This window comes from Streptomyces sp. NPDC050439, assembly GCF_040655335.1.
Lineage (GTDB): Bacteria > Actinomycetota > Actinomycetes > Streptomycetales > Streptomycetaceae > Streptomyces.
On sequence record NZ_JBFAJT010000007.1, the window covers coordinates 395,013 to 451,966 of the forward strand.

The following is a 56,954-nucleotide window of genomic DNA, read 5'->3' on the forward strand; positions in this document are numbered from 1 at the left end:
TGAACTCGCTCGGCGACAAGGAGTGCCGCCCCGTCTACCGCGCCGCGCTGCAGGACTTCCTGCGCGAGCTCGACCTGGACGAGGAGACACGTCGACGTATCGACATCAACCCGCTGCGGGTCCTCGACGACAAGCGTGCCGACGTCCAGAAGCAGCTGGTCGGCGCCCCGATGCTGCGCGACTACCTGTGCGACGCCTGCCAGGCGTACCACAAGGAGGTCCGCGAGCTGATCACGGCGGCGGGCGTGGCCTTCGAGGACGACGAGAAGCTGGTCCGCGGCCTGGACTACTACACCCGCACGACCTTCGAGTTCGTCCACGACGGCCTCGGCTCGCAGTCCGCGGTCGGCGGCGGCGGTCGCTACGACGGCCTGTCCGAGATGATCGGCGGCCCCTCGCTGCCGTCGGTCGGCTGGGCGCTCGGCGTGGACCGCACGGTCCTGGCCCTGGAGGCGGAGGGCGTGGAGCTCGAACTGCCCTCGGCGACCAGTGTGTTCGCGGTGCCGCTGGGCGACGAGGCGCGCCGGGTGCTGTTCTCCAAGGTGACGGAGCTGCGCAAGGCGGGCGTCGCGGCGGACTTCTCGTACGGCGGCAAGGGGCTCAAGGGAGCCATGAAGAACGCGAACCGTTCGGGCGCCCGGTACACCGTCGTCGCCGGTGAGCGGGATCTCGCCGAGGGCGTCGTGCAGCTGAAGGACATGGAGTCCGGGGAGCAGGCCGCGGTCGCGGTGGACGAGATCGTGGCGGTCCTGAAGGGCAAGCTGGCCTGAGTGCCTCAGGGGCGCGGGGAACCGCGCGACCAGCCACGACGCGGCCGCAGCTGAGAACGGTCGATGGGCTCCGGGTGCGAAACCGCACCCGGGGCCCATCACTGTTCCAGCAGGCCGAAGCGCATGGCGCTGGTGACCGCCGCGGTCCGGTCGTCGACCCCCAGCTTCCCGAAAACCCGCAGCAGATGCGTCTTCACCGTCGACTCGGCGACATGCAGCCGCCGCCCGATCTCCGCGTTCGTGCACCCGTCGGCGACCAGCCGCAGCACCGCGGTCTCCCGCTCGGAGAGCCGGGGCCGCTCCGGACGTATCCGCAGCTGGTCCACCAGGCGCGCCGCCACCGAGGGCGCGAGCACCGTCTCCCCGCGAGCGGCGGCCCGCACCGCTTCGGCCAGTTCACCCCGCGCCAGGTCCTTGAGCAGATAACCCGCCGCGCCCGCTTCCACGGCCCGCAGGATGTCGCGGTCCGTCTCGTACGTGGTGAGCACGATGACCCGGCAGGAGAGCCCGGCCGCAGCCATCCGCTCGATCGAGTCGGCTCCGCCGCCGCCCGGCATCCGCAGGTCCATCAGGACGATGTCCGGCCGCAGTTCGGCGGCGAGCGCCTCAGCCCGTGGCCCGCTGGACGCCTCCCCGACGACCTCCAGGTCCGGCTCGGCGTTCAGCATGGCGCGCAGCCCTTCGCGTACGACGGGATGGTCGTCCGCCAGCACGATGCGGATCACGGGGCGTTCCTCTCGGGGGACGGAAGCTCGGGGATCGGAAGCAGGACGGTGACGGTCGTGCCGTCGCCGGTGCCGCTCGCCACCTCGGCGGTGCCGCTGACCTCGGCGGCCCGCGCGCGCAGCCCTCGCAGGCCGTATCCGGGGTGTGGCAGTCCGGGGTCGAAGCCGCAGCCCGTGTCCCGTACCGCCAGGGCGAGCGAGCCCCGGGTGTAGTCCAGGGCGACACTCGCCGAGGCGTCCGGCCCCGCGTGCCTGCGGACGTTGGTGAGAGCTTCCTGGCAGGCGCGCAGGGCCACCACCTCGATGCCGGCCGGCAGCGGGCGCACGTCACCCCGCACCCGGACCTCGGCCTCGTGCCGGGCCGCCAGGCGCCGCAGGGCGTCAGGGAGCGAACCGCCGTTCAGGTCGGCGGGCGCGCCGCCCGCGACCAGGGCCCGCGCCTCCGCGAGGTTCTGCCGGGCCGTGGACTCCATCAGCGCCAGGTGGCGGCGGGCGGCGGACACGTCATCACGCCCCAGCTCCGCGTCGACGGCCTGGATCAGCATGAGGACGCTGGTGAAGCCCTGCGCCAGGGTGTCGTGGATCTCGCGCGACATGCGCTCGCGCTCGGTGAGGGCGCCGCGCTCGGCGGAGAGGCGGGCCACTTCCTCGCGGCTCGCCTCCAACTCGGCGATGAGATCGGCTCGTTCGACGCTCTGCTCGATGATGCGGACGGTCCAGCTGCCCATCGCCACCGAGAAGACCAGCGTCACCACGGCGAAGACCGAGTTGTAGAAGACGTCCTGGGAAGAGGGCCGCCAGAGCACGGCCCAGCCCGCCACGGGCGCGATGTTGATGACCGTGACCGCCACGAGCGCCCGACGCATCCGCAGGCAGATGAAGCACATCGGGATGATCGCGAAGGACATCAGCCGGGTCTGGCCGACCAGCACCCCCGGCGCCAGGAACAGCACGATCGTGCCCGTCACGAAGAGGAGCGCCCGCCGTTCGTCGGTGCCCTCCTCGACCAGGACGCAGCGGCCGAACCACACGTACCAAGGGACGAGGAGCAGCAGCAGCCCCGCCGTGGTGAGCCGCACGGGCCACCCCGGCTCCGCCGTGCCGAGCACGAAGACCAGGGTGGCCAGCCACACCACCGCGAAGTACGTGTCCCAGATACGGAAGGTGCGCTGCCAGATGTTCGAGTCATGCGGCCCGGCGGGCTCGCTCATCCGTCGCGCCGGTTCTTCCAGCGGAAGGTCAGCAGACACAGCACCAATCCTCCGACGCACCAGGCGCCGAGCACCAGAGCGATGCGGCCGTACTCCCAACTGCCCGCCTGTTCGAGGACGCTCGCGGATTCGGGCAGGAACACCCCGCGGAAGCCCTGGCACATCCACTTCAGCGGGAAGAGCGCGCTGATGTTCAGCATCCAGTCGGGGAGCGTGTCGATGGCGATGTAGACGCCCGAGATGAACTGCAGCACCAGGAAGGGGAGTACGACCACGGACGGCGCGCTGCGCCCGGACTTCGGGACGCTGCTGATCGCGATGCCGAGGAGCGCGCAGCCGGTGAGGCCGAGCACGAAGATCCAGCCGAAGGTAAGCCACTTGTCCGCGGTCGTCGGCAGCTCGACGTCGAAGAGCGTCACGCCGACGACCAGTAGGGCCACGGTCTCCAGGAGACCGGTGACCAGGACGAGCCAGATCTTGCCGAGGAAGTACGCGGCCGGCGGCATCGGGGTCCCGCGCAGGCGCCGCAGGATCTTCTCGTCGCGCTCGATCGCGATGGAGATGCCGAGCGACTGGAAGCTGGTGGACATGATGCCCGCGGCGATCATCGCGGCCACGTAGAGCTGCGACGCCGTGATGCCCGCGCCCTCCACGTCGTCGCTGAAGATCGACGCGAAGAGGAAGAGGAAGACGACGGGGAAGGCGAAGGTGAAGATCACCTGCTCGCGCAGCCGGAAGAACTGCCGCAGCTCCATCGCGCCGTGGGCGAGCCCGAGCCCCCAGGCGGAGGGCAGGCGCGGCCGGGCCTGCTCGGAGCGGCGTACGTCGGTGGCGGGCGCGGTCGATGTCATCGCGTGGCCTCCTGGCCGGTGAGTCGCAGGTAGACGTCCTCCAGGGAGGGGCGGCCGATGCGCAGCCCCGGGATCTCTCCGTCGAAGCGGTCCATCAGCTGGGCGACGGTCCGCGTCGGGGTCCGGGTGCGCTCCATGCGCGGGGTCCCGTCCGGGTCGGCCCACTCGACGACGGCCTCGGTGCCGTGCTGCCCGCGCAGGGCCGTGGGCTCGCCCTCGGCCACCACCCGGCCGCCGGCGATCACCGCGAGCCGGTGCGCGAGCGCCTCCGCCTCTTCCAGGTAGTGCGTGGTGAGCAGGATCGTCGTGCCCTCGTCGGCGAGGCCGCGGATCAGGCTCCAGAACTGCCGCCGCGCGGCCGGGTCGAAGCCCGTCGTCGGCTCGTCGAGGAGCAGGAGCGCGGGGTCGCCGATGACGCCGAGCGCCACGTCCAGGCGGCGGCGCTGGCCTCCGGAGAGGCTCTTGATGCGGCTCGCGGCCTTCTCCTCCAGGCCGACGAGCGCGATGACGTCCTCGGGGTCACGCGGCTTCGGGTAGTAGCGGGCGAACTGACGTACTGTCTCGCGCACCGTCAGCTCGACGGGCGCCGACTCGTCCTGCCAGACCACACCGACGCGTGAGCGCCAGGTGCGTCCGGCGGACGCGGGGTCGACGCCGAGCACGGCGACATCGCCGCCGTCCCGCGCGCGATGGCCCTGCAGGATCTCCACCGTGGTGCTCTTGCCCGCGCCGTTGGGGCCGAGGATGCCGAAGACCTCCCCGTGCCGGACGGCCAGGTCGATGCCGTCCACGGCGGCCACCTCGCCGTAGCGCTTGCGCAGTCCCCGCACGTCCACCGCGAGTTCGCCCGTGGCCGCGGTCGTGCCGTCGTATGTCGTCATGCCGTCGAGCGTCGTGGCGAACCGAACGCTCCGGGACCTCCGTGCGTACCTCCTTATGTCCATCGAACGGTGGACACCCGCGCGCGTGCGGCACAATGTCCCTGCCCCCAGGCCCCCCAAGCGACGGAACGGCGTGATGAGCAAGACGACCCCGGCAAGCGGAAGCCGCCCCTCCCAGCAGGATCACGACCACGGGGGAAGGGACGCGGACGCGCCACGCAGTGTCGGCGGGAGCCGTGCGTTCGCGCTGCTCCTGGTGATCACGGGCGCCGCCGGGCTGCTCGCGGCCTGGGTCATCACGCTGGACAAGTTCAAGCTGCTCGAGGACCCGGACTTCACGCCCGGCTGCAGCCTCAATCCGGTGGTCTCCTGCGGCAACATCATGAAGAGCGAGCAGGCCTCGGTCTTCGGGTTCCCGAACCCGATGCTGGGCATCGCCGCCTACGCGGTCGTGATCTGTGTCGGCATGAGCCTTCTCGGCCGTGCGCGCTTCCCCCGCTGGTACTACCTGACGCTGAACGCGGGCACGCTGTTCGGGGTGGGTTTCTGCACCTGGCTGCAGTACCAGTCCCTCTACGAGATCAACTCGCTGTGCCTGTGGTGCTGCCTGGCCTGGGTCGCCACGATCGTCATGTTCTGGTACGTGACGTCGTTCAACGTCCGCAACGGCTTCCTGCCCGCGCCCTCCTGGCTGCGCACGTTCTTCGGCGAGTTCACCTGGGTGCTCCCGGTGCTGCACGTCGGCATCATCGGCATGCTGATCCTCACGCGCTGGTGGGAGTTCTGGACCAGCTGACGGAAAGCGCCGGCCGGACAGCGCCGACGGCGTTGTCAGTGGGCTGACGTAGGGTTCGATCCGTGGAGCCCGACCTGTTCACCGCAGCCGCCGAGGACCGCCAGGAGAAGGACCCTTCGACAAGTCCCCTGGCCGTCCGGATGCGCCCGCGCACCCTGGAAGAAGTCGTCGGTCAGCAGCATCTGCTGAAGCAGGGCTCACCCCTGCGCAGGCTGGTCGGCGAGGGCGGGGGAGGACCGGCGGGGCCGTCGTCGGTGTTCCTGTGGGGTCCGCCCGGCATCGGCAAGACGACCCTTGCGTACGTGGTCTCCAAGGCCACCAACAAGCGCTTCGTGGAGCTCTCCGCGATCACCGCGGGCGTGAAGGAAGTCCGCGCGGTGATCGAGGGCGCCCGCAGGGCCATGGGCGGCCACGGCAAGGAGACCGTCCTCTTCCTGGACGAGATCCACCGCTTCAGCAAGGCGCAGCAGGACTCCCTGCTGCCGGCCGTCGAGAACCGCTGGGTGACGCTGATCGCGGCGACGACGGAGAACCCGTACTTCTCGATCATCTCCCCGCTCCTGTCCCGCTCCCTGCTCCTCACGCTCGAACCCCTCACGGACGACGACCTGCGCGGTCTGCTGCGCCGGGCGCTCACCGAGGAGCGGGGCCTGGGCGGTGCGGTCGAGCTGCCCGAGGACACCGAGGAGCACCTGCTGCGGATCTCCGGCGGCGACGCCCGGCGCGCGCTCACCGCCCTGGAGGCGGGCGCCGGCTCGGCCCTCGCCAAGGGGGAGAAGGAGATCACCCTCCAGACCCTGGAGGAGTCCGTCGACCGGGCGGCCGTGAAGTACGACCGTGACGGCGACCAGCACTACGACGTCGCGAGCGCCCTGATCAAGTCCATCCGCGGCTCGGACGTGGACGCGGCCCTGCACTACCTGGCCCGGATGATCGAGGCGGGCGAGGACCCCCGCTTCATCGCCCGGCGCCTGATGATCTCCGCGAGCGAGGACATCGGCCTCGCCGACCCCACGGCGCTGCCCACGGCGGTCGCCGCCGCCCAGGCCGTCGCCATGATCGGCTTCCCGGAGGCCGCGCTCACCCTCAGCCACGCGACGATCGCCCTCGCCCTGGCCCCGAAGTCGAACGCCGCCACGATCGCCATCCAGTCCGCCCAGGCAGACGTCCGCGCGGGCCTCGCCGGCCCCGTCCCGCCCCACCTGCGCGACGGGCACTACAAGGGAGCGGCCAAGCTCGGCCACGCCCAGGGCTACGTCTATCCGCACGACGTGCCGGGCGCGATCGCCGCCCAGCAGTACGCACCGGACACCGTCGCCGCCAAGCGTTACTACCAACCCACGCGCTATGGAGCCGAGGCTCGGTACGCGGACGTGGTCGAGCGGGTGCGCGAGCGGCTCAAGGGCGAGTAGCCCCGGGCAGCCGCTGCCCGCGGCTGAGGCACCCCCCGTCACCCGGTACACTTGCCCGAAGTGCTGCGTCCCGTGTCCGGTCTCGTACCGGCACCACCAGAACGGGACATCCAGCCGGAGCCCCGGACCTCACCGTCCAGGGATCTCCAGGAGCGTCGCGCACCGTCGAAGGTGTCGCGGGCAGCCCACCACCATCTCGTACTCCGGGAAGCGGTCGGTGGGCCACTCGCGTGCTGCACATAGTGCCCAGACCAGGGAGCGGCTGCCCGCCGGATCCAGAACCACCGGATCCGATGGGTTTCCCAGGCTGCGGATGCGACCTCCCCTAACCCTGGTGAAGCCGATTTCACAATGAACAGAGAGGTTGGTTCATGCCGAACCAGTCCCGCCCCAAGGTCAAGAAGTCGCGTGCCCTCGGCATCGCGCTGACCCCGAAGGCCGTCAAGTACTTCGAGGCCCGCCCCTACCCGCCGGGCGAGCACGGCCGTGGGCGCAAGCAGAACTCGGACTACAAGGTCCGTCTGCTCGAGAAGCAGCGTCTGCGCGCGCAGTACGACATCAGCGAGAAGCAGATGGCCCGTGCCTACGACCGCGCCAAGAAGGCCGAAGGCAAGACCGGCGAGGCCCTGGTCATCGAGCTCGAGCGCCGTCTCGACGCCCTGATCCTGCGTTCGGGCATCGCCCGCACGATCTACCAGGCCCGTCAGATGGTCAGCCACGGCCACATCGAGGTCAACGGCGGCAAGGTCGACAAGCCGTCGTTCCGCGTCCGTCCCGACGACGTCGTGATGGTCCGCGAGCGCAGCCGCGAGAAGCCGCTGTTCCAGGTCTCCCGTGAGGGCGGCTTCGCCCCCGACGGCGAGATCCCGCGTTACCTCCAGGTCAACCTGAAGGCCCTGGCCTTCCGTCTGGACCGTGACCCGAACCGCAAGGAGATCCCCGTGATCTGCGACGAGCAGCTCGTCGTCGAGTACTACGCCCGCTGACCCGGACGTAGCTCTCCCTGCTTCAGCCCGTCGCCCGCCCTCCCTTCGTGGTGGGGCAGGCGGCGGGTTCTTGCGTGGTCCGTGGGGCCGGTGCCCAGGGCCCGTGACACCGCCGCGTCCGGGGCGAGCCGGGTCCCGACGGCCACGCACTCCTCGTACCGCGCGTCGCCCAGCTGCTCGCGGGCCTGCGACTCGCACAGCGCGTGCGGCCCGCCGAAGTTCCCGGAGCCGAACAGCGGGAGACCCACCGAGGACCAGATGCGGGACGCGGCGCCCTGCAACACCGCGGCCTCGGCCGGATCGCCGTCCGCCACGGTGAACAGCGCGAGCAGCTCGATCGCGAGGACCGTGCCGAGCAGATCGTGGAAGGCGTGGTCCAGGGCCAGGCACCGCATCACCAGGTCACGGGCCGTCGCCGCCTCACCGCGTGTCCACGCCGCGAAACCGAGGACATAGAGGGCGTACGCGAGAGTCCACCGCTCGCCGTGGTCCTCGCAGACCTGGCGCACGTCCTCGCAGAGCTCCACCGCGTCGGCCAGCTCCCCGCGGAAGGCGAGGGCCATCGCCAGCTCGACCTGGCCCATCAGGACGTTGCTGTTGAGCTCGCCGATCTCGCGGTACTGCTCAAGGGCCGAGCGCAGCAGGGTCTCGGCGCGCGGCATGTCGTCGTTGAGGAGCGCCAGGCAGCCGATGCGGTGCACCGCGTACGCCGCCGCGATGGCGCTGCCGGTACGTTCCGCCTCGTCCTTGCACTCCTGGAGCGCCGCGAGCGCCGCGACCGTGTCGCCCTGCAGCACCGCGACGTAACCGAGCACCCACAGCGCCTTGAGACGGGAGTCGTCGTGGCCGCCGTCCAGCTCGAGTGCGCGGTCGAGCCAGTGCCGCCCCTCCGCGAGCCGCCCGCAGCCCACCCAGTAGAACCACAGGCTGCCCGCCAGATACTGGCCCAGATGCGTCTCGTCCGGCTCGGTCAGGCAGTACTCCAGGGCGCCCCGCAGATTGGGCAGTTCGCAGTCGACGAGCTCGGCGACCCGCGCCTGACGGGGTGAGAACCAGTCCAGCTCGCACCAGGTGGCAAGGCCCATGTACCAGTCGCGGTGCCGGCGCCGCATGCGCGCGGCGTCGCCGGTCGCCTCCAACCAGCCGGCGCCGTACGCCCGGACCGTGTCGAGCATGCGGTAGCGGACACCCGTCGGGCCTTCCTCGCGGGTCACGACGGACTGCGCGAGCAGCTCGCCGAGCACGTCGAGGACGTCGTCCGCGTGCAGGCCGTCACCGCTGCAGATGTACTCGGCCGCCTCCAGGTCGAAGGGACCGCAGAACACCGAGAGGCGTGCCCACAGCAGACGCTCGCCCGCCGTGCACAGCTCATGACTCCAGCCGATGGCCGTGCGCAGGGTCTGGTGCCGTGGCGGCACGTCGCGCCGCGTGCCGGTCAGCAGCGCGAAGCGGTCGTCGAGCCGGGCGAGCAGCTGCGCGGGCGAGAGCGCCCGCAGCCGCCCCGCCGCCAGCTCCACCGCCAGCGGAATCCCGTCGAGGCGTCGGCAGAGCTCCGCCACGTCGGCTTCGTTCCCCTCGTCCAGGGTGAAGCCGGGGAGCCCCGACGCCGCCCGGTCGGCGAACAGCGCGGCGGCGTCCTGGGTGGCCAGCGGCGCGAGGGGGAAGATCCGCTCGCCCCCGGTGTCCAGCGGCCTGCGCCCCACCGCGAGGACCCGGAGCCCGGGGGAGTGGTGCAGCAGGTCCCCGACCAGCGACGCGCACGCCTCCACCAGGTGCTCGAACCCGTCGACGACGAGGAGGACTTCCCGCTCCGCGAGGTGGTCGAGCAGTGACTTGCGCGGCGTGCGGCGGCTGTGATCGGTCAGGCTCAGCGCGTCGGCGACCGCGTGTTCGACCAGATCCGGGTCCCGGACCCCGGCGAGCTCCACCAGCCAGGCGCCGTCCCGCGGATCGGCGCCGGAGGCGGCCCGGACGGCCAGGCGGGACTTGCCGACGCCGCCGACACCGGTCACCGTGACCAGCCGCGCCGACTCCAACGCGGCGGCGAGCGCGGTGAGTTCGGCGGTGCGTCCGACGAAGGCGTTGAGCTCCAGGGGGAGGTTCCCCGGTCTCGGGGGCTGTGTGGGGGAGCTGCGCCGGTGGTCGCCCGTGCGCTGATCGCGTCGCATGAGATACGGAGCGTACCGATGCGTAAGCAGTCCGTACAATCACTTCAGGTAACTCCCTTGCCCTTGCACGGTAATGCGGTGCGGAGCCTCGGCATCGGCGCGATAGGGTCGGGGGACGACTTTTCGATGTTCAGGGCCGATGATCAGGGAGCGGTGCACAGTGTCCGGTGGAGAGGTGGCCGGGATCCTGGTGGCCGTCTTCTGGGCGATCCTGGTCTCCTTCCTGGCCGTGGCGCTGGTGAGGCTGGCGCAGACGCTCAGGGCGACCACCAAGCTCGTCGCGGAAGTGACCGAGCAGGCCGTCCCGCTCCTCGCGGACGCCTCCGAGGCGGTGCGCTCCGCGCAGACGCAGATCGACCGGGTCGACGCCATCGCGTCGGACGTCCAGGAAGTCACGTCGAACGCGTCGGCGCTCTCCACGACGGTGGCCTCCACCTTCGGCGGGCCCCTCGTCAAGGTCGCGGCCTTCGGTTACGGGGTGCGCAGGGCCCTGGGCCGCAAGGCAGGACCCGAATCCAACAATGTGCCCCCGGCGCCCGCCCGACGTACCGTGATCGTGGGGCGCACGGTGCCCTCCGCGCGGCGGCGGGGCAAGCGGAAGAAGGACTGACGCAGCGATGTTCCGCCGTACGTTCTGGTTCACCGCGGGCGCCGCTGCCGGTGTGTGGGCCACCACCAAGGTCAACCGCAAGATCAAGCAACTGACCCCCGAGAGCCTCGCGGCCCAAGCCGCGAACAAGGCGGTCGAGGCAGGTCACAAGCTCAAGGACTTCGCTCTCGACGTCCGCGACGGCATGGCCCAGCGCGAGGCCGAACTGGGCGAGGCCCTGGGCCTCGAGGCCCCGGTCGACCCCGAACTGCCGGGGCAGCGCCGGGTGGTCGTGGCCGTCGAGAACGGCAAGACCAGCAAGACCGACAAGAACACGCAGGGCAAGTACCTCTCGAAGTCGAAGTACTCGTACAACCGGAATGAGGACCACTGATGGAGTCGGCCGAGATTCGCCGCCGCTGGCTGAGCTTCTTCGAGGAGCGCGGGCACACCGTCGTCCCTTCGGCGTCGCTCATCGCGGACGACCCGACTCTGCTCCTCGTCCCCGCGGGCATGGTGCCCTTCAAGCCCTACTTCCTGGGTGAGGTCAAGCCGCAGTTCTCGCGCGCCACGAGCGTGCAGAAGTGCGTGCGCACGCCCGACATCGAAGAGGTCGGCAAGACCACGCGGCACGGCACGTTCTTCCAGATGTGCGGCAACTTCTCCTTCGGCGACTACTTCAAGGAAGGCGCCATCACGTACGCCTGGGAGCTGCTCACCAGCTCCGTGGCGGACGGTGGCTTCGGCCTCGACCCCGAGCGCCTGTGGGTGACGGTCTACCTCGACGACGACGAGGCCGAGACCATCTGGCGCGAGAAGGTGGGCGTCCCCGCCGAGCGCATCCAGCGCCTGGGCAAGAAGGACAACTACTGGTCCATGGGCGTCCCCGGACCCTGTGGCCCCTGCTCCGAGATCAACTACGACCGCGGCCCCGAGTTCGGCGTCGAGGGCGGCCCGGCCGTCAACGACGAGCGGTACGTGGAGATCTGGAACCTGGTCTTCATGCAGTACGAGCGCGGCGAGGGCACCTCGAAGGAGGACTTCGAGATCCTCGGCGACCTGCCCAGCCAGAACATCGACACCGGCCTCGGTCTCGAACGCCTCGCGATGATCCTGCAGGGCGTGCAGAACATGTACGAGACCGACACCCTGCGCGTCGTCATGGACAAGGCCACCGAGCTGACCGGCGTGCGGTACGGCGCCGAGCAGGGCTCGGACGTCTCCCTGCGCGTGGTCGCCGACCACATGCGTACGTCCGTGATGCTCATCGGCGACGGCGTCACGCCGGGCAACGAAGGCCGCGGCTATGTGCTTCGCCGCATCATGCGCCGCGCCATCCGCAACATGCGTCTGATGGGCGCCACCGGCCCGGTCGTGAATGAGCTCGTCGACACGGTCATCAAGTCGATGGGCGAGCAGTACCCCGAGCTGCAGACCGACCGCAAGCGCATCGAGACCGTCGCCCTCGCCGAAGAGGCCGCCTTCCTCAAGGCCCTCAAGGGCGGCACGAACATCCTCGACACCGCCGTCACCGAGACCAAGGCCGCCGGCGGCAAGGTCCTCTCCGGCGACAAGGCGTTCCTGCTGCACGACACGTGGGGCTTCCCGATCGACCTCACCCTGGAGATGGCCGCCGAACAGGGCCTCGCCGTGGACGAGGACGGCTTCCGGCGTCTGATGAAGGAGCAGCGGGAGCGCGCCAAGGCCGACGCCCAGGCCAAGAAGACCGGCCACGCCGATCTGCACGCCTACCGCGAGATTGCCGACAACGCCGGCGCCACGGACTTCACCGGCTACAACCTCACCGAGAACGAGGCCTCGATCGTCGGCCTCCTGGTCAACGGCGTCTCCTCGCCCGCCGCCCGCGAGGGCGACGAGGTCGAGGTCGTCCTCGACCGCACCCCCTTCTACGCCGAGGGCGGCGGCCAGATCGGCGACACCGGCCGGATCCGCCTCGACAACGGCGCGGTCGTCGAGATCCGCGACGTGCAGAAGCCGGTCCCCGGCGTGCACGTCCACAAGGGCGTCGTCCAGGTCGGCGAGATCACCGTCGGCGCACCCGTCTGGGCCTCGATCGACGCGCGCCGCCGCACGGCCATCGCCCGCGCCCACTCCGCCACGCACCTCACGCACCAGGCGCTGCGCGACGCGCTCGGCCCGACGGCCGCCCAGGCGGGTTCCGAGAACCAGCCCGGCCGCTTCCGCTTCGACTTCGGCTCCCCGTCGGCCGTGCCCACGGCCGTCATGACGGACGTCGAGCAGAAGATCAACGAAGTCCTCGCGCACGAGCTCGACGTACAGGCCGAGGTCATGTCGATCGACGAGGCCAAGAAGCAGGGCGCCATCGCCGAGTTCGGCGAGAAGTACGGCGAGCGGGTCCGCGTGGTCACCATCGGTGACTTCTCCAAGGAGCTGTGCGGCGGCACGCACGTCCACAACACCGCCCAGCTGGGCCTGGTGAAGCTGCTCGGCGAGTCGTCCATCGGTTCGGGTGTGCGCCGCATCGAGGCCCTGGTCGGCGTCGACGCGTACAACTTCCTCGCCAAGGAGCACACGGTCGTCGCCCAGCTCCAGGAGCTGATCAAGGGCCGCTCCGAGGAGCTGCCCGAAAAGGTCGCCGCCATGCTCGGCAAGCTCAAGGACGCCGAGAAGGAGATCGACAAGTTCCGCGCGGAGAAGGTCCTCGCGGCCGCCGCCGGACTCGTCGACAGCGCCAAGGACGTACGAGGCGTCGCCCTCGTCACCGGCCAGGTGCCGGACGGCACGGGCGCCGACGACCTGCGCAGGCTGGTCCTCGACGTGCGCGGCCGCATCCAGGGCGACCGCCCGGCCGTGGTGGCCCTCTTCACGACGGCCAACGGCCGCCCGCTGACGGTCATCGCCACGAACGAGGCCGCACGCGAGCGCGGCCTCAAGGCCGGCGACCTCGTCCGTACGGCCGCCAAGACCCTCGGTGGCGGTGGCGGCGGCAAGCCGGACGTCGCCCAGGGCGGCGGTCAGAACGCCGCGGCCATCGGTGACGCCATGGCGGCCGTCGAGCGCCTTGTCGGCGAGACGGCCTGATGGACGACTCTTCTGTGGGCATCCGCCGCGGCAGACGCCTCGCGATCGACGTCGGCGATGCCCGGATCGGGGTCGCCTCGTGCGACCCCGACGGGATCCTCGCCACCCCGGTGGAGACGGTGCCGGGACGCGACGTCCCGGCCGCCCAGCGCCGGTTGAAGCAGCTCGTCGACGAGTACGAACCGATCGAGCTCGTCGTCGGTCTCCCTCGCTCCCTCAACGGGGGCGAGGGCCCGGCGGCTGCCAAGGTCCGCGCCTTCACCCAGGACCTCGCCCGCATGGTCGCCCCCCTTTCGGTGCGGCTCGTGGACGAGAGGATGACCACAGTGACGGCCAGTCAGGGACTGCGCGCCTCGGGCGTGAAGTCCAAAAAGGGCAGGTCTGTCATCGATCAGGCGGCAGCCGTCATCATCCTTCAGCAAGCACTGGAGTCCGAACGGGCGTCAGGTAAAGCTCCGGGCGAGGGCGTCGAAGTGGTCATCTGATCGCGATACGGTAACGTTCCGCGCGATGCGGCGGTGTTCGAACAGCTGCCGCACAGCATCAAGAGGCGGAACGGTTGCCCGAATACTCGGACGGCGGCCCCGCCTCGCGGCTTGTAGGGGATCGATGACTGAGTATGGCCGGGGTCCAGGCTCCGAACCGTGGCATCCCGAGGACCCGTTGTACGGGGACAGCGGATGGGGAGGACAGCAGGCCGCGAGCGGCCAGTCCCCCTACGGCGGCCAGGGGCAGTACCACCCTCAGCAGCATGCCCAGAACCCTCAGCAGCATGCGCAGCAGCCGCAGCAACCCCACCAGGCGCAGTACGACGACTGGAACACGGGCCAGCAGCAGGCCTACGGTCAGCAGCAGTACGGCGGGCCCGCCGGTCAGCAGCAGTACAACGGCGGCTGGGACACCGGCCAGCAGGGCCAGGCCGCCTACACCGCTGACCCGGCGGACCCCTACGGCCACCAGCAGAGCGGCTACGGCGCGGAGAACGCCGACTACTACAGCACCCCGGACGCGTACCCCCCGCCGGAGCCGCCGTCCCGCCGCCGCGGTGAGCCCGAGCCCCAGCAGGACTGGGACCCGGGCCCGGACCAGGGCGAGCACGCCTTCTTCTCGGGCGGCGATGACGACGAGGACGAGTATGACGACGAGCCGCCGGGGCGCCGGGGCGGCCGCGGGGACCGCAAGGGCGGCCGGGGCGGCAAGAAACCGAAGAAGCGCCGCAACGGCTGCGCCTGCCTGGTCGTGACGCTGGTCTTCGCCGGCGGTCTCGGCGGGGTCGGCTATTTCGGCTACCAGTTCTACCAGGACCGATTCGGTACGTCGCCGGACTACGCGGGCGAGGGCTCGGGCCTCGCGACCGTCGACATCCCGAAGGGGGCCGGCGGCTATGTGATCGGCCAGAAGCTGAAGGACGCCGGGGTCGTCAAGAGCGTGGACGCTTTTGTCTCCGCGCAGGCGCAGAATCCCAAGGGCGATTCCATTCAGGACGGTGTCTATGTCCTGAAGAAGCAGATGTCGGCCCAGAGTGCGGTCGAACTGATGCTCAGCCCGAAGAGCCGCAATAACCTCATCATTCCCGAGGGCAAGCGGAACTCGTGGGTCTACAAGCAGATCGACACACGCCTCGAACTCGACAAGGGTACGACCGAGGGCGTCGCCAAGAAGGAATGGAAGTCCCTCGGACTTCCGGACTGGGCGAACACCAACAAGGACATCAAGGACCCGCTGGAAGGCTTCCTCTACCCCTCCAGCTACCCGGTCGCCAAGGGGCAGAAGCCCGCGGACGTCCTGAAGAAGATGGTGGCCCACGCCAACCAGAAGTACGACGAGTTGGGCCTCAAGGCCAAGGCCGCGGAGCTGAAGCTGAAGGACCCGCTCCAGGTGCTCACCGTGGCGAGCCTCGTCCAGGCGGAAGGCAAGTACAAGCACGACTTCGAGAAGGTCGCGACAGTCGTCTACAACCGCCTCAAGCCGAACAACACGGAGACGTACGGACTGCTCGACTTCGACTCCACGGTGAATTACGCCAAGGCCGAAAGCACCCTGGAAACCGGAACGGTCGACGATCTGCGCAAGTTCAACGACCCGTACAACACCTACAAGATCAAGGGCCTGCCTCCCGGGCCGATCGGCAACCCCGGCGACGAGGCGCTCAAGTCGGCGCTGAATCCGGCCAAGGGGAATTGGTACTACTTCGTCTCCATCAACGCGGACACCACCCTGTTCGCCGAGACGAACAAGCAGCATGAGATCAACCGTCAGAAGTACCTCGAGGAACAGAAGAAGAACAAGGGCTGATGAGCACCAAGCGCCGAGCCGCGGTTCTCGGCTCCCCCATCGCCCATTCCCTCTCCCCGGTGCTGCACCGCGCCGCATACGGGGAGCTGGGACTGGTCGACTCGACGTATGACCTTTTCGACGTCGACGAGGCCGCGCTGCCCGGGTTCCTCGAAGGGCTCGGCCCCGAGTGGGCCGGGCTCTCGCTGACGATGCCGCTCAAGCGCGCGGTGATCCCGCTGCTCGACGAGATCAGCGAGACCGCCGCCTCCGTCGAGGCGGTGAACACCGTCGTCTTCACGGAAGACGGCCGCCGCGTCGGCGACAACACCGACATCCCCGGCATGGTCGCCGCCCTGCGGGAACGCGGCATCGAGCAGGTGGAGTCGGCCGCGATCCTCGGCGCGGGCGCCACCGCGTCGTCCGCGCTCGCCGCGCTCGCGCGGATCTGCACCGGCGAGGTCGTCGCGTACGTACGCAGCGAGGCGCGCGCCGCCGAGATGCGGCAGTGGGGCGAGCGACTTGAGGTGGAGGTGCGGACGGCGGACTGGGCGGACGCCGAACAGGCGCTGGACGCTCCGCTGGTGATCGCCACGACCCCGGCGGGTGCCACGGACGCGCTGTCGGCCGCCGTGCCCGAGCGGCCCGCGACCCTCTTCGACGTCCTGTACGACCCGTGGCCCACCGCGCTGGCGGCCCGCTGGTCGATGTACGGCGGAGCCGTGGTGAGCGGACTCGACCTGCTCGTGCACCAGGCGGTGCTGCAGGTCGAGCAGATGACCGGCCGCTCGCCGGCGCCGCTTGCCGCGATGCGCAAGGCAGGGGAACACGCGCTGGCCGCCCGCTAGGGCCTCCGCCGTGCGGGAACGTCCGCTTTCTGGACCGGAGGCCAGGTCCCGCCCCCCGACGTGGGAGGATCGGGGGTGGCGGGCCAGGGCCGCGCACCCGGTCGCGCCACGCAGTTCCAGGCGCGAGCATGAGGAGCACCGTTGAGCAGGTTGCGTTGGCTGACCGCGGGAGAGTCCCACGGACCCGCACTTGTCGCGACGCTGGAGGGTCTTCCCGCCGGCGTGCCGATCACCACGGAGATGGTGGCGGACCACCTGGCCCGGCGGCGCCTCGGCTATGGGCGCGGTGCGCGCATGAAATTCGAGCGCGACGAGATCACCTTCCTGGGCGGCGTCCGGCACGGCCTGACCATGGGCTCGCCCGTCGCGATCATGGTGGGCAACACCGAGTGGCCCAAGTGGGAGCAGGTCATGGCGGCCGACCCGGTCGACCCGGAGATCCTCGCCGACCTGGCTCGCAACGCCCCGCTGACCAGGCCCCGGCCCGGCCACGCCGACCTCGCCGGCATGCAGAAGTACGGCTTCGACGAGGCCCGACCGATCCTGGAGCGCGCCTCCGCCCGTGAGACCGCGGCCCGCGTCGCGCTCGGCGCGGTCGCCCGCTCGTACCTCAAGGAGACGGCCGGGATCGAGATCGTCAGCCATGTGACCGAGCTGGCGAGCGCCAAGGCTCCGTACGGCGTCTACCCGACCCCCGCCGACGTCGAGAAGCTCGACGCCGACCCGGTGCGCTGCCTCGACGCGGACGCGAGCAAGGCGATGGTCGCGGAGATCGACCAGGCCCACAAGGACGGCGACACCCTCGGTGGTGTGGTGGAGGTCCTCGCGTACGGCGTGCCGGTCGGGCTCGGCTCGCACGTGCACTGGGACCGCCGTCTCGACGCCCGCCTGGCCGCCGCGCTCATGGGCATCCAGGCCATCAAGGGCGTCGAGGTCGGCGACGGCTTCGACCTCGCGCGGGTGCCTGGCTCCAAGGCGCACGACGAGATCGTCTCCACCGACGACGGCATCAAGCGCACCTCAGGACGCTCCGGCGGCACCGAGGGCGGCCTGACCACCGGTGAACTGCTGCGCGTACGCGCCGCGATGAAGCCCATCGCGACCGTGCCGCGCGCGCTCGCCACCGTCGACGTCGCCACCGGCGAGGCCACCAAGGCCCACCACCAGCGCTCCGACGTGTGCGCGGTCCCGGCCGCCGGCATCGTCGCCGAGGCGATGGTCGCGCTGACCCTGGCCGACGCCGTCGCCGAGAAGTTCGGCGGCGACAGCGTGGCCGAGACCCGGCGGAACGTGCAGTCGTACCTCGACAACCTCCAGATCCGGTGACCGGCCCGCAGATCGTTCTGGTCGGACCGATGGGCGTGGGCAAGTCCACGGTGGGCGCACTGCTCGCCGAGCGCCTCGGCACCGTCTACCGGGACACCGACGCCGACATCGTGGCCGCACAGGGCCGGGAGATCGCGGAGATCTTCGTGGACGAGGGCGAGCCGCACTTCCGCGACCTGGAGCGGGCGGCCGTGCGTACGGCGCTCGCCGAGCACGAGGGCATCCTCGCGCTCGGCGGGGGCGCGATCCTCGACGAGTCGACCCGTGCGCTCCTCGCGCCGCACCCCGTCGTCTATCTGTCGATGGACGTGGAGGAGGCGGTCAAGCGCACCGGTCTGAACGTCGCCCGCCCGCTGCTCGCGGTCAACCCGCGCAAGCAGTGGCGCGAACTGATGGAAGCCCGCCGCCATTTCTACGCCGAAGTCGCCCGCGCCGTCGTCGCCACCGACGACCGCACCCCCGAAGAGGTAGCCCAAGCGGTCCTCGACGCACTGGAGTTGAAGGAAGCATGACGGAGATGACCGAGACGTCGGGGCAGCCGCCCACCCGTATCCAGGTCGGCGGCACCGCGGGCACCGAGCCGTACGAGGTGCTCGTCGGACGGCAGCTCCTCGGCGAGCTGCCCGGCCTGATCGGCGAGGGGACCAAGCGCGTCGCGATCATCCACCCGGAGGCGCTCGCCGAGACCGGCGAGGCGCTGCGCGAGGACCTGGCGGGCGAGGGCTTCGAGGTCGTCGCCATCCAGGTGCCGAACGCCGAGGAGGCCAAGACCGCCGAGGTCGCCGCGTACTGCTGGAAGGCGCTTGGACAGTCCGGCTTCACCCGCAGCGACCTCATCATCGGTGTCGGCGGCGGAGCCACCACGGACCTCGCCGGATTCGTGGCCGCGACCTGGCTGCGCGGGGTCCGCTGGATCGCCGTGCCGACCACCGTGCTCGGCATGGTGGACGCCGCGGTCGGCGGCAAGACCGGCATCAACACCGCCGAGGGCAAGAACCTGGTCGGCTCCTTCCACCCGCCGACGGGCGTGCTGTGTGACCTGGCCGCGCTCGACTCGCTGCCGGTCAACGACTTCGTGTCGGGCCTCGCGGAGATCATCAAGGCCGGTTTCATCGCCGACCCGGTGATCCTCGAACTCATCGAGGAGGACCCCCAGGCGGCGCGCAGCCCGCAGGGGCGGCACACCGCCGAGCTGATCGAGCGCTCCATCAAGGTCAAGGCCGAGGTCGTCTCCGGCGACCTCAAGGAGTCGGGCCTGCGCGAGATCCTCAACTACGGCCACACCCTCGCCCACGCCATCGAGAAGAACGAGCGCTACAAGTGGCGGCACGGCGCGGCCGTCTCCGTGGGCATGGCCTTCGCGGCCGAACTCGGCCGCCTCGCGGGACGCCTGGACGACGCGACCGCCGACCGGCACCGCGCCGTCCTGGAGTCGGTCGGGTTGCCCCTGAGCTACCGCTACGACCAGTGGCCCAAGCTCCTGGAGACCATGAAGGTCGACAAGAAGTCCCGCGGTGACCTGCTGCGGTTCATCGTCCTTGACGGCCTCGGCAAGCCGACCGTCCTGGAGGGACCCGACCCCGCGGTGCTGCTCGCCGCTTACGGCGAAGTGGCGAACTAGCGCCCGAGAAGCGCTGAATCGGCCCGCCGGAACAAGCCACGGGCACCCTGCGGCCTCCCCGGCCGTTCACACAACGTCGGCCGGGGACGGTACCGTTCGGTAACGGGTGGCCCCGGCCGCCGCCCGACCAGCGTCAGTCGCACGAGACGGAGTGGCACCGGATGCAGCACGCAGTGGGGTCTCCGCTGCCGCCGCCCCATCAGCCGGGGCACGGACCGGCCACCGGCTGGTCCCCGGCCGCACATCACCCGAGCGGTCCGCCGCCGGGTGCCGCGCCGGGCGGCCCACCGCCTCCCGCGCCGGGATTCGCCGGCGCACCGCACCCGCAGGGCACGGCCCCCCATCCGCAGGGACCGGCCCCGCACCCGCACGCCCCGGCGCCGCAGCACGTGGCGCCCGGTGCCCCACAGCACCACCACGCCCCGGGCGCCCCCGTGCCCCCGACCCCGGACACCACCGGCCACATCCAGCTCCCGCCGGGCGGCCCCGTCGCCATGCCGAGCCCGCCGCCCGGCACGGCCCAGGCGGACACCGGCGGCACCACGCTGGCCGTCCTCCTGATCGGCCCCGCGGGCGCGGGCAAGACGAGCGTGGCCAAGTACTGGGCGGAGCACCGCAGGGTGCCGACCGCCCACATCAGCCTGGACGACGTACGCGAATGGGTGCGCTCAGGCTTCGCCGACCCCCAGTCGGGCTGGAACGACCACTCCGAGGCGCAGTACCGCCTGGCTCGCCGTACCTGCGGTTTCGCCGCGCGGAACTTTCTGGCCAACGGCATCTCCTGCATCCTCGACGACGCGGTCTTCCCCGACCGCCCGGTCGTCGGCCTCGGCGGCTGGAAGCGCCACGTGGGCCCCGGCCTGCTCCCGGTGGTCCTGCTGCCGGGCCTGGAGATCGTCCTGGAGCGCAATGCCGAGCGCAGCGGCAACCGCCGCCTGACGGACGAGGAAGTGGCCCGCATCCACGGCCGCATGGCCGGCTGGTACGGCTCGGGCCTGCCCATCATCGACAACTCCCAGCTGGACGTGCCCGCCACGGCCCGGGTCCTCGACGACGTCCTCGCCCGCTCCATCGCGAGCCCGCCGCAGTGGTAGCCGCTCGGTCGGACGCGCTCGACCGGCCGACCCGGGCCACCGCTCATAGGCTCGTGTCATGTCTGAGGTGTACGCGGCCCGCCGTGAGCGGCTGAGGGAGCGTTGTGCCGCGGGCGGCAGCGCGTCGGCGCTGGTGTCCCGTCCCGCCAACGTGCGGTATCTCGCGGGGGCGGCGCCACAGGGTGCCGTGCTCCTGCTGGGCAGCAGCGAGGATCTGCTGCTGTGCGCGGGGCCGCCGGGCGACGAGCGGGGCGAGGGGCGGCCCGACGAGGCGCTGCGTGTCCAGCTGCTCGACGCGGCCGGTGGCGACCCCGCCGTCGCGGGGGCCGATCTCGCGGCCGGGCAGGGCGCCGACTCGCTCGCCGTCGAGGAGCACGACCTCACGGTCGCCCGGCATCGCGCGCTGGGGTCCGTGGCGCCGCGGCTGCGTCTGACGGATCTCGGGGGAGCGGTGGAGCAGCTGCGGCTGGTCAAGGACGAGGAGGAGATCTCCTGTCTGCGGATCGGCTCCGAGATCGCCGATCAGGCGCTCGGTGAGCTGCTCGAATCGATCCTCGTGGGGCGTACGGAACGCCATCTCGCGCTGGAGCTGGAGCGCCGCCTCGTCGATCACGGCGCCGACGGGCCCGCCTTCCCGACCTCCGTCGCCACCGGGCCGAACGCCGGCCGGGGCGGTCACCGGCCGACCGACCGCCGCGTGGAGGAGGGGGATTTCCTCTCCGTGTGCCTGGGCGCCGGCTATCGCGGCTATCGTTGTGAGATCGGGCGTACGTTCGTCATCGGTACGTCTCCCGCGGACTGGCAGATCGAGTTGTACGACCTCGTCTTCGCCGCTCAGCGGGCGGGCAGGGAGGCTCTCGTACCGGGCGCCGCCTACCGCGACATCGACCGCGCCGCACGCCATGTACTGGACTCCGCCGGGTATGCGGATGGTCTCGCTCCGTTGATGGGACATGGGCTGGGGCTCGAAATCGACGAGGACCCGCAGTTGGCGCCCGCGGCCATGGGTAAACTGGACGCCTGCGTGCCGGTCACCGTCGAACCGGGGGTTCACCTCCCGGGACGGGGAGGTGTCCGGATCGATGACACGCTCGTCGTGCGCCCCGAGGCGGACGGCGGACCCGAGCTACTCACCATCACGACCAAGGAGCTGCTCGCGCTCTAGCTTTTCGAGCTGTGCGCGTGCGCCGGGGTCGTCCACGTCAGTCCAGGAGATTCCGCAACCGTGGCTTCCACGAACGACCTCAAGAACGGCCTGGTGCTCAAGCTCGACGGGGGCCAGCTCTGGTCCGTCGTCGAGTTCCAGCACGTCAAGCCCGGCAAGGGCCCCGCCTTCGTGCGCACCAAGCTCAAGAACGTGATGTCGGGCAAGGTCGTCGACAAGACCTTCAACGCCGGCGTGAAGGTCGACACGGCGACGATCGACAAGCGCGACATGCAGTTCTCCTACATGGACGGCGACTACTTCGTCTTCATGGACATGGAGACGTACGACCAGCTGCACGTCGACCGCAAGTCCGTCGGTGACGCCGCCAACTTCCTGATCGAGGGCTTCACGGCCTCCGTCGCGCAGCACGAGGGCGAAGTCCTCTTCGTCGAGCTGCCGGCCGCCGTCGAGCTGGTCATCCAGGAGACCGAGCCCGGTGTCCAGGGCGACCGCTCCACCGGTGGCACCAAGCCCGCGACGCTGGAGACCGGCCACCAGATCCAGGTGCCGCTCTTCATCACGACCGGCGAGAAGATCAAGGTCGACACCCGTGACAGCGGCTACCTCGGCCGGGTGAACAGCTAACCGTGGCTGCTCGTAATACGGCCCGCAAGCGCGCCTTCCAGATCCTCTTCGAGGCCGACCAGCGTGGCGCGGATGTTGTGACGGTCCTCGCGGACTGGGTGCGCCACTCGCGGGCCGACACACGGCAGCCGCCGGTCAGCGAGTTCACGATGGAACTGGTCGAGGGGTACGCGGAGCACGCGCGCCACATCGACGAGCTGATCTCGCAGTACGCCGTCGGGTGGACCCTGGACAGGATGCCGGTCGTGGACCGCAACATCCTGCGCCTCGGTGCCTACGAGCTGATCTGGGTCGACGCGACCCCGGACGCCGTGGTGCTCGACGAGTCCGTGCAGCTCGCCAAGGAGTTCTCCACGGACGATTCGCCGTCCTTCGTGAACGGCCTGCTCGGCCGCTTCAAGGACCTGAAGCCGAGCCTGCGCCGCGACGAGGCGTAGTTCGAGGCCGAACGCCGCTCAGAGGGCCCGCAGCATGCCGCTGCGGGCCCTCTGGCATGTCCCGGGGCTCCTGGGGCCGCTGGGGCTCCGGGAGAAGCTCAGGCGCCCACGCAAACGCCGGGGTGGCCGGAACCCGATCGGTTCCGGCCACCCCGGCGGTACGTTTCTGCTCAAGTGTCCCTTGAGGGATCAGACGTCGTCGTGAGCGACGGCGCGGCGCGCGTCCGCGTCCAGGACGCCCCAGCTGATCAGCTGCTCGGTGAGAACCGAGGGCGACTGGTCATAGATCACGGCGAGGGTGCGCAGGTCGTCCTGGCGGATCGAGAGCACCTTGCCGTTGTAGTCACCGCGCTGCGACTGGATCGTGGCGGCATACCGCTGGAGGGGGCCCGCCTTCTCCTGCGGGACGTGCGCGAGGCGCTCCAGATCGAGCACGAGCTTCGGCGGCGGCTCGGCCGCGCCGCCGGGAGCGGTGCCGGGCAGCAGCTCCTGGACCGGGACGCCGTAGAAGTCCGCCAGCTCGGCAAGGCGCTGTACGGTCACGGCGCGATCGCCGCGTTCGTACGAACCGACCACGACCGCCTTCCAGCGTCCCTGGGACTTTTCCTCGACACCGTGGAGGGAAAGGCCCTGCTGGGTACGGATGGCGCGGAGCTTGGCCCCGAGCTGTTTGGCGTATTCGCTGGACATATAGCTCCCCGGACGAAGAACGGTAACTCACTGTGAGGTTACGCAGCGTTACTTGGGTGCGTCAAGCCGAATGGTCCGTACCGGCACTCCCGAGGGGGGTCGTGACCGGGGACGTTTCCGGTGCTGGTACCGTGGATGGCGCAATTTCGACGTCCTTTAAGGTCCGTCCCGTGAGGCGGAGAAGGAGGTCCGTTTCATATGGACTCGAACGACACGAACGAACCCGATGTCGCCCGGCCCGTGCTCGAAGGCCCGGACATCGCACGGGTGTTGACCCGTATCGCGCACGAGATCGTCGAGCGCGCCAAAGGCGCCGAAGACGTGGTGCTGCTCGGCATTCCTACCCGTGGCGTCTTCCTCGCCCGGCGCCTCGCCGAGAAGCTCGAAGAAATCACCGGACGCACGATCCCGGTTGGCTCACTCGACATCACGATGTACCGCGACGATCTGCGCATGCATCCGCCGCGCGCACTGGCCCGCACCGAGATTCCCGGTGACGGCATCGACGGCCGCCTCGTCGTCCTCGTGGACGACGTGCTCTTCTCCGGTCGCACCATCCGCGCCGCCCTCGACGGTCTGAACGACATCGGGCGCCCGCGCGCGGTGCAGCTCGCCGTCCTCGTCGACCGCGGCCACCGCGAACTCCCGATCCGCGCCGATTACGTCGGCAAGAACCTCCCCACGTCGCTGCGGGAGACGGTCAAGGTCCAGCTCGCCGAGGAGGACGGCCGCGACGCCGTGCTGCTCGGTGCCAAGCCCGCTTCCGCGTAGGACCGGCTTTCCTGCGGGACCCGGGGCACACCCCTGCGCGCCCGCATGCCCGCACACCTCCACATGACGGAGAAAACCCAGATGATGCGACACCTCATCTCGGCCGCCGACCTCACCCGCGACGACGCCGTTCTCATCCTCGACACCGCCGAGGAGATGGCCCGGGTCGCCGACCGGCCGATCAAGAAGCTTCCCGCCCTGCGCGGCCGCACGATCTGCAACCTGTTCTTCGAGGACTCGACCCGGACCCGGATCTCCTTCGAGGCCGCCGAGAAGCGCCTCTCCGCCGACGTCATCAACTTCGCCGCCAAGGGCTCCAGCGTCTCCAAGGGCGAGTCCCTCAAGGACACCGCCCAGACCCTGGAGGCGATGGGCGTCGATGCCGTCGTCATCCGGCACGGCGCGTCCGGCGCCCCCTACCGCCTCGCCACCTCCGGCTGGATCGACGCCCCGGTGATCAACGCGGGCGACGGCACCCACCAGCACCCCACCCAGGCGCTGCTCGACGCCTTCACCATGCGGCGCCGCCTCGTCGGGCGCGACGCGGGCCTCGGCAAGGACCTGACCGGCAAGCGCATCACGCTCGTCGGCGACGTCCTGCACAGCCGGGTCGCGCGCTCGAACGTCGACCTGCTGCACACCCTGGGCGCCGAGGTGACCCTGGTCGCCCCGCCCACGCTCGTCCCGGTCGGCGTGGACAACTGGCCCTGCGACGTGTCGTACGACCTGGACCGGGTGCTCCCGAAGTCCGACGCCGTGATGATGCTGCGCGTGCAGCGCGAGCGCATGAACGCCGCGTTCTTCCCGACCGAGCGCGAGTACTCGCGTCGCTACGGCCTGGACGGCCAGCGCATGGCGAAGATGCCCGAGCACGCCATCGTGATGCACCCCGGCCCGATGGTCCGCGGCATGGAGATCACCGCCGAGGTCGCCGACTCCGACCGCTGCACGGTCATCGAGCAGGTCGCCAACGGCGTGCACACCCGGATGGCCGTCCTCTATCTGCTCCTGGGCGGGAACGAACCCGCCGTCACCCACACCCGCCCCACCGGTTCCGAGGAGAAGTAAGACATGAGCAAGACCCTGATCCGTGGTGCGAAGGTGCTCGGCGGCGAGCCCCAGGACGTACTGATCGACGGCGGCACGATCGCCGAGGTGGGCACCGGCATCGACGCGGCCGGCGCCACCGTCGTCGAGGCCGAGGGCCAGATCCTGCTGCCCGGCCTCGTCGACCTCCACACCCACCTGCGCGAGCCCGGCCGTGAGGACTCCGAGACCGTCCTGACCGGCACGCAGGCCGCCGCCTCCGGTGGCTACACCGCCGTGTTCGCCATGGCCAACACCTTCCCCGTCGCCGACACCGCCGGCGTCGTCGAGCAGGTCTACCGCCTGGGCCAGGAGGGCGGATACGCCGACGTCCAGCCGATCGGCGCCGTCACCGTCGGCCTGGAGGGCAAGAAGCTCGCCGAACTCGGTGCCATGCACGAGTCCGCGGCCGGCGTCACCGTCTTCTCCGACGACGGCAAGTGCGTCGACGACGCCGTGATGATGCGCCGCGCCCTGGAGTACGTGAAGGCTTTCGGCGGTGTAGTCGCCCAGCACGCGCAGGAGCCGCGGCTCACCGAGGGTGCCCAGATGAACGAGGGCGTCGTCTCCGCCGAGCTGGGCCTCGGCGGCTGGCCCGCCGTCGCCGAGGAGTCGATCATCGCGCGTGACGTGCTGCTCGCCGAGCACGTCGGCTCGCGGGTGCACATCTGCCACCTGTCGACCGCCGGCTCGGTCGAGATCGTCCGCTGGGCCAAGTCGCGCGGCATCGACGTGACCGCCGAGGTCACCCCGCACCACCTGCTCCTCACCGACGAGATGGTCCGCTCGTACAACCCGGTCTACAAGGTCAACCCGCCGCTGCGCACCGAGCGCGACGTCATGGCGCTGCGCGAGGCCCTGGCCGACGGCACGATCGACATCGTCGCCACCGACCACGCCCCGCACCCGCACGAGGACAAGGACTGCGAGTGGGCCGCGGCCGCCATGGGCATGGTGGGCCTGGAGACCGCGCTCTCCGTCGTCCAGCAGACGATGGTCGAGACCGGCCTGCTGACCTGGGAGGCCGTCGCCGACCGGATGTCCGTCAAGCCCGCCGAGATCGGGCAGGCCAAGGGCCACGGACGCCCCGTCTCGGCAGGTGAGCCCGCGAACCTCACGCTCCTCGATCCGGCTTACCGTGGTGTCGTGGACCCGGCGGGCTTCAGCTCGCGCAGCGGCAACACCCCCTACGAGGGCCGTGAGCTGCCCGGTCGCGTGACGCACACGTGGCTGCGGGGCCGCGCCACGGTCGTCGACGGGAAGCTCGCGTGACATCTCTTCTGGAACTGGCCGCCGAGAAGGAATCGGCGGAGGTGACCGACTGGGCCGCCCGTGCGGGCTGGGTCGTCGGCCTTCTGCTCTTCATCGCGCTCGTCTACTGGCTGATGCGCGAGGGCTGGAAGTGGCGCGGCACGCTCCAGGGTGACCTGCCGGAGCTCCCCGCCGCGCCGTCCGAGCCGGGTCCGGCCAGACTTGAGCTGAGCGGCCGCTACCACGGCTCGACCACGGCAGGGCAGTGGCTCGACCGCATCGTGGCGCACGGTCTGGGCACCCGCAGCCGCGTCGAGCTCACGCTCACCGACGCGGGCCTCGACGTCGTACGCCCCGGCGCGGCCGACTTCTTCGTCCCGGCCGCACAGCTGCGCGAGGCCCGGCTCGACAAGGGCATCGCCGGAAAGGTCCTCGCGGAGGGCGGTCTGCTGATCGTCACCTGGGAGCACGGCGAGAAGCTGATCGACTCGGGCTTCCGCTCGGACCACGCGGCCGAGCAGGCGGAATGGGTCGAGGCCGTCAACAACATGATCAACAAGACCAGCACTACGGAAGGCACCGCACGATGACGACCTCCACAAGGGGATCCGCCGTTAGGCAGAAGGCGTCTCCCGCCGTACTCGTCCTGGAGGACGGCCGCATCTTCCGCGGCCGCGCCTACGGGGCCGTGGGGGAGACCTTCGGCGAAGCGGTGTTCTCCACCGGCATGACCGGCTACCAGGAGACCCTCACCGACCCCTCGTACCACCGCCAGGTCGTCGTCATGACGGCCCCGCACGTCGGCAACACGGGCGTGAACGACGAGGACGACGAGTCCGCCCGCATCTGGGTCTCCGGCTACGTCGTGCGCGACCCCGCGCGCGTGCCGTCCAACTGGCGCTCCAAGCGCACCCTGGACGAGCAGCTCACCGCCCAGGGCGTCGTCGGCATCTCCGGCATCGACACCCGCGCCCTCACCCGCCACCTGCGCGAGAGCGGCGCCATGCGCGTCGGCATCTTCTCCGGAGCGGCCTTCACCGGCGTCGGCGACGACGCCCTGCTCGCCAAGGTGCAGGCAGCCCCGCAGATGAAGGGCGCCGACCTCTCCGCCGAGGTCGCCACCAAGGAGGCGTACGTCGTCCCCGCGATCGGCACCAAGAAGTTCACGGTCGCCGCCGTGGACCTCGGCATCAAGGGCATGACCCCGCAGCGCATGGCCGAACGCGGCATCGAGGTGCACGTCCTGCCCGCCACCGCCACGGTCGACGACGTGTACGCGGTCAACCCGGACGGGGTGTTCTTCTCGAACGGACCCGGCGACCCGGCCACCGCGGACCACCCGGTCTCCGTCATGCAGGGCGTCCTGGAGCGCAAGACCCCGCTCTTCGGCATCTGCTTCGGCAACCAGATCCTCGGCCGCGCGCTCGGCTTCGGCACCTTCAAGCTGAAGTACGGCCACCGAGGCATCAACCAGCCCGTGCAGGACCGCACGACCGGCAAGGTCGAGGTCACCGCGCACAACCACGGCTTCGCCGTCGACGCGCCCCTCGACAAGGTCTCCGACACGCCCTACGGCCGCGCCGAGGTCTCCCACGTCTGCCTGAACGACCAGGTGGTGGAGGGGCTCCAGCTCCTCGACCAGCCCGCGTTCAGCGTCCAGTACCACCCCGAGGCGGCGGCCGGTCCGCACGACGCCGCCTACCTGTTCGACCGCTTCGTATCGCTCATGGAGGGCCAGCGTGCCTAAGCGCACCGATATCCAGTCCGTCCTGGTCATCGGCTCCGGCCCGATCGTCATCGGCCAGGCAGCGGAGTTCGACTACTCCGGCACCCAGGCCTGCCGCGTGCTCAAGGCCGAGGGCCTGCGCGTCATCCTGGTGAACTCGAACCCGGCGACGATCATGACCGACCCGGAGATCGCCGACGCGACCTACGTCGAGCCGATCACCCCCGAGTTCGTCGAGAAGATCATCGCCAAGGAGCGCCCCGACGCGCTCCTGCCCACCCTGGGCGGCCAGACCGCGCTCAACACCGCGATCTCCATGCACGAGCAGGGTGTCCTGGAGAAGTACGGCGTCGAGCTCATCGGCGCCAACGTCGAGGCCATCAACAAGGGCGAGGACCGCGACCTCTTCAAGGGCGTCGTCGCCGAGGTCAACAAGAAGATCGGGCACGGCGAGTCCGCCCGCTCGTACATCTGCCACTCCATGGACGACGTCCTCAAGGGCGTCGACGAGCTCGGCGGCTACCCCGTGGTCGTCCGCCCCTCCTTCACCATGGGCGGCGCCGGTTCCGGCTTCGCGCACGACGAGGAGGAGCTGCGCCGCATCGCCGGGCAGGGCCTCACGCTCTCGCCGACCACCGAGGTCCTCCTTGAGGAGTCCATCCTCGGCTGGAAGGAGTACGAGCTGGAGCTGATGCGCGACAAGAACGACAACGTCGTGGTCGTCTGCTCCATCGAGAACTTCGACCCGATGGGCGTGCACACCGGCGACTCGATCACCGTCGCCCCGGCGATGACGCTGACCGACCGCGAGTACCAGACCCTCCGTGACGTCGGCATCGCGATCATCCGCGAGGTCGGCGTCGACACCGGCGGCTGCAACATCCAGTTCGCCATCGACCCGACGGACGGCCGGGTCATCGTCATCGAGATGAACCCGCGTGTCTCGCGGTCCTCCGCGCTCGCTTCGAAGGCCACCGGATTCCCGATCGCGAAGATCGCGGCAAAGCTGGCCGTCGGCTACACGCTGGACGAGATCCCGAACGACATCACCGAGAAGACCCCGGCCTCCTTCGAGCCGACGCTCGACTACGTGGTGGTCAAGGCCCCGCGTTTCGCCTTCGAGAAGTTCCCCTCGGCGGACTCAACCCTGACGACCACCATGAAGTCGGTCGGCGAGGCCATGGCGATCGGCCGCAACTTCACCGAGGCGCTGCAGAAGGCGCTGCGCTCGCTGGAGAAGAAGGGCTCGCAGTTCACCTTCGTGGGCGAGCCCGGCGACAAGGCCCTTCTTCTGGAAGAGGCCGTCCGGCCGACCGACGGGCGCATCAACTCCGTCATGCAGGCCATCCGTGCCGGCGCGACGCCCGAGGAGGTCTTCGAGTCCACGAAGATCGACCCGTGGTTCGTCGACCAGCTCTTCCTGATCAAGGAGATCGCGGACGAGCTCGCCGCCGCGGAGCGCCTGGACGCCGACCTGCTCGCCGAGGCCAAGCGACACGGCTTCTCCGACCACCAGATCGCGGAGATCCGCGGCCTGCGCGAGGACGTCGTCCGCGAGGTGCGCCACGCCCTCGGTGTGCGCCCGGTCTACAAGACGGTCGACACCTGCGCCGCCGAGTTCGCCGCCAAGACGCCGTACTTCTACTCCTCGTACGACGAGGAGAACGAGGTCGCTCAGCGCGAGAAGCCCGCGGTCATCATCCTGGGCTCCGGCCCGAACCGCATCGGCCAGGGCATCGAGTTCGACTACTCCTGCGTCCACGCCTCCTTCGCGCTGAGCGACGCGGGCTACGAGACCGTGATGGTCAACTGCAACCCCGAGACCGTCTCCACGGACTACGACACGTCCGACCGCCTGTACTTCGAGCCGCTCACGCTCGAAGACGTCCTGGAGATCGTCAACGTCGAGGCGCAGGCAGGGCCGATCGCGGGCGTCATCGTCCAGCTCGGCGGCCAGACCCCGCTGGGCCTGGCGCAGGCCCTCAAGGACAACGGCGTGCCGGTCGTGGGCACCTCGCCGGAGGCCATCCACGCCGCCGAGGACCGCGGCGCCTTCGGCCGCGTGCTCGCCGAGGCCGGTCTCCCCGCGCCCAAGCACGGCACCGCGACCACCTTCGCCGAGGCCAAGGCCATCGCCGACGAGATCGGCTACCCCGTCCTCGTACGCCCGTCGTATGTGCTCGGCGGCCGCGGCATGGAGATCGTGTACGACGAGACCCGCCTGTCCGCGTACATCGAGGAGTCGACCGAGATCAGCCCCTCGCGGCCGGTCCTCGTCGACCGCTTCCTCGACGACGCGATCGAGATCGACGTGGACGCGCTCTACGACGGCGAGGAGCTCTACCTCGGCGGCGTCATGGAGCACATCGAGGAAGCCGGCATCCACTCCGGCGACTCCGCGTGCGCGCTGCCCCCGATCACCCTCGGCGGGCACGACATCAAGCGGCTTCGCGCCTCCACGGAGGGCATCGCCAAGGGCGTCGGCGTCCGCGGCCTCATCAACATCCAGTTCGCGATGGCCGGGGACATCCTCTACGTCCTCGAGGCCAACCCGCGCGCCTCGCGCACCGTCCCCTTCACCTCGAAGGCGACCGCGGTGCCGCTGGCCAAGGCCGCCGCGCGCATCTCGCTCGGCGCCACCGTCGCCGAGCTGCGCGCCGAGGGCATGCTCCCGGCGACCGGTGACGGCGGCACGCTGCCGATGGACGCGCCGATCTCGGTGAAGGAAGCCGTCATGCCGTGGTCGCGCTTCCGCGACATCCACGGGCGTGGCGTCGACACCGTCCTCGGCCCGGAGATGCGCTCCACCGGTGAAGTCATGGGCATCGACTCGGTGTTCGGCACGGCCTACGCCAAGTCGCAGGCCGGGGCGTACGGTCCGCTGCCGACCAAGGGCCGCGCCTTCATCTCGGTGGCCAACCGCGACAAGCGCTCGATGATCTTCCCGGCGCGTGAACTGGTCGCGCACGGCTTCGAGTTGCTCGCCACGTCCGGCACGGCCGAGGTGCTCAAGCGCAACGGCATCAACGCCACGATCGTGCGCAAGCAGAGCGAGGGCGTGGGCCCGAACGGCGAGAAGACGATCGTCCAGCTGATCCACGACGGCGCGGTCGACCTCATCGTCAACACCCCGTACGGCACCGGTGGCCGCCTCGACGGCTACGACATCCGTACGGCGGCCGTGTCCCGCTCCGTGCCGTGCCTGACGACGGTCCAGGCGCTCGCCGCCGCCGTCCAGGGCATCGACGCGCTCAACGGCGGGGACGTGGGCGTCCGTTCACTCCAGGAACACGCGGAGCATCTGACCGCGGCCCGCGACTAGCAGCCCACCAGGGGGACACCGATCCGGTGTCCCCCTTCTGGTGAGCACACCTGAGGACCTCTGAGGACACCCACATGTACAAATTCTTCTTCGACCTCGTCTTCAAGCGCATGGACCCGGAGCAGGCCCACTACCTGGCCTTCCGCTGGATCCGGCTCGCGGCCCGCGTCCCCGTGCTGCGCACGTTCGTCGCCGCCGTGCTCGCGCCGCGCCACAAGGAGCTGCGCACCGAGGCCCTCGGCCTGCGGATGCACGGCCCCTTCGGTCTCGCCGCAGGCTTCGACAAGAACGCCGTCGCGATCGACGGCATGTCGATGCTCGGCTTCGACCACATCGAGATCGGCACCGTCACGGGGGAGCCGCAGCCCGGCAACCCCAAGAAGCGGCTCTTTCGCCTCGTGCAGGACCGCGCGCTGATCAACCGCATGGGCTTCAACAACGAGGGTTCGGCGGCCGTGGCCGAGCGCCTGGGCGCCCGCAAGGCCGTCTTCAAGACGGTCGTGGGCGTCAACATCGGCAAGACCAAGGTCGTCCCCGAGGAGGAGGCCGCGGCCGACTACGTGAAGTCGACCGAGCGGCTCGCCGCCCACGCCGACTACCTCGTGGTCAACGTGTCGTCCCCGAACACTCCCGGCCTGCGCAACCTCCAGGCCACGGAGTCGCTGCGGCCGCTGCTCACCGCCGTACGCGAGGCGGCCGACCGCAGTGTCTCCGGGCGGCGCGTGCCGCTCCTCGTGAAGATCGCCCCCGACCTGGCGGACGAGGACGTCGACGCGGTCGCCGACCTGGCCGTCGAACTCGGCCTGGACGGCATCATCGCCACGAACACGACCATCGCGCGCGAGGGCCTCGGTTTGCGATCCGAACCTTCGCTCTACGGAGAGACCGGCGGTCTGTCGGGCGCGCCCCTCAAGGAGCGCTCCCTGGAGGTCCTGCGCCGCCTCTACGCGCGCGTGGGCGACCGCATCACGCTCGTGGGCGTCGGCGGCATCGAGAACGCCGAGGACGCCTGGCAGCGCATCCTCGCCGGCGCCACCCTGGTGCAGGGCTACAGCGCGTTCATCTACGAGGGGCCCTTCTGGGGCCGCGCCATCCACAAGGGGCTCGCCGCACGCCTTCGGGCGAGCTCGTACGCCACCCTCGCCGAGGCTGTCGGCGCCGACGTAAGGAAGCCCGCATGAGTGCCCTCGAACCCTTCGGCAGCCGCCTTCGCCACGCCATGGACGAGCGCGGCCCGCTCTGTGTCGGCATCGACCCGCACGCCTCCCTGCTGTCCGCCTGGGGCCTGAACGACGACGTCGCGGGCCTGGAGCGGTTCACCGGCACCGTCGTCGAGGCGCTCGCCGACACGGTGGCGGTCTTCAAGCCGCAGAGCGCGTTCTTCGAGCGCTTCGGCTCGCGCGGCATCGCCGTACTGGAGAAGGCCGTCCAGGAGCTGCGTGCGGCCGGCGCCCTGGTGGTCATGGACGCCAAGCGCGGCGACATCGGCTCGACCATGGCCGCGTACGCCGAGACCTTCCTGCACAAGGACTCGCCGCTGTTCTCCGACGCCCTCACGGTCTCGCCCTACCTCGGCTACGGCTCGCTGCGGCCGGCCGTCGACCTCGCGCGCGAGAACGGCACCGGGCTCTTCGTCCTCGCCCTCACCTCCAACCCCGAGGGCGCCGAGGTGCAGCACGCGGTGCGCGAGGACGGCCGCACGATCGGCGCGACGATCCTCGGTCACCTGGCGGCCGACAACGCAGGCGCGGAGCCCCTGGGGTCCTTCGGCGCCGTCGTGGGGGCCACGCTCGGGGACCTGTCCTCGTACGACCTCGCGATCAACGGACCGCTGCTCGCCCCCGGCATCGGGGCGCAGGGAGCCACCCCGGCGGATCTGCCGGGGGTCTTCGGGGACGCCGTACGCAATGTCGTGCCGAGCGTGAGCCGGGGTGTCCTGCGTCACGGTCCTGACGTGGCGGGTCTGCGCGTGGCCGCGAGCCGTTTCGCGGACGAGGTCCGTGCGGCCGTCGCCTCGGCCTGAGGTCTTCTTCCGAAGGCCTTCTGAGGGTGTTCTGAGGTCCGCGGAGGGTGTTTTTCCGTCTTCGAAGGTCGTGTCCGGCCACGTCCCGACGTTTCGCCGATGACTCACGGGGCCAAATCAGGGGTGAAATGCCCGAAATGCACACCTCGACAGAGGCTGACCAGGACTTTTCGTCTGTTCTCGCTGACTCCGGCGGCCATGCCCGCTAGTCTCCGACGAGAGCGAACGGGCAAGCGCGTTGCACGTTGCTCACCAGGTGTGGGGCGACTAGGTTCCTCACCGGTCCGTATCCGACAGTTCGACATCCGAGGTGACGTAGGCGTGGCTCTTCCGCCCCTTACCCCTGAACAGCGCGCAGCCGCGCTCGAAAAGGCCGCCGCGGCTCGCCGGGAGCGGGCCGAGGTCAAGAATCGACTCAAGCACTCCGGCGCCTCGCTTCATGAGGTCATCAAGCAGGGTCAGGAGAACGATGTCATCGGCAAGATGAAGGTCTCCGCTCTCCTGGAGTCCCTGCCCGGCGTGGGCAAGGTCCGCGCCAAGCAGATCATGGAGCGTCTTGGCATCTCCGAGAGCCGCCGTGTGCGCGGTCTCGGCTCCAACCAGATCGCCTCCTTGGAGCGTGAGTTCGGCGGTGGCGCTGCCTGACGTTCTCAGGCACTCCTGAGAACCTGGATAATCGCTGCATGGCTGCAACATCCCGGGGGACGACCCCCGTGCCCCCGGACGTACGTCCGCGGCTGACCGTGCTCTCCGGCCCCTCAGGGGTCGGCAAGAGCACGGTCGTCGCTCATATGCGCAAGGAACACCCCGAGGTCTGGCTCTCGGTCTCGGCCACCACCCGGAAGCCGCGCCCCGGCGAGAAGGACGGCGTCCACTACTTCTTCGTCTCCGACGACGAGATGGACAAGCTGATCGCCAACGGCGAGCTCCTGGAGTGGGCCGAGTTCGCGGGCAACCGCTACGGCACGCCGCGGGCCGCCGTCCTGCGGCGCCTGGAGGCGGGCGAGCCCGTCCTCCTGGAGATCGATCTGCAGGGCGCACGTCTGGTCCGCGAGTCGATGTCCGAGGCGCAACTGGTCTTCCTCGCCCCGCCGAGCTGGGAGGAACTGGTCCGCAGGCTCACCGGCCGGGGGACCGAGGCGCCCGCGGTGATCGAGCGCAGGCTCGGCGCGGCGAAGATCGAACTCGCCGCCGAGGCCGAGTTCGACACGACCCTGGTCAATACCTCCGTCGAGGACGTGGCGCGTGAGCTGCTAGCCTTGATGAAAGTTGTTTGATCTTCTTCATCCTCAGTAACCCGGACTGACCCTCAATTTCCATTCGAGGGACATCCCCATCGGAAGGCAGAGAGTGTCCTCTTCCATCACTGCGCCCGAGGGCATCATCAACCCGCCGATTGATGAGCTCCTCGAGGCAACCGACTCGAAGTACAGCCTCGTGATCTACGCCGCCAAGCGCGCGCGCCAGATCAACGCGTACTACTCGCAGCTCGGTGAGGGCCTGCTGGAGTACGTCGGCCCGCTGGTGGACACGCACGTCCATGAGAAGCCGCTCTCCATCGCGCTCCGCGAGATCAACGCGGGCCTGCTGACGTCCGAGGCCATCGAGGGCCCGGCCCAGTAGTCGCCGTTCTTTTCTTGCAGTTCTTCACCACAGGCCCGGCAGCGCGACTGCCGGGCCTGTGGTGTGTCATGGAGTCGTACGTCCCCGGATACGGGGATCACAAGTGCGGGGAGGCACCGTCACCGTGGGCAAGCCCAAGGTCGTACTGGGGGTCAGCGGCGGAATCGCCGCGTACAAGGCCTGTGAGCTGCTGCGGCGGCTGACCGAGTCGGGTCATGACGTACGCGTCGTGCCGACCGCGTCGGCGCTGCATTTCGTGGGCGAGGCGACCTGGTCGGCGCTGTCCGGCAACCCGGTCTCGACCGAGGTGTGGGAATCCGTCCACGAGGTGCCGCACGTGCGGATCGGCCAGTCCGCCGACGTCGTGATCGTCGCCCCCGCCACGGCCGACATGATGGCCAAGGCGGCCCACGGCCTCGCCGACGATCTCCTGACGAACACCCTCCTCACCGCCCGCTGTCCGGTGATCTTCGCGCCCGCCATGCACACGGAGATGTGGGAGCACCCGGCCACGCAGGAGAACGTCGCCACGCTGCGCCGCCGCGGCGCCCTCGTCGTGGAGCCCGCCGTCGGCCGGCTCACGGGCGTGGACACGGGCAAGGGCCGCTTCCCCGACCCGGTGGAGCTCTTCGAGGTCGTACGCCGTGTCCTGGCGCGCGGCGACCTCGGGCAGGACCTCGCGGGGCGGCACGTCGTCGTCAGCGCGGGCGGGACGCGCGAGCCGCTCGACCCGGTCCGCTTCCTGGGCAACCGATCCTCCGGCAAGCAGGGGTACGCGCTGGCCCGCAGTGCCGCGGCCCGGGGCGCCCGCGTCACGCTCGTCTCGGCGAACCCGGCGCTGCCGGAGCCGGCGGGCGTCGACCTCGTGCCCGTGGGCACCGCGATCCAGCTCCGCGAGGCGATGCTGAAGGCCTCCGCGGACGCCGACGCCGTGGTGATGGCGGCCGCCGTGGCCGATTTCCGGCCCGAGACGTATGCGACCGGGAAGATCAAGAAGAAGGACGGCCAGGAGCAGCCCCCGATCGCCCTGGTCCGCAACCCCGACATCCTCGCCGAGATCGCCGGCGAGCGGCCGCGCCCCGGCCAGATCGTCGTCGGGTTCGCCGCCGAGACGGACGACGTGCTCGCCAACGGCCGCGCCAAACTGCAGCGCAAGGGCTGTGACCTGCTCGTCGTCAACGAGGTGGGCGAGCGCAAAACGTTCGGCTCGGAGGAGAACGAGGCGGTCGTGCTCGGTGCGGACGGCGGCGAGACCCCGGTTCCGTACGGTCCCAAAGAAGCGCTCGCGGACACGGTCTGGGATCTCGTCGCGGAACGCCTGACGAGGCCCGCCGAGGAATTCCCGAAAAAATAGCGATGGCCCCCGGAAGAAACCCCTGCCGAAACCACGGCGGAACAGGGGCGGAATCCACGCTTCAAATGTCACAATCGCCCCACTGGACGCCTCAAACCCGGGAAATTCGGGCGTGAGGCCCTCTGGTGGAGAAGGATCGTCGTACCGCACAATGCAGTGCCGCAGGTCACAGCGCTCCCAAGTGGCGAGACACGTGGTCCGGCGGCCGAGTGCGACCGATAAACTGGTCTCGGACGACGCCGGGCGCAGCTCCCGGCCGTCCACCAATGATCAGCCAGCAGCCGCTGCAACCACAGGGAGCGATGTGTCCCGCCGTCTCTTCACCTCGGAGTCTGTGACCGAGGGTCACCCCGACAAGATCGCTGACCAGATCAGCGACACCATTCTCGACGCCCTTCTGCGTGAGGACCCGAAATCCCGGGTCGCCGTGGAGACGTTGATCACCACCGGCCTGGTGCACGTGGCCGGTGAGGTGACGACCAAGGCGTACGCGCCGATCGCGCAGCTGGTGCGCGACAAGATCCTCGAGATCGGTTACGACTCCTCCAAGAAGGGCTTCGACGGCGCCTCCTGTGGCGTCTCGGTGTCCATCGGCTCGCAGTCCCCCGACATCGCGCAGGGCGTCGACACGGCGTACGAGAAGCGTGTCGAGGGCGACGAGGACGAGCTCGACAAGCAGGGCGCCGGCGACCAGGGCCTGATGTTCGGCTACGCCTGCGACGAGACGCCGGAGCTGATGCCGCTCCCGATCCACCTCGCGCACCGTCTCTCGCGCCGCCTGTCCGAGGTCCGCAAGAACGGGACCATCCCGTACCTGCGCCCCGACGGCAAGACCCAGGTCACCATCGAGTACGACGGCGACAAGGCCGTCCGTCTCGACACCGTCGTGGTCTCCTCGCAGCACGCCTCGGACATCGACCTGGACTCGCTCCTGGCCCCCGACATCCGTGAGTTCGTGGTCGAGGCCGAGCTGAAGGCGCTCCTCGAGGACGGCATCAAGCTGGAGACCGAGGGCTACCGCCTCCTGGTCAACCCGACCGGCCGCTTCGAGATCGGCGGCCCGATGGGCGACGCCGGCCTCACCGGCCGCAAGATCATCATCGACACGTACGGCGGCATGGCCCGCCACGGCGGCGGCGCCTTCTCCGGCAAGGACCCGTCCAAGGTCGACCGCTCGGCCGCCTACGCCATGCGCTGGGTCGCCAAGAACGTCGTCGCAGCGGGCCTCGCCGCCCGCTGTGAGGTCCAGGTCGCGTACGCGATCGGCAAGGCCGAGCCGGTGGGCCTGTTCGTGGAGACCTTCGGCACGGCCACGGTCGACACCGACAAGATCGAGGCCGCCATCTCCGAGGTCTTCGACCTGCGCCCGGCCGCGATCATCCGCGACCTGGACCTGCTCCGCCCGATCTACGCGCAGACCGCCGCGTACGGCCACTTCGGCCGCGCGATCCCCGACTTCACATGGGAGCGCACGGACCGCGTGGACGCGCTGCGGAAGGCTGCGGGGCTGTAAGGCTCCCTGGCCCGACCGGTTCTGACGAAGCCCGGCGCCCCTGGTGGGGGTGCCGGGCTTCGTCGTGCCGTGGCCCGCATCGGACTCGTGGTCGTGTCAGTGGGGTCTGGTAGGAATGCTGCTGTGAGCAGCGAGAATCGGAAGTCTGAGGGGGGCGGCGGGGCCGAGCCTCCGGAGCAGCTTGCGCTCATTCGGGAAGCGGTGCGCAAGGCCGAGGTGCCGCGGGCCAAGCCGCGGACGTGGCGGGGGGCCGCGTTGGCGAAGAGTCTGCCGGTGGCCCGGGTGTTGGTCGACAAGGGCGTGCTGCACCTTGACCGGTACTTCGACTACGCGGTGCCGGAGGAGTTGGACGAGCAGGCTCAGCCCGGGGTGCGGGTCCGGGTGCGGTTCGGGGCCGGGGCGCGGAACGTGCGCGGTGGGCGGCGTGAGGGTGGGGGCCTGATCGACGGGTTTCTCGTCGAGCGGGTGGCCGAGACCGATTACTCCGGGCCCCTGGCCGCGCTGGCGCAGGTCGTGTCGCCCGAGCCTGTGCTGGACGGGGAGTTGCTCGGGCTGGCGCGTGCCGTGGCCGATCGGTATGCGGGCAGCCTTGCCGATGTGTTGCAGCTGGCGGTTCCGCCTCGGCACGCGCGGGCCGAGGCGCGGGAGGCGGGGGAGGCTCCGCCTCCTCCCTCCGCGCCGGAGGCGGGGACCTGGCGGCGGTACGGGCACGGGGCGGATTTCCTCGGGGCGCTGGCCTCCGGGGGTGCGCCTCGGGCCGTGTGGACCGCGCTTCCCGGGCCCGAGTGGGCCGAGGAGATCGCGCGTGCCGTGCAGGCGACTCTCGCTTCGGGGCGCGGGGCCCTGGTCGTCGTGCCTGCCGGGCGGCCCGCGGCGCGGGTCGACGCGGCGTTGACCCAGCTGATGGGGGCGGGGCAGCATGCGCTGCTCACCGCTGACGTGGGGCAGGAGCGGCGGTATCGGGAGTGGCTCTCCGTGCGGCGTGGTGCGGTGCGGGCCGTGGTGGGTACGCGGGCCGCGATGTTCGCCCCCGTGCGGGACCTCGGGCTCGTCGTCATCTGGGATGACGGCGATGCCAGTCACAGCGATGACAATGCTCCCTTTCCGCATGTGCGCGAAGTGCTTGAGCTTCGGGCTTCGCGGGACAAGTGCGGCTTTTTGTTGGGGAGTTGGAGCTGCACGGTCGAGGCCGCGCAGCTCGTGGAGAGCGGGTGGGCGGCGCCGTTGGTCGCCGATCGGGAGCAGGTGCGGGGGGCCGCTCCGCTCGTACGGACCGTGGGGGACGGCGACCTCGCCCGGGACGAGGCGGCCCGGGCCGCGCGGCTTCCGACGCTGGCCTGGAATGTCGTACGGGAAGGCCTCAAGCACGGGCCTGTGCTGGTCCAGGTGCCCCGTCGGGGGTACGTGCCCCGGCTCGCGTGCGAGAGGTGCCGGGAGCCCGCGCGGTGCCGGCACTGCGCGGGGCCGCTGGAGGCGCGGGACGGCGGCGGGCTGTGGTGCGGCTGGTGCGGGGTGGAGGAAGGTGCCTGGCACTGCGGGGAGTGCGGGAGCTTTCGGCTGCGGGCGCAGGTGGTCGGTGCGCGGCGTACGGCAGAGGAGTTGGGGCGGGCCTTTCCCGCGGTGCCGGTGCGGACGTCGGGGCGGGAGCAGGTCCTCGACACCGTGGCGGGTACGCCCGCGCTGGTGGTGAGTACGCCCGGGGCGGAGCCGGTCGCCGAGGGTAGCGGCTATGCGGCGGCGCTCCTGCTTGACGGCTGGGCCATGCTGGGCCGGCCCGATCTGCGGGCCGGGGAGGAGGCGCTGCGGCGCTGGATCGCGGCTTCCGCGCTGGTGCGGCCCCAGGGAGTCGGCGGAACCGTGGTGGTCGTCGCCGAACCGACGCTGCGGCCGGTGCAGGCCCTGGTGCGGTGGGATCCCGTGGGGCATGCGGTACGGGAGCTTTCCGAGCGGGCCGAGCTGGGATTTCCGCCCGTGTCGCGGATGGCCTCGGTCGCGGGGACTCCGGAGGCACTTTCCGGGTTCCTCGCCGCCGCCGAACTCCCTTCGGACGCTGCGGTGTTGGGACCCGTGCCCGTGCCGGACGCGGGGCCAGGGCCCGCGCGGCGGGCCGGTGCGGCGCCGGTCGGGGAGCGGTGGGAGCGGGTGCTGATCCGGGTGCCGCCGGGGAGCGGGGCCGCGCTTGCCGCTTCGCTGAAGGTGGCTCAGGCCGCGCGGATGGCGCGGGGCGCCGGGGGTGGGGAGCTGGTGCGGATCCGGGTGGACCCGCTGGACATCGGCTAGGGGTCTCGGCCCGGCTTCCCGCCGGGGAGAGGTCTCCTCTCCGCCTGTGCGGGCAGAGGGCTTTCGCTGCGCGGGGCTTTCCGCTGCGCGGGGCTCCCCGGGTTTGGCTTGCCGTCTCTATTCCCGGCGCGCGGCGGCTTCGGTGTTGTGCCCACCCGTTCCGCCCTGCGGAACGCCTGCCCACAACGGCGGCGGGCTGTGGCGCCTGCCCACAACGCGGGTGCGGGGGTGATGCCTGGCCTCAGTGGGGAACGACGGCGGCGGCTGTCCTCGCCGGGGGGGTACCGGTGGAGACAGCCGCCGCTTTGCCGTGGTCAGCCGTTGCGTGGGCCCGGGAAGATGTTGGGGCGGGGGTCCTCGCGGAGGGCGGGGCTGCCCGCCGTGGGCTGGGTCGGCATCGCGCGGGCCGCGGGCACCGAGGGGAGCGGGGCGCCGACCGGCACCGGGGGACGGGCGGCCGTGGCCGCGGGGACCGTCTCCGTGGCGCGCTCCGCCTCCGCCGCCGCCTGGGTCGTGGCCCTGCGGGCTCCATAACGGCGGTGCACCGCCTGCTTGGTGACCCCGAGGGCGGAACCCACCGCGTCCCACGAGAAGCCCAGCGAACGGTCGAAGTCCACCGCGGCGGTCACCAGCGTCTCGACGCTGTCCCGCAGTTCCTGGGCGAGGCGGACGGTCGGGGCGGGGGCACGCCCGTACACGACGAAGCCCGCGGAGGGGCTCGAGCGGCGCGGGCGGTAGACGTTGCCGAGCTGGGCGGTGAGCGTACGCAGTGCGTCCACCTGCCGGCGGACCCGCTCGATGTCCCGAACCAGGAGGTGCAGGCTCGCCCGTGCCTGGGCGTCGTGGGTTGCGTGGTCGGCCATGAACAAGCCTCTCGAACCGGCGTTGAAAAGGATCGGGCCGCTGTCGCGGCCCGTTGTGGTCAACTCTTTCTTGACCAACGCGCTAGTTCGTGTGGGGTCACGGTGCGGGGGCGTGTGCGCATATGCACAGGGCGCACGGCCGCGCGTACGCCCCCGTGCAGGCCGTCATGCTGCGGGGGTGACGGGAGGCAAGCGGTGTGATGAGGGCGGAGCCGGGACGAGAGGGCGGGCGCCCGCCGCCCCGCGGAGAGCGGCCCGGCGGTGCGGCTCATAGACTGGTGTGCTTCCCGTACCTTCCTGCCTTCCTGCAACTCATTCCGTACCTTTCCGTACCTTCCCGCCCCGAGAGGCCGACAGCCACCGATGAAGCTCGTCTTCGCAGGCACCCCCGAGGTCGCCGTCCCCGCCCTGGACGCCCTGATCGCCTCCGACCGGCACGAGGTGGCCGCCGTCGTCACCCGGCCCGACGCCCCCGCGGGCCGCGGCCGCAGACTCGTCGCGAGCCCCGTCGCCCAGCGTGCGGAGGAGGCCGGCATCGAGGTGCTCAAGCCCGTGAAGCCGCGCGACGAGGACTTCCTGGCGCGGCTGCGCGAGATCGCGCCGGACTGCTGCCCGGTCGTCGCCTACGGCGCGTTGCTGCCCAAGGTCGCCCTCGACGTCCCGGCCCGCGGCTGGGTCAACCTGCACTTCTCGCTGCTGCCCGCCTGGCGCGGTGCCGCGCCCGTGCAGCACGCCGTGATGGCGGGCGACGAGATCACCGGTGCCTCCACGTTCCTGATCGAGCAGGGGCTCGACTCCGGACCGGTGTACGGGACCGTCACCGAGGTCGTCAGGCCCACCGACACCAGCGGTGACCTGCTCACCCGCCTCGCCTTCGCGGGCTCCGGCCTGCTCGCCGCCACCATGGACGGCATCGAGGACGGCTCCCTGAAGGCCGTGCCGCAGCCCGCCGACGGCATCACCCTCGCCCCGAAGATCACCGTCGAGGACGCCCAGGTGGACTGGGCCGCTCCGGCCCTCCGCGTCGACCGGGTCGTGCGTGGCTGCACCCCGGCGCCCGGCGCCTGGTCCGTGTTCCGCGGGGAGCGGCTGAAGATCATCCAGTCCGCGCTCGTCGCCGACCGCACCGACCTCGCGCCCGGCGAGCTCGGCGCCGCCAAGAACAACGTGTACGTCGGCACCGGCTCGCACGCCGTGGAGCTGCTCTGGGTCCAGCCGCAGGGCAAGAAGCCGATGCGCGGTGCCGACTGGGCGCGCGGGGTGCGGATCGCCCCGGGCGAGCGGCTCGGCGACACCGACGTACGCTGAATAGGTTCAGCCCCCATCCAATAGCGGAGCACCTTTGAGCGACCAGCCGAGCCGGCGTCCCCAGAAGCAGGGAAAGCCCGGCAAGCCCCACCGCCGTCCCAAGAAGGACCCTGTCCGTTTCCTCGCCTTCGAGGCGCTGCGGGCCGTGGACGAGCGGGACGCCTACGCGAACCTCGTCCTGCCGCCGCTCCTGCGCAAGGCCCGCGAGAAGGAGGGCGCCGACAAGTTCGACGCGCGTGACGCGGCGCTCGCCACGGAGCTGGTCTACGGGACGCTGCGCAGGCAGGGGACGTACGACGCGATCGTGGCCGCCTGCATCGACCGGCCGCTGCGCGAGGTCGACCCGCCGGTCCTCGACGTCCTGAACATGGGCGTGCACCAGTTGCTCGGCACGCGCATCCCCACGCATGCCGCCGTCTCCGCCTCCGTGGAGCTGGCGCGTGTGGTGCTCGGTGACGGGCGGGCCAAGTTCGTGAACGCGGTGCTGCGCAAGGTCGCCGCCGACGATCTCGACGGCTGGGTGGAGAAGGTCGCGCCGCCCTACGACGAGGACGCCGAGGACCATCTCGCCGTCGTCCACTCGCATCCCCGCTGGGTCGTCTCCGCGCTCTGGGACGCGCTCGGCGGTGGTCGTGCGGGCATCGAGGACCTCCTGGAGGCCGACAACGAGCGGCCCGAGGTGACGCTCGTGGCGCGGCCCGGACGGACCACCGCCGATGAACTCCTCGACGTGGTCGGCGAGGAGTCCGCGCTGCCGGGGCGCTGGTCCCCGTACGCCGTGCGGCTCAGCGAAGGCGGCGAGCCCGGGTCCATCGAGGCCGTGCGCGAGGGCCGGGCCGGAGTGCAGGACGAGGGCAGCCAGCTCGTCGCGATCGCACTCGCGAACGCCCCGGTCGAGGGGCGCGACGAGAAGTGGCTCGACGGATGTGCCGGGCCCGGCGGCAAGGCCGCCATGCTCGCGGGTCTCGCGGCCGGGCGGGGCGCCGCCCTCCTCGCCGCCGAGAAGCAGCCGCACCGGGCCCGTCTCGTCGCGCAGGCCCTGCGGGGCAACCCGGGCCCGTACGAGGTCATCGCCGCCGACGGGACCCGGCCGCCGTGGCAGCCCGGCACCTTCGACCGTGTCCTGATGGACGTGCCCTGCACGGGACTCGGCGCCCTGCGCCGTCGCCCCGAGGCCCGCTGGCGCCGCCGCCCGGAGGACCTGGACGGCTTCGCGCCGCTGCAACGCGGCCTGCTGCGTACGGCGTTGGAGTCCGTGCGCATCGGGGGCGTCGTCGGGTACGCCACCTGTTCACCGCACCTCGCGGAGACGCGTGCCGTCGTCGACGACGTGCTCAAGCAGCACGAGGGGGCCGAGCTCATCGACGCGCGGCCGCTGATGCCGGGCGTTCCCGCGCTCGGTGACGGCCCCGACGTGCAGCTGTGGCCGCATCTGCACGGCACGGACGCGATGTACCTAGCGCTGATCCGGCGGACCGCCTGAGGAGACCTTCGCCGGAGCCGGTGTGCGGGGGGCCGCCGGGTCCTTGCTCAGGGCGTGCGGCCACCACACCTTCGGGCCCACGTCCAGGAACAACGCCGTGACCAGGACGGACCGTACGACGAAGGTGTCGAGCAGGACGCCGACCGCGACCGCGAAGCCGATCTCGGCGAACCCCACCATCGGGAGCGTGCCGAGCGCGGCGAAGGTGCCCGCGAGGACCAGGCCCGCGGACGTGATCACCGCGCCGGTCGCGGAAAGGCCGGTCAGCACGCCCGCACGGGTGCCCTGGCGGCCCGCCTCCTCACGGATGCGGGTCGTCAGGAAGATGTTGTAGTCGATGCCGAGCGCCACCAGGAACACGAAGACGAAGAGCGGGAAGTCCGTGGACTCACCCGCGTAGTCGAAGACGTGACGGAAGACGAGCGCGCTGATGCCCAGCGCGGCGGTGAAGGAGAGCACGACCGTCGCGATCAGGATCAGCGGCGCGATCAGGGCGCGCAGCAGCAGGGCGAGGATCAGCAGGACGACCACGAGGACGAGCGGGATCACCAGCTTGTTGTCGTGGGTCGTGGCGCGGTCCATGTCCAGGATGGCCGCGGTGTTGCCGCCCACCCGCGCGTCCGCGTCGGGTACCGCGTGCACCGCGTCGCGCACCCGCTCCACGGTCTGCTTGGCCGCCTCGCTGTCGGTGGCGTCGGTGGTCGTCACCTCGAACAGGACCTTGCCCTCGTACTCCGGTTTCGTGCCCGGCGGTACGACGATGCTCGACGGGACCACCCCGCGCGTGCGGGCGACCGCACCGCGGACCTCGTCGCCCTGGCCCTCGTTCGCCACGACCACCAGCGGGTCGCCGCTGCCCGCGTCGAAGTACTCGGCCTGCACCTCCTGGCCCACGATCGAGTCGGGCTTGTCCGTGAAGGAGTCCGCGTTGCTGAGTCCCTCGGCCCGCAGTTGCGTCATGCCGAGCGCCAGGGCCGCGAGCGCCACCGCGGTGATGCTCCAGGTCAGGCGGGGGCGGCGGGCGATGCGGCCGCCCGTGCGCGCCCAGAAGCCGCGCTCGGTGGGCTCCTCGGAGCCGTTGTGCGGGACGAGCGGCCAGAACAGCCACCGGCCGCAGACCACCAGGAGCGCGGGGAACAGCGACAGCATCGCGATCAGGGCGACCGCGACGCCGATCGCCGCGACGGGCCCCAGACCTCGGGTCGAGTTCATGTCGGCGGTGAGCAGCACCAGCATGCTGACGACGACCGTGGCGCCCGACGCGATGACCGCGGGACCCGCCCGGTGCAGGGCCAGCTGCATCGCCTCGTGCCGGTCCTCGTGGCGGCGCAGCTCTTCCCGGTAGCGGGCGACCAGGAGCAGGGCGTAGTCCGTCCCCGCCCCGAAGACGAGGACCGTGAGGATGCCCGCGCTCTGGCCGTTGACCGTCAGGCCCGCGTGCTCCGCGAGGAGATAGATCAGCGCCTGCGCGGTGAAGAGGGAGACGACCGCCGAGATCAGCGGGACGATCAGCAGGATGGGACTGCGATAGGTGATCAGCAGGATCACGACGACGACGCCGGCCGCCGCGAGGAGCAGCGTCGAGTCGAGGCCCTCGAAGGCCTCGGAGAAGTCCGCCGATGTGCCGCCGGGACCGGTGACGTGCACCGCGAGCCCGCCGGTGCTCTCGCCCGTCAGCTCGCGAATGGAGTCGACGGCCGGCGCGATCCGCTCCCAGCCCTTCTCGTCCATGGTGATGGGGACGAGGACCTGCGCGGCCTCGGCGTCGAGGGGCCTCTTCGTGTCGAAGACGGGACCGCGGGCCTCCTGGCCGCGCACGCCGTGCGCGCTCAGCTCCTTGAGCTCCCTGACGTCCTCGGCGATCCGCGCCCGGTCCGCGACGGTCAGCCCGCCCTCACGGGCGTACACGACGATCGCGGGGATCTGTTCGGGCCTGAAGTCCTCGGAGATGTCCAGGACTTGGGTGGACTCCGCGGAACCGGGCAGCCAGGACGACGCCTGGTTGTCCTGCGCGTCCGTGAGCTTCTGGGCGAGCGGAGCGGCGGCGACGATCACCACCAGCCAGAAGAGCACCACCAGCCACTTGGTGCGCCGCCCGCACACCAGCCAGGCCACTCCTCGGCCCGCCGTGCGCTGTCCGTCCGCCCGTTCGTCTGGCATGGCTGCCCCCGCTGCCTCACGTGGTGCCGGTGGACCGCCCAGCATGGCACGCGGTCCATGGTCAGTGGAGCCCGTCGGCCCACGCTTCGGACCGCGCAAGGCAACGAGCGCCGGGCATGGCAGTCTTGGGGCATGGCCGCGCAGATCAACCCCAGCATCCTGTCCGCCGATTTCGCCCGTCTTGCCGAGGAGGCAAGGGCGGTCGAAGGTGCCGACTGGCTCCATGTCGACGTGATGGACAACCACTTCGTTCCCAACCTCACCCTTGGGGTGCCGGTCGTAGAGTCTCTCGCCCGGGCGACGGACACACCGCTGGACTGCCATCTGATGATCGAGGACGTCGATCGCTGGGCGCCGCAGTACGTCGAAGCGGGCGCCGGATCGGTCACCTTCCACGTGGAGGCGGCCGCGGCTCCCGTCCGCCTGGCCCGCGAGATCCGCGCCAAGGGCGCCCGCGCCTCCATGGCGCTGAAGCCCGCGACCCCCATCGAGCCGTACGAGGACCTGCTCCCCGAGCTCGACATGCTGCTGATCATGACGGTCGAGCCGGGCTTCGGCGGCCAGGCGTTCCTCGACATCATGCTTCCCAAGATCCGCCGTACCCGTGAGTTGATCAGCAAGCACGGCCTCGAACTCTGGCTCCAGGTCGACGGCGGCGTCTCGGCCGCGACCATCGAGCGCTGCGCCGAGGCCGGCGCCGACGTCTTCGTCGCGGGCTCCGCGGTCTACGGGGCCGACGACCCGGCAGCGGCGGTACGTGCACTGCGCACCCAGGCGGCCGACGCGACGTCCTCGGCGGCCTGGGCATGCGGCCACTGAGCCACGGATACGTGAACGCAGCCCCACAGGGCTGATCAAGTACGCCGGATCTGCAAGGATGAACGCGAACCCTGGTTGCGCTGCGGCAATGCGCGAGAAGCCGTGGCAATGTGCGCGAAGCCGCACCAATGCGTGTGAATGCGTATGCGTGTGAACGCGTGAACAGCAGTTGCTTGAAATGACAGTCTTGAAATGACAGTGAGGAGACCGTCGTGTCGACGGGCGGCCGGTCAGCCATGCGGATGGGACCCGCGGAGCTGGTGCAGGCGGCGGCCATGGCCCGCCGCTTCTATCTCGAGGGCAAGTCCAAGATCCAGATTGCCGAGGAGTTCGGCGTCAGCCGCTTCAAGGTGGCCCGGGTCCTTGAGACGGCCCTGGAGCGTGACCTCGTACGGATCGAGATCCGTGTGCCCGCCGAGCTGGACGCGGAGCGCTCGGACGCGCTGCGCGCCCGCTACGGCCTGCGGCACGCGGTCGTCGTCGAGTCGCCGGCCCCGGCCGACGAGATCGACGAGTCGCCCGACCCCGAGAACCTCGGCGAGGTGGCGGCCGATCTCCTTGGCGAGCTGGTCACCGAGGGAGATGTCCTCGGCCTCGCGTGGGGGCGCTCGACCATTCACATGGCGGCCGCCCTCGACCAGTTGCCGCCGTGCACGGTGGTGCAGCTGACGGGTGTGTACGACGCCGGGACCGCCGAGCGCGGCTCCGTCGAGGCCGTGCGGCGTGCCGCGCAGGTCTCCGGCGGCGAGGCCCACCCCATCTACGCGCCGATGCTCCTGCCGGACCCGGCCACCGCCGCGGCCCTGCGCAACCAGACGGGCATCGCCCGCGCCTTCGAGTACTTCGACAAGGTGACCGTGGCCGCGGTGTCCATCGGCTCGTGGGAGCCCGGCATCTCCACCGTCCACGACATGCTCAGCGACGAGGAGCGGGCGCATTACGCCTCGCTGGGAGTCGCCGCCGAGATGTCCGCGCACCTCTTCGACGCCGAGGGGCGTCGGGTCGGGCGGGACCTGGGGGAGCGGTGCATCACCGTCGAGGCCGACCGGCTTCGGCGGATTCCCGAGGTCGTCGCCATCGCGGGCGGACAGCGCAAGGCCGCCGCCATCGACGCGGTGCTTCGGTCCGGGCTCGTCACCAGCCTGGTGACGGACACGGCCGCCGCGGATCAGCTGATGGTCATGGGGCACACGCCGCATCCCGCGCTCGACCGGGCGGACCCGGACGGGAGCTGACCGCCCGCGGGCGCGCTGTGGCTGGTCGCGCGGGGTCCTGTGGCAGCATCTGCCGCATGCTGACCCGGTTCGTTCCCCGTGTGCTGGGGGCGCTGCTCGTCTGTCTCGCCGTGCTGTTGACCGGGTGTTCCTCGGACAGTGGCGGGGAGGCCGAGAGCAGCGCGTCCGCTCCCGCCTGGGCGCCGCACGGCATGGCCACCGTGCGGGCCGATCGGCTGCCCGCCGAGGCGCGGCGGACGTTGCGGCTCATCGATGACGGCGGGCCCTTCACGTACGCCAAGGACGGGTCGGTCTTCGGCAACTTCGAGGGCGAGCTGCCGAAGCAGCGGCGCGGCCACTATCGCGAGTACACCGTGCGCACGCCCGGGGAACGCGACCGGGGCGCACGGCGGATCGTCACCGGGAGCGGCGACGAGACCTACTACACGGACGATCACTACGCGTCCTTCAAGGCGGTACTGAGATGACGCCCGAACCGCTGGCACCCGTCCTGGAGGCCGTACGGGCCGCCGGGCTCGGCACCGTCTCGCTCGACCTGAGCGGGGTGCGCGACAAGGCCGCCTTCATGGACCGCTGCGCCCGTGCGCTCGACCTGCCCGACTGGTTCGGCCGGAACTGGGATGCCCTCGCCGACTGCCTCACCGACCAGGGGCGCGCACCCGGACGGCTGCTCGTCGTCACCGGCTGGCAGGGGTACGCCGAAGCGGCGCCCCAGGAGTGGATCGTCGCCCAGGAGGTCTTCACCGACGCGGTGGAGTACGCCAGGGAGCGCGGCTCGGGCCTGGAGATCGTTCTCGCGCTCGGCACCCGTGCCTGAGCGGACAGTGACCGCCGCGGGCTGATCTTGGAGGATCCGACCAGGGCTCTCGCGGTCCGGCTGGGTGATCGTCCCAGGCGGCGCATCACCCGGGACATGGGACACTGAAGTACGTGCTTTTCCCTCGGCCTAACTGTCCGGGGGCCACCTCTGATCGACTGGGATGAGCAGCACGTGCGTTTCCTCAATGACATCCAGCCTGCGTACGACCTGACGTACGACGACGTCTTCATGGTGCCGCGGCGTTCCGCCGTCGGATCGCGCCAGGGCGTGGACCTCTCGTCGCCGGACGGCACCGGCACCACGATCCCGCTGGTCGTGGCGAACATGACCGCGATCGCCGGACGCCGCATGGCCGAGACCGTCGCCCGCCGCGGTGGCCTCGTCGTGATCCCGCAGGACATCCCGATCGAGGTCGTCACCGAGGTCATCTCCTGGGTCAAGACGCGCCACCACGTCCTTGACACCCCGATCGTCCTGGCCCCCACGCAGACCGTCGCCGACGCGCTCGCGCTCCTCTCCAAGCGCGCGCACAACGCGGGCGTCGTCGTGGACGCCGACCAGAAGCCGGTCGGCGTCGTCACCGACACGGACCTGAACGGCGTGGACCGCTTCACCCAGATCTCCGAGGTCATGTCCAAGGACCTCGTGCTGCTCGACGCGGACATCGACCCCCGCGACGCCTTCAACAAGCTGGACGCCGCGAACCGCCGCTACGCCCCCGCGGTGGGCAAGGACGGCCGCCTCGCCGGCATCCTCACCCGCACGGGCGCCCTGCGCGCGACCCTCTACTCGCCCGCCCTCGACGCCAACGGCAAGCTGCGCATCGCCGCCGCCGTCGGCATCAACGGCGACGTCGCTGCCAAGGCCAAGCAGCTTCTCGACGCGGGCGCCGACACCCTCGTCGTGGACACCGCGCACGGCCACCAGGAGTCGATGATCGCCGCGGTCAAGGCCGTGCGCGCGCTCGACCCGCAGGTGCCGATCGTCGCGGGCAACATCGTCGCCGCCGAGGGCGTACGGGACCTGATCGAGGCCGGTGCCGACATCATCAAGGTCGGTGTGGGCCCCGGTGCCATGTGCACCACGCGCATGATGACCGGCGTCGGCCGGCCGCAGTTCTCCGCGGTGCTCGAATGCGCCGCGGAGGCCGCGAAGTTCGGCAAGCACGTGTGGGCCGACGGCGGTGTCCGCCACCCCCGTGACGTCGCCATGGCGCTGGCCGCCGGTGCGTCGAACGTCATGATCGGCTCGTGGTTCGCCGGGACGTACGAGTCCCCGGGCGACCTGCAGCAGGACGCCAACGGCCGCCTCTACAAGGAGTCGTTCGGCATGGCGTCGGCGCGTGCGGTCAAGAACCGCACGAGCGAGGAGTCGGCCTACGACCGCGCCCGCAAGGCGCTGTTCGAGGAGGGCATCTCGACCTCGCGGATGTTCCTGGACCCGGAGCGTCCCGGCGTCGAGGACCTGATCGACTCGATCATCGCGGGCGTCCGGTCCTCCTGCACGTACGCGGGTGCCGGCTCCCTGGAGGAGTTCGCGGAGCGGGCCACCGTGGGTGTGCAGAGTGCCGCGGGCTATGCGGAGGGTAAGCCTCTGCACGCCAGCTGGAGCTAGACGCTCCGCGGGGAGCTGCGTATTCGACTGCGGGCGCGTCGTGGCTTGTCGCGCAGTTCCCCGCGCCCCTAAGAACCCGGCAGCGCTGCTCTGTACGCGTCGATGGCCGGGCGGGGGGCCCTGCCCAGCAGGGCTCGGAGTGACCCGCGGTCCGCGACTGCCGTGCCGTCCAGGAAGCCGCCCGCTATAGCCGCGTACGTGCTCAGGAGCATCGGCACCTGGAAAGGCAGGGCTTGGCCCGCCGTGGTGATCGCCTCGCGGGTGGCGGCGAGGGTGGCTGGTTCGTACGTCGCGTCCAGTGCCGCTGCCAAGTCGGCCCCGCCCAGGGCCTGTTCGCCCACCAGCTCGTAGGTGCGGCCCGAGTGCGGGGCCGGGTCCGTCGCCACCCGTACCGCGACATCGGCCAGGTCCGCACGTGCCACGGCGGCGAGGAACTCCGCGTACAGGCCGTTGCGCAGGACCGTCCAGTTCAGCGAGGAGCCGCGCAGCCTGCGCTCGGTCCAGCGGTGGGCGAGCGCGTACGTCAGGTGGTCTCCGTCGCCGCTGAGGCTGGTGTAGACGAGGTGGCCGACGCCCGCCTTCTCGGCCGCCGAGATCGCCGCCTCGTGGCGGGCGATGACCACGTCGTCCTCGGCTGCGCCCGCGGAGATGACCAGCAAGGTGTCGACGCCGGTGAAGTCCAGGGACGCCGGATCGTCGAAGTCGGCCCGGCGGCCGCCGGGGGCGGGACTGCGGCTGCCGATGACGACGTCGTCGCGGTCCGCGAGGCGGGCGGTGACGAGCGTGCCGAGGGCGCCCGTGGCGCCGGTGATCATGAGCATGGGAAGGTTCCCCCGTGGTGAGTGGTTGTGCCCGCTGTCCGGGCGGGGCCGGGTGACCGGGCCTGTGACCATGGTGGTTCGCGCGACGCGGGCGCATAAGGAGGCACATTCATGTCAGCAGGGCACACGGCGGTAACCACCCCGTCAGGCGCTACGGCCGCCGCCGAGCCGGTGATCAGCTGTGAGACCCCGCAGGACGAGTGCGGGGTGCGGGACGTCTTGGACCGGCTCGGCGACAAGTGGTCCGTGTACGTGGTGGTCGAACTCGCCTCGGGCGTCCTGCGGTTCAAGGAGCTGCAGCGCAGGATTCAGGGCGACATCTCGCAGCGGATGCTCACGCTCACCGTGCGGCGCCTGGAGCGTGACGGGCTGGTCAAGCGCACCGTCCACCCGACGATTCCGCCGCAGGTCGAGTACGAGCTGACCGAGATGGGCCACAGCCTCACCCACCTGGTCAAGGCCCTCGCCGACTGGTCCATCGGTCACCGTCCGGCGATCGCCGCGGCGCGCGAGGCGTACGACGAGGCGGCTCAGCCGTGAGCCTGAGCCGGCCTCTTCCGCAGCGCTGACGCCACCGCCTCCGCGAGGATCGCGTGGCCCGTGTCGCCCGGATGCACCCCGTCCACCAGGTGCCCGGCGTCCAGCAGGCCGCCGCCCGGCAGCAGATCGGCGCCCGCGTCCAGGGCCGCCCGCTCCATGGCGGTGCGCAGGTCCCGCAGCGTGGCGCCGAGCACGTTCGGCACCGTCTCGGCGTCGGGGCGGAGCACGGGGGAGACGACCAGGAGGGGAACGTCCGGGTGTCCCCGGCGCACCAGGTCCAGGAACGCCCGCGCCGTCTCGTACAGCAGCCTCGCCGAGTGCGGCACCCGCGACCAGCAGTTCGTGCCGAAGGCAAGGGTGATCAAGTCGGCGTCCAGTGTGGCGAGTTGCTCGGCGGAGGCCAGCTCCCCGCGTGCGGCTCCCGCGTACCCGAGGTTCACCGTCTCCACGCCGAGGGCGCGTCCCGCCAGCGCGGGCCAGGCCAGATGCGGGCGGCTCGTCGACCACCCCTCGACGATCGAGTCGCCGTACACCAGCCACCGCGGCTGCCGCCGCCGTGGCCGCAGCGAGCCACCGCCGACGGGACGGAGTTCGGAGAGGGCGGGACGCAGAGTCTGGGGCAGGTGGAGGGTGAAGTCGCCGTTGGGGCAGGGAAGTTCAATCCGAACCGTGTGAGTGCCCGGTGACGCGGGGGTGTCGCGGGCGGGCTCCGGTGCCTGTGCCTGTGCCTGTGCCGGAGCGGCGGCTTGGGCGTGTGCGCGGAAGGCCGCCGCATCACCACCCCGCGCCGCAGAAGCGCCGCCGCTGCCCGCGAGGCTGGTGGGGCTGCTCGCTCCCGTCTGCGTGCCGCCGTCCCCGATGGCCGAGTCCGTGAGCAGTGTGAAGACCGGGGATGTCGTGCTGTACGCGTCCGTTGGTGAGGGGTGTGATGCGGTGTAGTTGAGTTCCACCGCGGGCACTCCCTGTGCCGTGAATTCGAGGCGGACCCCGGCCGGTAGGCCCGCTCGTTCCCACGTGTCCTGGGGGAGGCGCTCGCGGTCGGACGGGTCGGCGCGTGACGGTCGGCCGTCCTCCGTCCACCAAGGCGCACCCCGCACGAACTCCCTCATCGTGCGCCCCCGATGGTCGGATACGGGAACTTCACGCCGACCCCGCCGTCCACGACGAGCGTCTGCCCGGTGACGTACGCGGAGAGCGGCGAGGCGAAGAAGAGCAGGGCGGAGGCGATGTCCGAGGTCTCGGCGACCCGGTCGAGCGGGGCGTTGCGGGCATTCCGTTCGCGGCCCTCCTCGCCGATCAGGCCCGCCACGCGCGGCGTCCAGACGACGCCGGGTGCCACCGCGTTCACCCGTACACCGCGCGGGCCGTACTCCACCGCCGCCGAGCGGACCAGGGAGACCAGGCCCGCCTTGGCGGCCCCGTACGCGGCGTGCAGGGGTGCCGCCGTCAGGCCCGACACCGACGCGACGAAGACGAGCGGGCCGCCACCCGCGTCGGCGAGTGCCTCACCGCCGTACTGGACCGCCAGCCAGGCGTGCCGCAGGACGAGGGAGAAGTGCCAGTCCCAGGAGGCGTCGTCCAACTCGTCCAGAGGTGCGTAGCGGGCCATGCCGACGATGTCGACCACGCCCCCGAGCGGGCCCAACTCCCGTCGTGCGTAGGCGAAGAGCTCCCTCATCTCCTCGCGCCGCGTCACGTCCGCGACGTACGCGACCCCGCCCGTCTCGTCGGCGACCGCCTCCGCGCGGCCCTTGTCGAGGTCCACGCACAGGACCCGCGCGCCCGCCGCCGAGAGCGCGTGCGCGGTCTGGCGGCCGATGCCGTTGCCCGCGCCGAGGACGACGAAGGCGCGGTCGTCCAGGCGGTGCAGGGAGGCGTAGTCGGGGACGGGGGAGGTGTCGAGCGGCTCGCTCACGGTGCCGCCTGCCGCGGACGGTAGGACGCCAGCTCGGGGATGACTTCCTTGCCCAGGATCTCGATCGTGCGCAGGATCTCCTGGTGCTCCAGATAGCCCCACTGGACGTAGCAGATGAGCTGGTCGATGCCGAGGTCGGCGTAACGCTTCGCCTTGCGGACGATGGTCTCCGCGTCCCCGATGAGGATCATGTCGCCGTCGTTGAACTCCGCCACGGGGCCGCTTCCTTCGATGATCGGGGTGAGGAAGGGGAACGTCCGCTCGCGCTCGTCGGGGGTCAGGTGCGGCAGCTCCCAGTCGAGCGTGAACTGGGCCAGGTTGCGGTACCACCAGGCGACCGAGTCCCAGACCCGCCGCGAGGGGCGGTCCGCGACATGCACCAGCGTGTACGCGCTGACGCGGTCCGTGGTCACGTCCGTGATCGGGGACGGGGTACGGGCCGCCGCGCGGTAGGCGGCGACCTGACGGGCCATGGCGTCGAGCGGCTGCATGATCGAGAAGGAGAGCAGGCCGAGGCCCGCCGCGCCCGCCACCTCCGCCGAGCCGGGGGACGTGGCGGCCATCCAGCAGGGCGGGTGCGGGTCCTGGACCGGCTTCGGGGTGACCATCCGCCGGGGGAAGGTGAAGCGCTCCGACTCGTAGGCGAAATACTCCTCGCGCCACATGCCCGTCACGATCTCGATCGCCTCGCGCCAGTCGGACCGCGACTGCTCGCGGTCGACGCCAAAGGCCGTCTGTTCCATGGGAGTCGAGCGGCCCGTGCCCCACTCCACGCGTCCGTCCGACAGGACGTCCACGGCCGCCACCTTCTCCGCGATCCGCTGCGGGGGAGTGAAGCCGAAGGGGGTGAGCGTGACGCCGAAGCCGAGGCGTATCCGCTCGGTGAGTGCCGCGAGATGGCCGAGCAGAACTTCGGGCGCGGGGCAGTGCGAGCGGCCCTCGCGGAAGTGGTGCTCCACCGCCCACACCGTGCGGAAGCCGACCCGGTCCGCGAGCCGGATCTGCTCCACGGCCTCGCGGTATGCGCGCTGCTCGGCGGTGCGCTGGCCGTGCGGATGGGGTCCGCTCCATGGCTTCGGTACGTCGATCTCGTACAGCACATCGAGGTCCATGGCCTGCTGCCTCCCTCTCGACCGGGGTGCACGATGGGGGAGATCTGACGAAGTGTCAATGACTTCCCCGGCGCCCCGGCACGCAACGGACGAAACGGACCGCGCAACGAAGACCCGCCGGACGGGGACGTACGCAACGATCATGCGGGTCTGCGCAACGTTGCTGCATTACGTACGTGAAGCGCGCCTCATAGAGTCATCCGCTGTACGTGGTGTGGCGGGGACCGCCTGCTCGGCGGTCCCCGTCCATGCATGGGAGCTGCCGCCGGTCCCGCCCGCCCTGACCGCCTGACCGGCAGCGATGAAGGAGCCATGCGTGCTCGACCAAGGCGCACCCCCGCAGAACCGACCGAGTCCCCAGGGGGTCGCCGGGTTCGGCAGCCGTCTGATGCGGCGCAAGCCGGTGGAACTCCTGGTCGCGGAGGGCGGCCAGGGTGAGGGCGGCTCACTGCGGCGCTCACTCGGCATGTGGCAGCTGACCATGATCAGCATCGGCGCCACCCTCGGCACCGGCATCTTCGTGGTCCTCGGCGAGAGCGTCCCCAAGGCCGGGCCCGCCGTCACCATCTCCTTCGTGATCGCGGGACTCACCGCCCTCTTCTCCGCGCTCTCGTACGCCGAGCTGGCCGGCACCATACCGGTGGCGGGCTCCTCCTACTCGTACGCGTACGCAACCATGGGCGAACTCATCGCCTGGGTCTGCGGCTGGTGCCTGGTCCTGGAGTACGGCGTGTCCGTGGCCGCCGTGGCCGTCGGCTGGGGCGAGTACCTCAACGAACTGCTCGACGGCACCATCGGCGTCACCATCCCGGACGCCCTCTCGGCGGCGCCCGGCGAGGTCGACGGGGCCATCATCAACCTGCCCGGCCTGATCGTCGTGCTGCTCGCCATGGTGTTCCTGCTCGGCGGCGCCAAGGAGTCGGCGCGGGCCAACACGATCATGGTCATCGTGAAGATCGCCGCGCTCGTGCTCTTCTGCACCATCGGCTTCATGGGCTTCAAGTCCGGCAACTACTCGGACTTCATGCCGCTGGGCACGGCCGGTGTCAGCGCGGCCGCCGCGAGCCTCTTCTTCTCGTACATCGGCTTCGACGCCGCCTCCACCGCAGGTGAGGAAGCCAAGAACCCGCAGCGCGACCTGCCCCGCGCGATCATGCTGTCGCTGATCATCGTCACCGCCCTCTACGTCCTGGTCGCCGCCGTCGCCGTCGGCGCCTGGAACTGGAAGGAATTCGAGGGCTCCGAGGCCGCGCTCGCCGCGATCATGAACGACGTCAGCGGCCAGAGCTTCTGGGGCACGCTGCTCGCCGCGGGCGCCGTCATCTCCATCGCGTCCGTCGTCCTGACCGTCCTCTACGGCCAGACCCGCGTCCTGTTCGCCATGTCCCGCGACGGCCTGGTCCCCAAGGCGTTCGGCAAGGTCAGCAAGAAGACCGGCACGCCCCGCGTGAACACCGTCATCGTGTCGCTGTTCTGCGCGGCGCTCGCCTCGGTCATCCCGCTCGGCAAGCTCGTCGACGCCACCAGCATCGGCACGCTCTTCGCCTTCGGCCTGGTCAACATCGCCGTCATCGTGCTGCGCCGGACCCGCCCGAACATGCCGCGCACCTTCCGCGTGCCGCTCGGCTGGCTCTTCCCGGTCCTCGGCTTCGGCTTCTGCGCCTACAACATGTTCAGTCTCGACACCGTCACCTGGGTCGTCTTCGGTGTCTGGATGGCCGTCGGCCTCGTGTTCTACTTCCTGTACGGCATGAGCCGCTCCCGATTGGCCTCCGCAGAGA

52 protein-coding genes (2 of these 52 cut by a window edge) are annotated in these 56,954 nt (G+C 70.8%); 40 read left to right on the forward strand and 12 right to left on the reverse strand.

Going from position 1 to position 56,954, the window contains the following annotated elements; genetic code table 11:
* Positions 1–770: the 3' portion of a histidine--tRNA ligase gene (gene hisS, locus AB0I66_RS29650; protein ID WP_363211001.1), read on the forward strand. The gene continues 493 nt to the left of window position 1, outside the view; the window shows 770 of its 1,263 coding nt (coding positions 494–1,263); its start codon lies beyond the left edge, outside the window; the stop codon is at positions 768–770.
* 98 nt (positions 771–868) lie between these two features.
* Here the strand turns inward: hisS and AB0I66_RS29655 are convergent, their stop codons facing one another.
* Genes AB0I66_RS29655 through AB0I66_RS29670 form a run of 4 tightly spaced genes read right to left on the reverse strand, consistent with a single transcriptional unit; the run spans position 869 to position 4,438 of the window.
* Positions 869–1,495, reverse strand: coding sequence for a response regulator transcription factor (locus AB0I66_RS29655; protein ID WP_363211002.1), 627 nt, complete (start codon positions 1,493–1,495; stop codon positions 869–871).
* Positions 1,492–2,706: a sensor histidine kinase gene (locus AB0I66_RS29660; RefSeq protein ID WP_363211155.1), complete on the reverse strand. Its 1,215-nt coding sequence runs from the start codon at positions 2,704–2,706 to the stop codon at positions 1,492–1,494. The genes AB0I66_RS29655 and AB0I66_RS29660 overlap by 4 nt, the downstream gene beginning before the upstream one ends.
* Entirely contained in the window at positions 2,703–3,557 is an 855-nt protein-coding gene (locus AB0I66_RS29665; RefSeq protein WP_363211003.1) for an ABC transporter permease, read from the reverse strand. The genes AB0I66_RS29660 and AB0I66_RS29665 overlap by 4 nt, the downstream gene beginning before the upstream one ends.
* The gene (locus AB0I66_RS29670; RefSeq protein WP_363211004.1) at positions 3,554–4,438 is read right to left on the reverse strand and encodes an ABC transporter ATP-binding protein; all 885 of its coding nucleotides are present in this window, start codon (positions 4,436–4,438) and stop codon (positions 3,554–3,556) included. The genes AB0I66_RS29665 and AB0I66_RS29670 overlap by 4 nt, the downstream gene beginning before the upstream one ends.
* A gap of 136 nt (positions 4,439–4,574) precedes the next feature.
* Between AB0I66_RS29670 and AB0I66_RS29675 the strand changes: the two genes are divergently transcribed.
* From AB0I66_RS29675 to rpsD, 3 genes are all read left to right on the forward strand, one after another.
* Positions 4,575–5,234 carry a vitamin K epoxide reductase family protein gene (locus tag AB0I66_RS29675; protein WP_363211005.1) on the forward strand — a complete coding sequence of 220 codons (660 nt, stop codon included), beginning with the start codon at positions 4,575–4,577 and terminating at the stop codon, positions 5,232–5,234.
* A gap of 62 nt (positions 5,235–5,296) precedes the next feature.
* A complete protein-coding gene (locus AB0I66_RS29680; RefSeq protein WP_363211006.1) occupies positions 5,297–6,646 on the forward strand; it encodes a replication-associated recombination protein A in 1,350 nt (449 codons plus the stop codon).
* A gap of 371 nt (positions 6,647–7,017) precedes the next feature.
* Positions 7,018–7,632 carry a 30S ribosomal protein S4 gene (gene rpsD / locus AB0I66_RS29685; RefSeq protein ID WP_160503779.1) on the forward strand — a complete coding sequence of 205 codons (615 nt, stop codon included), beginning with the start codon at positions 7,018–7,020 and terminating at the stop codon, positions 7,630–7,632.
* Here rpsD and AB0I66_RS29690 read toward each other — a convergent pair.
* Positions 7,620–9,800: an AAA family ATPase gene (locus AB0I66_RS29690; protein WP_363211007.1), complete on the reverse strand. Its 2,181-nt coding sequence runs from the start codon at positions 9,798–9,800 to the stop codon at positions 7,620–7,622. The two genes, rpsD and AB0I66_RS29690, sit on opposite strands and share 13 nt — an antisense overlap.
* 160 nt (positions 9,801–9,960) lie before the next feature.
* Here AB0I66_RS29690 and AB0I66_RS29695 point away from each other — a divergent pair, with 160 nt between their 5' ends.
* The 13 genes from AB0I66_RS29695 (at position 9,961) to nusB (ending at position 22,844) form a co-directional block, all read left to right on the forward strand.
* On the forward strand, positions 9,961–10,410 hold the full coding sequence (locus tag AB0I66_RS29695) for a DUF948 domain-containing protein (protein ID WP_363211008.1): 450 nt from the start codon (positions 9,961–9,963) through the stop codon (positions 10,408–10,410).
* Positions 10,411–10,417: 7 nt separating this feature from the next.
* Positions 10,418–10,783 (forward strand): DUF6167 family protein, encoded by a 366-nt coding sequence (locus AB0I66_RS29700; protein ID WP_363211009.1) that lies wholly within the window; start codon positions 10,418–10,420, stop codon positions 10,781–10,783.
* Positions 10,783–13,452 carry an alanine--tRNA ligase gene (alaS, locus tag AB0I66_RS29705; RefSeq protein ID WP_363211010.1) on the forward strand — a complete coding sequence of 890 codons (2,670 nt, stop codon included), beginning with the start codon at positions 10,783–10,785 and terminating at the stop codon, positions 13,450–13,452. Before AB0I66_RS29700 ends, alaS begins: the two co-directional genes overlap by 1 nt.
* Positions 13,452–13,937 carry a Holliday junction resolvase RuvX gene (ruvX, locus tag AB0I66_RS29710; RefSeq protein WP_363211011.1) on the forward strand — a complete coding sequence of 162 codons (486 nt, stop codon included), beginning with the start codon at positions 13,452–13,454 and terminating at the stop codon, positions 13,935–13,937. The genes alaS and ruvX overlap by 1 nt, the downstream gene beginning before the upstream one ends.
* Positions 13,938–14,061: 124 nt before the next feature.
* Positions 14,062–15,747, forward strand: a complete 1,686-nt coding sequence (gene mltG, locus AB0I66_RS29715) for an endolytic transglycosylase MltG (RefSeq protein WP_363211012.1) — start codon at positions 14,062–14,064, stop codon at positions 15,745–15,747.
* Entirely contained in the window at positions 15,747–16,574 is an 828-nt protein-coding gene (locus AB0I66_RS29720; protein WP_363211013.1) for a shikimate dehydrogenase, read from the forward strand. The genes mltG and AB0I66_RS29720 overlap by 1 nt, the downstream gene beginning before the upstream one ends.
* 141 nt (positions 16,575–16,715) lie before the next feature.
* Positions 16,716–17,900, forward strand: coding sequence for a chorismate synthase (gene aroC / locus AB0I66_RS29725; RefSeq protein ID WP_363211014.1), 1,185 nt, complete (start codon positions 16,716–16,718; stop codon positions 17,898–17,900).
* A complete protein-coding gene (locus AB0I66_RS29730; protein WP_363211015.1) occupies positions 17,897–18,412 on the forward strand; it encodes a shikimate kinase in 516 nt (171 codons plus the stop codon). Before aroC ends, AB0I66_RS29730 begins: the two co-directional genes overlap by 4 nt.
* Before the next feature lie 5 nt (positions 18,413–18,417).
* A complete protein-coding gene (gene aroB, locus AB0I66_RS29735) occupies positions 18,418–19,521 on the forward strand; it encodes a 3-dehydroquinate synthase (protein WP_363211156.1) in 1,104 nt (367 codons plus the stop codon).
* A gap of 161 nt (positions 19,522–19,682) precedes the next feature.
* The gene (locus AB0I66_RS29740; protein WP_363211016.1) at positions 19,683–20,615 is read left to right on the forward strand and encodes a Pro-rich N-terminal domain-containing protein; all 933 of its coding nucleotides are present in this window, start codon (positions 19,683–19,685) and stop codon (positions 20,613–20,615) included.
* 58 nt (positions 20,616–20,673) lie between these two features.
* Positions 20,674–21,780, forward strand: a complete 1,107-nt coding sequence (locus AB0I66_RS29745) for an aminopeptidase P family protein (RefSeq protein WP_363211017.1) — start codon at positions 20,674–20,676, stop codon at positions 21,778–21,780.
* Between the two features lie 60 nt (positions 21,781–21,840).
* A complete protein-coding gene (gene efp / locus AB0I66_RS29750; protein ID WP_344521662.1) occupies positions 21,841–22,407 on the forward strand; it encodes an elongation factor P in 567 nt (188 codons plus the stop codon).
* A 2-nt stretch (positions 22,408–22,409) separates the two neighbouring features.
* A complete protein-coding gene (nusB, locus tag AB0I66_RS29755) occupies positions 22,410–22,844 on the forward strand; it encodes a transcription antitermination factor NusB (protein ID WP_363211018.1) in 435 nt (144 codons plus the stop codon).
* 189 nt (positions 22,845–23,033) lie between these two features.
* Here nusB and bldD read toward each other — a convergent pair whose 3' ends face one another.
* Positions 23,034–23,534, reverse strand: coding sequence for a transcriptional regulator BldD (bldD, locus tag AB0I66_RS29760; RefSeq protein ID WP_249591133.1), 501 nt, complete (start codon positions 23,532–23,534; stop codon positions 23,034–23,036).
* Positions 23,535–23,732: 198 nt separating this feature from the next.
* Between bldD and pyrR the strand changes: the two genes are divergently transcribed.
* The 14 genes from pyrR to AB0I66_RS29830 all read left to right on the forward strand — a co-directional run bounded on the left by pyrR (position 23,733) and on the right by AB0I66_RS29830 (position 40,483).
* A complete protein-coding gene (gene pyrR / locus AB0I66_RS29765; protein ID WP_363211019.1) occupies positions 23,733–24,305 on the forward strand; it encodes a bifunctional pyr operon transcriptional regulator/uracil phosphoribosyltransferase PyrR in 573 nt (190 codons plus the stop codon).
* Positions 24,306–24,386: 81 nt separating this feature from the next.
* A complete protein-coding gene (locus tag AB0I66_RS29770) occupies positions 24,387–25,373 on the forward strand; it encodes an aspartate carbamoyltransferase catalytic subunit (RefSeq protein WP_363211157.1) in 987 nt (328 codons plus the stop codon).
* Between the two features lie 3 nt (positions 25,374–25,376).
* On the forward strand, positions 25,377–26,663 hold the full coding sequence (locus AB0I66_RS29775) for a dihydroorotase (RefSeq protein WP_363211020.1): 1,287 nt from the start codon (positions 25,377–25,379) through the stop codon (positions 26,661–26,663).
* Positions 26,660–27,232, forward strand: a complete 573-nt coding sequence (locus tag AB0I66_RS29780) for a hypothetical protein (RefSeq protein ID WP_363211021.1) — start codon at positions 26,660–26,662, stop codon at positions 27,230–27,232. Before AB0I66_RS29775 ends, AB0I66_RS29780 begins: the two co-directional genes overlap by 4 nt.
* Positions 27,229–28,389 carry a glutamine-hydrolyzing carbamoyl-phosphate synthase small subunit gene (gene carA / locus AB0I66_RS29785; RefSeq protein ID WP_363211022.1) on the forward strand — a complete coding sequence of 387 codons (1,161 nt, stop codon included), beginning with the start codon at positions 27,229–27,231 and terminating at the stop codon, positions 28,387–28,389. Before AB0I66_RS29780 ends, carA begins: the two co-directional genes overlap by 4 nt.
* Positions 28,382–31,690 (forward strand): carbamoyl-phosphate synthase large subunit, encoded by a 3,309-nt coding sequence (gene carB / locus AB0I66_RS29790; RefSeq protein ID WP_363211023.1) that lies wholly within the window; start codon positions 28,382–28,384, stop codon positions 31,688–31,690. The genes carA and carB overlap by 8 nt, the downstream gene beginning before the upstream one ends.
* A 74-nt stretch (positions 31,691–31,764) precedes the next feature.
* Complete coding sequence (locus AB0I66_RS29795) at positions 31,765–32,871, forward strand: quinone-dependent dihydroorotate dehydrogenase (protein ID WP_363211024.1); 1,107 nt, start codon at positions 31,765–31,767, stop codon at positions 32,869–32,871.
* Positions 32,868–33,713: an orotidine-5'-phosphate decarboxylase gene (pyrF, locus tag AB0I66_RS29800; RefSeq protein ID WP_363211025.1), complete on the forward strand. Its 846-nt coding sequence runs from the start codon at positions 32,868–32,870 to the stop codon at positions 33,711–33,713. Before AB0I66_RS29795 ends, pyrF begins: the two co-directional genes overlap by 4 nt.
* Positions 33,714–34,034: 321 nt before the next feature.
* The gene (locus tag AB0I66_RS29805) at positions 34,035–34,358 is read left to right on the forward strand and encodes an integration host factor (protein ID WP_005319887.1); all 324 of its coding nucleotides are present in this window, start codon (positions 34,035–34,037) and stop codon (positions 34,356–34,358) included.
* Positions 34,359–34,396: 38 nt separating this feature from the next.
* Entirely contained in the window at positions 34,397–34,990 is a 594-nt protein-coding gene (gene gmk, locus AB0I66_RS29810; protein ID WP_363211026.1) for a guanylate kinase, read from the forward strand.
* A 73-nt stretch (positions 34,991–35,063) separates the two neighbouring features.
* Positions 35,064–35,336 carry a DNA-directed RNA polymerase subunit omega gene (gene rpoZ / locus AB0I66_RS29815; RefSeq protein WP_005319902.1) on the forward strand — a complete coding sequence of 91 codons (273 nt, stop codon included), beginning with the start codon at positions 35,064–35,066 and terminating at the stop codon, positions 35,334–35,336.
* A 124-nt stretch (positions 35,337–35,460) separates the two neighbouring features.
* Entirely contained in the window at positions 35,461–36,690 is a 1,230-nt protein-coding gene (coaBC, locus tag AB0I66_RS29820; protein ID WP_363211158.1) for a bifunctional phosphopantothenoylcysteine decarboxylase/phosphopantothenate--cysteine ligase CoaBC, read from the forward strand.
* A gap of 304 nt (positions 36,691–36,994) precedes the next feature.
* Positions 36,995–38,203 (forward strand): methionine adenosyltransferase, encoded by a 1,209-nt coding sequence (gene metK / locus AB0I66_RS29825; RefSeq protein WP_363211027.1) that lies wholly within the window; start codon positions 36,995–36,997, stop codon positions 38,201–38,203.
* A gap of 123 nt (positions 38,204–38,326) precedes the next feature.
* A complete protein-coding gene (locus tag AB0I66_RS29830) occupies positions 38,327–40,483 on the forward strand; it encodes a primosomal protein N' (RefSeq protein WP_363211028.1) in 2,157 nt (718 codons plus the stop codon).
* A gap of 314 nt (positions 40,484–40,797) precedes the next feature.
* On the opposite strand, the gene AB0I66_RS29835 is transcribed toward AB0I66_RS29830, so the two are convergent.
* Positions 40,798–41,346: a hypothetical protein gene (locus AB0I66_RS29835; RefSeq protein WP_363211029.1), complete on the reverse strand. Its 549-nt coding sequence runs from the start codon at positions 41,344–41,346 to the stop codon at positions 40,798–40,800.
* 363 nt (positions 41,347–41,709) lie between these two features.
* Here AB0I66_RS29835 and fmt point away from each other — a divergent pair, with 363 nt between their 5' ends.
* Both fmt and AB0I66_RS29845 read left to right on the forward strand, forming a co-directional pair.
* On the forward strand, positions 41,710–42,654 hold the full coding sequence (fmt, locus tag AB0I66_RS29840) for a methionyl-tRNA formyltransferase (protein WP_363211030.1): 945 nt from the start codon (positions 41,710–41,712) through the stop codon (positions 42,652–42,654).
* Between the two features lie 34 nt (positions 42,655–42,688).
* Positions 42,689–44,137, forward strand: a complete 1,449-nt coding sequence (locus tag AB0I66_RS29845; protein ID WP_363211031.1) for a transcription antitermination factor NusB — start codon at positions 42,689–42,691, stop codon at positions 44,135–44,137.
* On the opposite strand, the gene AB0I66_RS29850 is transcribed toward AB0I66_RS29845, so the two are convergent.
* Positions 44,111–46,297 carry an MMPL family transporter gene (locus tag AB0I66_RS29850; RefSeq protein ID WP_363211032.1) on the reverse strand — a complete coding sequence of 729 codons (2,187 nt, stop codon included), beginning with the start codon at positions 46,295–46,297 and terminating at the stop codon, positions 44,111–44,113. The two genes, AB0I66_RS29845 and AB0I66_RS29850, sit on opposite strands and share 27 nt — an antisense overlap.
* Positions 46,298–46,429: 132 nt before the next feature.
* On the opposite strand from AB0I66_RS29850, the gene rpe reads away from it, so the two are divergent.
* The 5 genes from rpe to AB0I66_RS29875 all read left to right on the forward strand — a co-directional run bounded on the left by rpe (position 46,430) and on the right by AB0I66_RS29875 (position 50,785).
* Positions 46,430–47,116, forward strand: coding sequence for a ribulose-phosphate 3-epimerase (gene rpe / locus AB0I66_RS29855; protein ID WP_363211033.1), 687 nt, complete (start codon positions 46,430–46,432; stop codon positions 47,114–47,116).
* 236 nt (positions 47,117–47,352) lie between these two features.
* Positions 47,353–48,351, forward strand: coding sequence for a sugar-binding domain-containing protein (locus AB0I66_RS29860; RefSeq protein ID WP_363211159.1), 999 nt, complete (start codon positions 47,353–47,355; stop codon positions 48,349–48,351).
* Positions 48,352–48,407: 56 nt separating this feature from the next.
* On the forward strand, positions 48,408–48,818 hold the full coding sequence (locus tag AB0I66_RS29865) for a ribonuclease domain-containing protein (RefSeq protein WP_363211034.1): 411 nt from the start codon (positions 48,408–48,410) through the stop codon (positions 48,816–48,818).
* Positions 48,815–49,168 carry a barstar family protein gene (locus tag AB0I66_RS29870; RefSeq protein WP_363211035.1) on the forward strand — a complete coding sequence of 118 codons (354 nt, stop codon included), beginning with the start codon at positions 48,815–48,817 and terminating at the stop codon, positions 49,166–49,168. The genes AB0I66_RS29865 and AB0I66_RS29870 overlap by 4 nt, the downstream gene beginning before the upstream one ends.
* A 174-nt stretch (positions 49,169–49,342) precedes the next feature.
* The gene (locus tag AB0I66_RS29875) at positions 49,343–50,785 is read left to right on the forward strand and encodes a GuaB1 family IMP dehydrogenase-related protein (RefSeq protein ID WP_363211036.1); all 1,443 of its coding nucleotides are present in this window, start codon (positions 49,343–49,345) and stop codon (positions 50,783–50,785) included.
* Positions 50,786–50,853: 68 nt separating this feature from the next.
* Here the strand turns inward: AB0I66_RS29875 and AB0I66_RS29880 are convergent, their stop codons facing one another.
* Positions 50,854–51,606, reverse strand: coding sequence for an NAD(P)H-binding protein (locus tag AB0I66_RS29880; protein WP_363211037.1), 753 nt, complete (start codon positions 51,604–51,606; stop codon positions 50,854–50,856).
* Positions 51,607–51,717: 111 nt separating this feature from the next.
* On the opposite strand from AB0I66_RS29880, the gene AB0I66_RS29885 reads away from it, so the two are divergent.
* Entirely contained in the window at positions 51,718–52,146 is a 429-nt protein-coding gene (locus AB0I66_RS29885) for a helix-turn-helix domain-containing protein (RefSeq protein WP_363211038.1), read from the forward strand.
* On the opposite strand, the gene AB0I66_RS29890 is transcribed toward AB0I66_RS29885, so the two are convergent.
* The 3 genes from AB0I66_RS29890 to AB0I66_RS29900 are packed head-to-tail and all read right to left on the reverse strand — an operon-like array spanning position 52,137 to position 55,173.
* On the reverse strand, positions 52,137–53,255 hold the full coding sequence (locus AB0I66_RS29890) for a GDSL-type esterase/lipase family protein (RefSeq protein ID WP_363211039.1): 1,119 nt from the start codon (positions 53,253–53,255) through the stop codon (positions 52,137–52,139). The genes AB0I66_RS29885 and AB0I66_RS29890 overlap by 10 nt on opposite strands.
* Complete coding sequence (locus tag AB0I66_RS29895) at positions 53,252–54,061, reverse strand: SDR family oxidoreductase (RefSeq protein ID WP_363211040.1); 810 nt, start codon at positions 54,059–54,061, stop codon at positions 53,252–53,254. Before AB0I66_RS29895 ends, AB0I66_RS29890 begins: the two co-directional genes overlap by 4 nt.
* Positions 54,058–55,173, reverse strand: coding sequence for an LLM class flavin-dependent oxidoreductase (locus AB0I66_RS29900; protein ID WP_363211041.1), 1,116 nt, complete (start codon positions 55,171–55,173; stop codon positions 54,058–54,060). Before AB0I66_RS29900 ends, AB0I66_RS29895 begins: the two co-directional genes overlap by 4 nt.
* Positions 55,174–55,489: 316 nt before the next feature.
* Between AB0I66_RS29900 and AB0I66_RS29905 the strand changes: the two genes are divergently transcribed.
* Positions 55,490–56,954: the 5' portion of an amino acid permease gene (locus AB0I66_RS29905; RefSeq protein WP_363211042.1), read on the forward strand. The gene runs 5 nt beyond the window's last position; only the first 1,465 of its 1,470 coding nucleotides appear in the window; the start codon lies at positions 55,490–55,492; the stop codon falls past the right edge of the window.

Bases quoted from the DNA above. Each gene is read 5' to 3' on its own strand.
- AB0I66_RS29660 (WP_363211155.1), bottom strand. From the start codon at position 2,706: ATGAGCGAGCCCGCCGGGCCGCATGACTCGAACATCTGGCAGCGCACC.
- AB0I66_RS29665 (WP_363211003.1), bottom strand. From the start codon at position 3,557: ATGACATCGACCGCGCCCGCCACCGACGTACGCCGCTCCGAGCAGGCC.
- AB0I66_RS29670 (WP_363211004.1), bottom strand. From the start codon at position 4,438: ATGACGACATACGACGGCACGACCGCGGCCACGGGCGAACTCGCGGTG.
- AB0I66_RS29675 (WP_363211005.1), top strand. From the start codon at position 4,575: ATGAGCAAGACGACCCCGGCAAGCGGAAGCCGCCCCTCCCAGCAGGAT.
- rpsD (WP_160503779.1), top strand. From the start codon at position 7,018: ATGCCGAACCAGTCCCGCCCCAAGGTCAAGAAGTCGCGTGCCCTCGGC.
- AB0I66_RS29690 (WP_363211007.1), bottom strand. From the start codon at position 9,800: ATGCGACGCGATCAGCGCACGGGCGACCACCGGCGCAGCTCCCCCACA.
- AB0I66_RS29700 (WP_363211009.1), top strand. From the start codon at position 10,418: ATGTTCCGCCGTACGTTCTGGTTCACCGCGGGCGCCGCTGCCGGTGTG.
- alaS (WP_363211010.1), top strand. From the start codon at position 10,783: ATGGAGTCGGCCGAGATTCGCCGCCGCTGGCTGAGCTTCTTCGAGGAG.
- ruvX (WP_363211011.1), top strand. From the start codon at position 13,452: ATGGACGACTCTTCTGTGGGCATCCGCCGCGGCAGACGCCTCGCGATC.
- mltG (WP_363211012.1), top strand. From the start codon at position 14,062: ATGACTGAGTATGGCCGGGGTCCAGGCTCCGAACCGTGGCATCCCGAG.
- AB0I66_RS29720 (WP_363211013.1), top strand. From the start codon at position 15,747: ATGAGCACCAAGCGCCGAGCCGCGGTTCTCGGCTCCCCCATCGCCCAT.
- aroB (WP_363211156.1), top strand. From the start codon at position 18,418: ATGACCGAGACGTCGGGGCAGCCGCCCACCCGTATCCAGGTCGGCGGC.
- AB0I66_RS29740 (WP_363211016.1), top strand. From the start codon at position 19,683: ATGCAGCACGCAGTGGGGTCTCCGCTGCCGCCGCCCCATCAGCCGGGG.
- AB0I66_RS29745 (WP_363211017.1), top strand. From the start codon at position 20,674: ATGTCTGAGGTGTACGCGGCCCGCCGTGAGCGGCTGAGGGAGCGTTGT.
- bldD (WP_249591133.1), bottom strand. From the start codon at position 23,534: ATGTCCAGCGAATACGCCAAACAGCTCGGGGCCAAGCTCCGCGCCATC.
- pyrR (WP_363211019.1), top strand. From the start codon at position 23,733: ATGGACTCGAACGACACGAACGAACCCGATGTCGCCCGGCCCGTGCTC.
- AB0I66_RS29770 (WP_363211157.1), top strand. From the start codon at position 24,387: ATGATGCGACACCTCATCTCGGCCGCCGACCTCACCCGCGACGACGCC.
- AB0I66_RS29775 (WP_363211020.1), top strand. From the start codon at position 25,377: ATGAGCAAGACCCTGATCCGTGGTGCGAAGGTGCTCGGCGGCGAGCCC.
- carA (WP_363211022.1), top strand. From the start codon at position 27,229: ATGACGACCTCCACAAGGGGATCCGCCGTTAGGCAGAAGGCGTCTCCC.
- AB0I66_RS29795 (WP_363211024.1), top strand. From the start codon at position 31,765: ATGTACAAATTCTTCTTCGACCTCGTCTTCAAGCGCATGGACCCGGAG.
- pyrF (WP_363211025.1), top strand. From the start codon at position 32,868: ATGAGTGCCCTCGAACCCTTCGGCAGCCGCCTTCGCCACGCCATGGAC.
- gmk (WP_363211026.1), top strand. From the start codon at position 34,397: ATGGCTGCAACATCCCGGGGGACGACCCCCGTGCCCCCGGACGTACGT.
- AB0I66_RS29835 (WP_363211029.1), bottom strand. From the start codon at position 41,346: ATGGCCGACCACGCAACCCACGACGCCCAGGCACGGGCGAGCCTGCAC.
- fmt (WP_363211030.1), top strand. From the start codon at position 41,710: ATGAAGCTCGTCTTCGCAGGCACCCCCGAGGTCGCCGTCCCCGCCCTG.
- AB0I66_RS29850 (WP_363211032.1), bottom strand. From the start codon at position 46,297: ATGCCAGACGAACGGGCGGACGGACAGCGCACGGCGGGCCGAGGAGTG.
- rpe (WP_363211033.1), top strand. From the start codon at position 46,430: ATGGCCGCGCAGATCAACCCCAGCATCCTGTCCGCCGATTTCGCCCGT.
- AB0I66_RS29860 (WP_363211159.1), top strand. From the start codon at position 47,353: ATGCGGATGGGACCCGCGGAGCTGGTGCAGGCGGCGGCCATGGCCCGC.
- AB0I66_RS29865 (WP_363211034.1), top strand. From the start codon at position 48,408: ATGCTGACCCGGTTCGTTCCCCGTGTGCTGGGGGCGCTGCTCGTCTGT.
- AB0I66_RS29870 (WP_363211035.1), top strand. From the start codon at position 48,815: ATGACGCCCGAACCGCTGGCACCCGTCCTGGAGGCCGTACGGGCCGCC.
- AB0I66_RS29880 (WP_363211037.1), bottom strand. From the start codon at position 51,606: ATGCTCATGATCACCGGCGCCACGGGCGCCCTCGGCACGCTCGTCACC.
- AB0I66_RS29885 (WP_363211038.1), top strand. From the start codon at position 51,718: ATGTCAGCAGGGCACACGGCGGTAACCACCCCGTCAGGCGCTACGGCC.
- AB0I66_RS29890 (WP_363211039.1), bottom strand. From the start codon at position 53,255: ATGAGGGAGTTCGTGCGGGGTGCGCCTTGGTGGACGGAGGACGGCCGA.
- AB0I66_RS29900 (WP_363211041.1), bottom strand. From the start codon at position 55,173: ATGGACCTCGATGTGCTGTACGAGATCGACGTACCGAAGCCATGGAGC.